Source organism: Mycobacterium sp. NGS16 (genome assembly GCF_059813225.1).
Genome location: NZ_JCALEE010000008.1, coordinates 1 through 55,140 on the forward strand (window position 1 = coordinate 1; position 55,140 = coordinate 55,140).

58 protein-coding genes (1 of these 58 only partly in view) are annotated in these 55,140 nt (G+C 69.4%); 39 read left to right on the forward strand and 19 right to left on the reverse strand.

Features of this window, described 5'->3' with window-relative positions:
* The first annotated feature begins 108 nt into the window (after positions 1-108).
* From AC5Y4Q_RS16955 to AC5Y4Q_RS17005, 11 genes are all read left to right on the forward strand, one after another.
* Positions 109-537 carry a VOC family protein gene (locus AC5Y4Q_RS16955; RefSeq protein ID WP_064922306.1) on the forward strand — a complete coding sequence of 143 codons (429 nt, stop codon included), beginning with the start codon at positions 109-111 and terminating at the stop codon, positions 535-537.
* Positions 538-583: 46 nt separating this feature from the next.
* Positions 584-1,033, forward strand: a complete 450-nt coding sequence (locus AC5Y4Q_RS16960) for a hypothetical protein (RefSeq protein WP_064922305.1) — start codon at positions 584-586, stop codon at positions 1,031-1,033.
* Positions 1,030-2,556, forward strand: a complete 1,527-nt coding sequence (locus tag AC5Y4Q_RS16965) for a class I adenylate-forming enzyme family protein (protein ID WP_499959732.1) — start codon at positions 1,030-1,032, stop codon at positions 2,554-2,556. Before AC5Y4Q_RS16960 ends, AC5Y4Q_RS16965 begins: the two co-directional genes overlap by 4 nt.
* On the forward strand, positions 2,553-5,684 hold the full coding sequence (locus tag AC5Y4Q_RS16970; RefSeq protein WP_499959734.1) for a carboxyl transferase domain-containing protein: 3,132 nt from the start codon (positions 2,553-2,555) through the stop codon (positions 5,682-5,684). Before AC5Y4Q_RS16965 ends, AC5Y4Q_RS16970 begins: the two co-directional genes overlap by 4 nt.
* A gap of 29 nt (positions 5,685-5,713) precedes the next feature.
* Positions 5,714-6,928 carry a DNA recombination protein RmuC gene (locus AC5Y4Q_RS16975; protein WP_064922304.1) on the forward strand — a complete coding sequence of 405 codons (1,215 nt, stop codon included), beginning with the start codon at positions 5,714-5,716 and terminating at the stop codon, positions 6,926-6,928.
* Between the two features lie 10 nt (positions 6,929-6,938).
* A complete protein-coding gene (locus AC5Y4Q_RS16980; protein ID WP_499959736.1) occupies positions 6,939-7,580 on the forward strand; it encodes a TetR/AcrR family transcriptional regulator in 642 nt (213 codons plus the stop codon).
* Positions 7,581-7,641: 61 nt separating this feature from the next.
* On the forward strand, positions 7,642-8,457 hold the full coding sequence (locus AC5Y4Q_RS16985) for an SDR family oxidoreductase (RefSeq protein ID WP_064922302.1): 816 nt from the start codon (positions 7,642-7,644) through the stop codon (positions 8,455-8,457).
* Positions 8,458-8,479: 22 nt separating this feature from the next.
* On the forward strand, positions 8,480-9,697 hold the full coding sequence (locus AC5Y4Q_RS16990; RefSeq protein WP_064922301.1) for an acyl-CoA dehydrogenase family protein: 1,218 nt from the start codon (positions 8,480-8,482) through the stop codon (positions 9,695-9,697).
* Positions 9,694-10,470 (forward strand): SDR family oxidoreductase, encoded by a 777-nt coding sequence (locus AC5Y4Q_RS16995; protein ID WP_499959739.1) that lies wholly within the window; start codon positions 9,694-9,696, stop codon positions 10,468-10,470. Before AC5Y4Q_RS16990 ends, AC5Y4Q_RS16995 begins: the two co-directional genes overlap by 4 nt.
* Before the next feature lie 22 nt (positions 10,471-10,492).
* A complete protein-coding gene (locus AC5Y4Q_RS17000; RefSeq protein ID WP_064922307.1) occupies positions 10,493-11,488 on the forward strand; it encodes a phosphotransferase family protein in 996 nt (331 codons plus the stop codon).
* The gene (locus tag AC5Y4Q_RS17005) at positions 11,485-12,837 is read left to right on the forward strand and encodes an MFS transporter (RefSeq protein WP_499959811.1); all 1,353 of its coding nucleotides are present in this window, start codon (positions 11,485-11,487) and stop codon (positions 12,835-12,837) included. The genes AC5Y4Q_RS17000 and AC5Y4Q_RS17005 overlap by 4 nt, the downstream gene beginning before the upstream one ends.
* A gap of 13 nt (positions 12,838-12,850) precedes the next feature.
* Here the strand turns inward: AC5Y4Q_RS17005 and AC5Y4Q_RS17010 are convergent, their stop codons facing one another.
* The 3 genes from AC5Y4Q_RS17010 to AC5Y4Q_RS17020 all read right to left on the reverse strand — a co-directional run bounded on the left by AC5Y4Q_RS17010 (position 12,851) and on the right by AC5Y4Q_RS17020 (position 15,815).
* Positions 12,851-14,383: an FAD-dependent monooxygenase gene (locus tag AC5Y4Q_RS17010; RefSeq protein ID WP_499959741.1), complete on the reverse strand. Its 1,533-nt coding sequence runs from the start codon at positions 14,381-14,383 to the stop codon at positions 12,851-12,853.
* Positions 14,384-14,385: 2 nt separating this feature from the next.
* A complete protein-coding gene (locus tag AC5Y4Q_RS17015; protein ID WP_499959743.1) occupies positions 14,386-15,009 on the reverse strand; it encodes a TetR/AcrR family transcriptional regulator in 624 nt (207 codons plus the stop codon).
* A 65-nt stretch (positions 15,010-15,074) separates the two neighbouring features.
* Positions 15,075-15,815, reverse strand: a complete 741-nt coding sequence (locus AC5Y4Q_RS17020) for a dienelactone hydrolase family protein (RefSeq protein ID WP_499959745.1) — start codon at positions 15,813-15,815, stop codon at positions 15,075-15,077.
* A 23-nt stretch (positions 15,816-15,838) separates the two neighbouring features.
* Here AC5Y4Q_RS17020 and AC5Y4Q_RS17025 point away from each other — a divergent pair, with 23 nt between their 5' ends.
* The 3 genes from AC5Y4Q_RS17025 to AC5Y4Q_RS17035 are packed head-to-tail and all read left to right on the forward strand — an operon-like array spanning position 15,839 to position 18,329.
* Positions 15,839-16,639 (forward strand): thymidylate synthase, encoded by an 801-nt coding sequence (locus AC5Y4Q_RS17025; protein ID WP_499959747.1) that lies wholly within the window; start codon positions 15,839-15,841, stop codon positions 16,637-16,639.
* Positions 16,636-17,118, forward strand: coding sequence for a dihydrofolate reductase (locus AC5Y4Q_RS17030; protein WP_064922294.1), 483 nt, complete (start codon positions 16,636-16,638; stop codon positions 17,116-17,118). Before AC5Y4Q_RS17025 ends, AC5Y4Q_RS17030 begins: the two co-directional genes overlap by 4 nt.
* The gene (locus tag AC5Y4Q_RS17035; protein WP_499959750.1) at positions 17,118-18,329 is read left to right on the forward strand and encodes a winged helix-turn-helix domain-containing protein; all 1,212 of its coding nucleotides are present in this window, start codon (positions 17,118-17,120) and stop codon (positions 18,327-18,329) included. The genes AC5Y4Q_RS17030 and AC5Y4Q_RS17035 overlap by 1 nt, the downstream gene beginning before the upstream one ends.
* Positions 18,330-18,343: 14 nt before the next feature.
* Here AC5Y4Q_RS17035 and AC5Y4Q_RS17040 read toward each other — a convergent pair whose 3' ends face one another.
* Complete coding sequence (locus AC5Y4Q_RS17040; RefSeq protein ID WP_499959752.1) at positions 18,344-19,066, reverse strand: DoxX family protein; 723 nt, start codon at positions 19,064-19,066, stop codon at positions 18,344-18,346.
* Between the two features lie 84 nt (positions 19,067-19,150).
* Positions 19,151-19,387, reverse strand: a complete 237-nt coding sequence (gene mbp1, locus AC5Y4Q_RS17045; protein ID WP_065019314.1) for a microaggregate-binding protein 1 — start codon at positions 19,385-19,387, stop codon at positions 19,151-19,153.
* 302 nt (positions 19,388-19,689) lie between these two features.
* Between mbp1 and AC5Y4Q_RS17050 the strand changes: the two genes are divergently transcribed.
* The 4 genes from AC5Y4Q_RS17050 to AC5Y4Q_RS17065 are packed head-to-tail and all read left to right on the forward strand — an operon-like array spanning position 19,690 to position 23,805.
* Positions 19,690-20,391, forward strand: coding sequence for a sensor domain-containing protein (locus AC5Y4Q_RS17050; RefSeq protein ID WP_499959754.1), 702 nt, complete (start codon positions 19,690-19,692; stop codon positions 20,389-20,391).
* 31 nt (positions 20,392-20,422) lie between these two features.
* Entirely contained in the window at positions 20,423-21,187 is a 765-nt protein-coding gene (gene thyX / locus AC5Y4Q_RS17055; protein WP_499959756.1) for an FAD-dependent thymidylate synthase, read from the forward strand.
* A 31-nt stretch (positions 21,188-21,218) separates the two neighbouring features.
* The gene (dapA, locus tag AC5Y4Q_RS17060; RefSeq protein ID WP_499959757.1) at positions 21,219-22,121 is read left to right on the forward strand and encodes a 4-hydroxy-tetrahydrodipicolinate synthase; all 903 of its coding nucleotides are present in this window, start codon (positions 21,219-21,221) and stop codon (positions 22,119-22,121) included.
* Positions 22,122-22,128: 7 nt separating this feature from the next.
* On the forward strand, positions 22,129-23,805 hold the full coding sequence (locus AC5Y4Q_RS17065; protein WP_499959759.1) for a ribonuclease J: 1,677 nt from the start codon (positions 22,129-22,131) through the stop codon (positions 23,803-23,805).
* A gap of 1 nt (position 23,806) precedes the next feature.
* Here the strand turns inward: AC5Y4Q_RS17065 and AC5Y4Q_RS17070 are convergent, their stop codons facing one another.
* Both AC5Y4Q_RS17070 and AC5Y4Q_RS17075 read right to left on the reverse strand, forming a co-directional pair.
* Entirely contained in the window at positions 23,807-24,616 is an 810-nt protein-coding gene (locus tag AC5Y4Q_RS17070) for a mycofactocin-coupled SDR family oxidoreductase (RefSeq protein ID WP_499959761.1), read from the reverse strand.
* Positions 24,616-24,933, reverse strand: coding sequence for a putative quinol monooxygenase (locus AC5Y4Q_RS17075; protein ID WP_064921958.1), 318 nt, complete (start codon positions 24,931-24,933; stop codon positions 24,616-24,618). The genes AC5Y4Q_RS17070 and AC5Y4Q_RS17075 overlap by 1 nt, the downstream gene beginning before the upstream one ends.
* Before the next feature lie 150 nt (positions 24,934-25,083).
* On the opposite strand from AC5Y4Q_RS17075, the gene AC5Y4Q_RS17080 reads away from it, so the two are divergent.
* Positions 25,084-27,585: an FtsK/SpoIIIE family DNA translocase gene (locus AC5Y4Q_RS17080; RefSeq protein ID WP_499959763.1), complete on the forward strand. Its 2,502-nt coding sequence runs from the start codon at positions 25,084-25,086 to the stop codon at positions 27,583-27,585.
* Between the two features lie 133 nt (positions 27,586-27,718).
* Complete coding sequence (locus AC5Y4Q_RS17085; protein WP_064921880.1) at positions 27,719-28,228, forward strand: DUF421 domain-containing protein; 510 nt, start codon at positions 27,719-27,721, stop codon at positions 28,226-28,228.
* Here AC5Y4Q_RS17085 and AC5Y4Q_RS17090 read toward each other — a convergent pair.
* On the reverse strand, positions 28,225-28,746 hold the full coding sequence (locus AC5Y4Q_RS17090; RefSeq protein ID WP_109535664.1) for an amino-acid N-acetyltransferase: 522 nt from the start codon (positions 28,744-28,746) through the stop codon (positions 28,225-28,227). The genes AC5Y4Q_RS17085 and AC5Y4Q_RS17090 overlap by 4 nt on opposite strands.
* A gap of 55 nt (positions 28,747-28,801) precedes the next feature.
* On the opposite strand from AC5Y4Q_RS17090, the gene pgsA reads away from it, so the two are divergent.
* From pgsA to pspM, 4 genes are all read left to right on the forward strand, one after another.
* The gene (gene pgsA / locus AC5Y4Q_RS17095) at positions 28,802-29,395 is read left to right on the forward strand and encodes a CDP-diacylglycerol--glycerol-3-phosphate 3-phosphatidyltransferase (protein ID WP_064921881.1); all 594 of its coding nucleotides are present in this window, start codon (positions 28,802-28,804) and stop codon (positions 29,393-29,395) included.
* Between the two features lie 136 nt (positions 29,396-29,531).
* Entirely contained in the window at positions 29,532-29,855 is a 324-nt protein-coding gene (gene clgR / locus AC5Y4Q_RS17100) for a transcriptional regulator ClgR (protein ID WP_499959768.1), read from the forward strand.
* An 81-nt stretch (positions 29,856-29,936) separates the two neighbouring features.
* Complete coding sequence (gene pspA / locus AC5Y4Q_RS17105; protein ID WP_499959769.1) at positions 29,937-30,761, forward strand: phage shock protein PspA; 825 nt, start codon at positions 29,937-29,939, stop codon at positions 30,759-30,761.
* 3 nt (positions 30,762-30,764) lie between these two features.
* Positions 30,765-31,598, forward strand: coding sequence for a phage shock envelope stress response protein PspM (pspM, locus tag AC5Y4Q_RS17110; protein ID WP_064921884.1), 834 nt, complete (start codon positions 30,765-30,767; stop codon positions 31,596-31,598).
* Here the strand turns inward: pspM and AC5Y4Q_RS17115 are convergent.
* Together AC5Y4Q_RS17115 and AC5Y4Q_RS17120 are read right to left on the reverse strand one after the other, a co-directional pair.
* Positions 31,595-32,008, reverse strand: coding sequence for a DUF5313 domain-containing protein (locus AC5Y4Q_RS17115; protein ID WP_064921885.1), 414 nt, complete (start codon positions 32,006-32,008; stop codon positions 31,595-31,597). The two genes, pspM and AC5Y4Q_RS17115, sit on opposite strands and share 4 nt — an antisense overlap.
* 6 nt (positions 32,009-32,014) lie before the next feature.
* Positions 32,015-32,455, reverse strand: coding sequence for a limonene-1,2-epoxide hydrolase family protein (locus tag AC5Y4Q_RS17120; RefSeq protein ID WP_125224601.1), 441 nt, complete (start codon positions 32,453-32,455; stop codon positions 32,015-32,017).
* Between the two features lie 42 nt (positions 32,456-32,497).
* On the opposite strand from AC5Y4Q_RS17120, the gene AC5Y4Q_RS17125 reads away from it, so the two are divergent.
* Together AC5Y4Q_RS17125 and AC5Y4Q_RS17130 are read left to right on the forward strand one after the other, a co-directional pair.
* Positions 32,498-33,670, forward strand: a complete 1,173-nt coding sequence (locus tag AC5Y4Q_RS17125) for a glycosyltransferase (protein WP_064921887.1) — start codon at positions 32,498-32,500, stop codon at positions 33,668-33,670.
* 10 nt (positions 33,671-33,680) lie between these two features.
* Entirely contained in the window at positions 33,681-33,875 is a 195-nt protein-coding gene (locus AC5Y4Q_RS17130) for a DUF3046 domain-containing protein (protein WP_064921888.1), read from the forward strand.
* On the opposite strand, the gene AC5Y4Q_RS17135 is transcribed toward AC5Y4Q_RS17130, so the two are convergent.
* A complete protein-coding gene (locus AC5Y4Q_RS17135; protein ID WP_064921889.1) occupies positions 33,866-34,516 on the reverse strand; it encodes a TetR/AcrR family transcriptional regulator in 651 nt (216 codons plus the stop codon). The two genes, AC5Y4Q_RS17130 and AC5Y4Q_RS17135, sit on opposite strands and share 10 nt — an antisense overlap.
* A gap of 71 nt (positions 34,517-34,587) precedes the next feature.
* Between AC5Y4Q_RS17135 and AC5Y4Q_RS17140 the strand changes: the two genes are divergently transcribed.
* From AC5Y4Q_RS17140 to recX, 3 genes are all read left to right on the forward strand, one after another.
* Entirely contained in the window at positions 34,588-35,799 is a 1,212-nt protein-coding gene (locus tag AC5Y4Q_RS17140; RefSeq protein ID WP_064921917.1) for an oxygenase MpaB family protein, read from the forward strand.
* Positions 35,800-35,966: 167 nt separating this feature from the next.
* Positions 35,967-38,108 carry an intein-containing recombinase RecA gene (gene recA, locus AC5Y4Q_RS17145; RefSeq protein ID WP_064921890.1) on the forward strand — a complete coding sequence of 714 codons (2,142 nt, stop codon included), beginning with the start codon at positions 35,967-35,969 and terminating at the stop codon, positions 38,106-38,108.
* Positions 38,074-38,604, forward strand: a complete 531-nt coding sequence (gene recX / locus AC5Y4Q_RS17150) for a recombination regulator RecX (RefSeq protein ID WP_109535668.1) — start codon at positions 38,074-38,076, stop codon at positions 38,602-38,604. The genes recA and recX overlap by 35 nt, the downstream gene beginning before the upstream one ends.
* 4 nt (positions 38,605-38,608) lie before the next feature.
* On the opposite strand, the gene AC5Y4Q_RS17155 is transcribed toward recX, so the two are convergent.
* The 5 genes from AC5Y4Q_RS17155 to AC5Y4Q_RS17175 all read right to left on the reverse strand — a co-directional run bounded on the left by AC5Y4Q_RS17155 (position 38,609) and on the right by AC5Y4Q_RS17175 (position 42,016).
* Complete coding sequence (locus tag AC5Y4Q_RS17155) at positions 38,609-38,839, reverse strand: Rv1893 family protein (protein WP_064921892.1); 231 nt, start codon at positions 38,837-38,839, stop codon at positions 38,609-38,611.
* A gap of 63 nt (positions 38,840-38,902) precedes the next feature.
* Positions 38,903-39,787, reverse strand: coding sequence for an amino acid ABC transporter permease (locus AC5Y4Q_RS17160; protein ID WP_064921893.1), 885 nt, complete (start codon positions 39,785-39,787; stop codon positions 38,903-38,905).
* The gene (locus tag AC5Y4Q_RS17165; protein WP_064921894.1) at positions 39,784-40,461 is read right to left on the reverse strand and encodes an amino acid ABC transporter permease; all 678 of its coding nucleotides are present in this window, start codon (positions 40,459-40,461) and stop codon (positions 39,784-39,786) included. Before AC5Y4Q_RS17165 ends, AC5Y4Q_RS17160 begins: the two co-directional genes overlap by 4 nt.
* Entirely contained in the window at positions 40,458-41,267 is an 810-nt protein-coding gene (locus AC5Y4Q_RS17170) for a glutamate ABC transporter substrate-binding protein (protein ID WP_064921895.1), read from the reverse strand. Before AC5Y4Q_RS17170 ends, AC5Y4Q_RS17165 begins: the two co-directional genes overlap by 4 nt.
* Positions 41,267-42,016, reverse strand: a complete 750-nt coding sequence (locus tag AC5Y4Q_RS17175; protein WP_064921896.1) for an amino acid ABC transporter ATP-binding protein — start codon at positions 42,014-42,016, stop codon at positions 41,267-41,269. Before AC5Y4Q_RS17175 ends, AC5Y4Q_RS17170 begins: the two co-directional genes overlap by 1 nt.
* A gap of 52 nt (positions 42,017-42,068) precedes the next feature.
* Here AC5Y4Q_RS17175 and miaB point away from each other — a divergent pair, with 52 nt between their 5' ends.
* Positions 42,069-43,568, forward strand: a complete 1,500-nt coding sequence (miaB, locus tag AC5Y4Q_RS17180) for a tRNA (N6-isopentenyl adenosine(37)-C2)-methylthiotransferase MiaB (protein WP_109535669.1) — start codon at positions 42,069-42,071, stop codon at positions 43,566-43,568.
* Complete coding sequence (locus AC5Y4Q_RS17185) at positions 43,565-44,170, forward strand: Rv2732c family membrane protein (protein WP_064921897.1); 606 nt, start codon at positions 43,565-43,567, stop codon at positions 44,168-44,170. Before miaB ends, AC5Y4Q_RS17185 begins: the two co-directional genes overlap by 4 nt.
* On the opposite strand, the gene AC5Y4Q_RS17190 is transcribed toward AC5Y4Q_RS17185, so the two are convergent.
* The 3 genes from AC5Y4Q_RS17190 to AC5Y4Q_RS17200 form a co-directional block, all read right to left on the reverse strand.
* Positions 44,136-44,828 carry a hypothetical protein gene (locus AC5Y4Q_RS17190; RefSeq protein WP_064921919.1) on the reverse strand — a complete coding sequence of 231 codons (693 nt, stop codon included), beginning with the start codon at positions 44,826-44,828 and terminating at the stop codon, positions 44,136-44,138. The two genes, AC5Y4Q_RS17185 and AC5Y4Q_RS17190, sit on opposite strands and share 35 nt — an antisense overlap.
* The gene (locus AC5Y4Q_RS17195) at positions 44,828-45,286 is read right to left on the reverse strand and encodes an SRPBCC family protein (RefSeq protein WP_064921898.1); all 459 of its coding nucleotides are present in this window, start codon (positions 45,284-45,286) and stop codon (positions 44,828-44,830) included. Before AC5Y4Q_RS17195 ends, AC5Y4Q_RS17190 begins: the two co-directional genes overlap by 1 nt.
* A 74-nt stretch (positions 45,287-45,360) precedes the next feature.
* Positions 45,361-46,692 (reverse strand): DUF349 domain-containing protein, encoded by a 1,332-nt coding sequence (locus AC5Y4Q_RS17200; RefSeq protein WP_082952626.1) that lies wholly within the window; start codon positions 46,690-46,692, stop codon positions 45,361-45,363.
* Positions 46,693-47,087: 395 nt separating this feature from the next.
* On the opposite strand from AC5Y4Q_RS17200, the gene AC5Y4Q_RS17205 reads away from it, so the two are divergent.
* From AC5Y4Q_RS17205 to AC5Y4Q_RS17240, 8 genes are all read left to right on the forward strand, one after another.
* Entirely contained in the window at positions 47,088-47,966 is an 879-nt protein-coding gene (locus AC5Y4Q_RS17205; protein ID WP_064921900.1) for a DMT family transporter, read from the forward strand.
* Positions 47,967-48,022: 56 nt separating this feature from the next.
* Positions 48,023-48,940: a DMT family transporter gene (locus AC5Y4Q_RS17210; protein ID WP_064921901.1), complete on the forward strand. Its 918-nt coding sequence runs from the start codon at positions 48,023-48,025 to the stop codon at positions 48,938-48,940.
* 10 nt (positions 48,941-48,950) lie between these two features.
* Positions 48,951-49,619, forward strand: a complete 669-nt coding sequence (locus AC5Y4Q_RS17215) for a class III extradiol ring-cleavage dioxygenase family protein (RefSeq protein ID WP_064921902.1) — start codon at positions 48,951-48,953, stop codon at positions 49,617-49,619.
* Positions 49,616-50,545 carry a tRNA (adenosine(37)-N6)-dimethylallyltransferase MiaA gene (miaA, locus tag AC5Y4Q_RS17220; protein WP_064921903.1) on the forward strand — a complete coding sequence of 310 codons (930 nt, stop codon included), beginning with the start codon at positions 49,616-49,618 and terminating at the stop codon, positions 50,543-50,545. The genes AC5Y4Q_RS17215 and miaA overlap by 4 nt, the downstream gene beginning before the upstream one ends.
* Positions 50,546-50,549: 4 nt before the next feature.
* Positions 50,550-51,428, forward strand: coding sequence for a diaminopimelate epimerase (gene dapF / locus AC5Y4Q_RS17225; protein WP_064921904.1), 879 nt, complete (start codon positions 50,550-50,552; stop codon positions 51,426-51,428).
* On the forward strand, positions 51,425-52,825 hold the full coding sequence (gene hflX, locus AC5Y4Q_RS17230; protein ID WP_064921920.1) for a GTPase HflX: 1,401 nt from the start codon (positions 51,425-51,427) through the stop codon (positions 52,823-52,825). Before dapF ends, hflX begins: the two co-directional genes overlap by 4 nt.
* A gap of 270 nt (positions 52,826-53,095) precedes the next feature.
* Positions 53,096-54,427, forward strand: a complete 1,332-nt coding sequence (locus AC5Y4Q_RS17235) for a DEAD/DEAH box helicase (protein ID WP_064921905.1) — start codon at positions 53,096-53,098, stop codon at positions 54,425-54,427.
* A 99-nt stretch (positions 54,428-54,526) separates the two neighbouring features.
* Positions 54,527-55,140 carry the 5' portion of an acyl-CoA dehydrogenase family protein gene (locus tag AC5Y4Q_RS17240; protein WP_064921906.1) on the forward strand. 547 nt of this gene lie beyond the right edge of the window, so the window shows 614 of its 1,161 coding nt (coding positions 1-614); the start codon lies at positions 54,527-54,529; its stop codon lies off the right edge, out of view.

Sequence of the window (55,140 nt, forward strand, 5' to 3'; positions counted from 1 at the left end):
GCCTCCGCCAACGACGCCGGCCCCGGCAAACCGTTATCGAACATGTGTTCGATTGTACACCGGTCCGCCGACGGCTGCATACCGCTCGACCGCCCTAGGCTTCCCCGCATGGACCAGCAGCTGCATTTCCTCACCATCGCCGCGACCGATCTCGGCGCCACCCGCCGCTTCTACGCTGCCTTGGGCTGGCGTCCGCGGCTGGATGTCGAGGGCGAGATCGTCTTCTATCAGAGCGCGCCCGGGCAGCTACTCGGCTTCTTCGATGCCGCCAAGTTCAACGAAGATCTGGCATTGCCCGGTGACCATTCGCGGGTCTCCGGAATCACTCTGGCGCACAACGTCGACAGTCCCCAGGAGGTGACGGCGCTGACCGAGGCGATGGCCGCCGCCGGCGGCACCGTCCTCAAAGCTCCGCAACCGGGCCGGTTCGGCGGTGTGTTCCACGCTCATGTCCGAGACCCCAACGGCCTGATCTGGGAGATCGCCCACAACCCGAATTGGCGAATCGAGCCGGATGGCACGGTACGGCTTGGCTGACGCCGTAGGGTGACGCGGGAAGGCGGTCGAAAGGAACGACACGACGATGCCCACTCTGCTGAGCATGGCGCTGGGCGCGGCACCGATCTTCGGTGGAGCCCTACTGACCGCGGCGGCGGGCCAGCTCAAGGGCCCAGATCTGCGCGGCCTGATCAAACAAGACCTCGACCTGCTCGACCGGATCCCGGCCGAACAGACCAAGCGGCGGGCCGAACTGCAACGCACCATCGACGAGCGGATTGACGACCTGGTCGCCGCGTCCGACCGGACCCGGGCGTTGCGCGCCGCGGCGCTGTCCTATCAGGGCAACTGGCGCGACGTGGTGCTGTTCGCCTGCTCGGTACTGTTCACCTACGTCTGGTGGCACATCAACCATGAGCGCGGCAACTGGCTGCCCATGTTCGTCGTGCTGGTCGTTGTCTGCGTTACGACCGCGGTCTACGCGTTGCGTGGGACGCTGCGCAGCCTGGCGCATAGCCGGCGGGGCCGCGCATGACGAAAATCGTGGAGATTCCCCGGCGGCACAACCCTTTTCCGACGGCCGGGGTGGTTCGCGACCGCAATGGTGTCCCGTGCTATCAGCAGCTGCCGGCCACTCTGCTCGACCTGCTGGCTGAGCAGGTCGAGCGCCGCCCCGACAGCGAGGCCGTGGTGGAGCTGGGAGCCGGTGCGCTGACCTACCGGCAGCTGTGGCAGCGGGCGGCGCGGGTGGCCGGCGGGCTGCGCGCCGAGGGGCTTGGGCGCGGCGACCGGGTCGGTGTGCGCTATCCCGCTGGGCTGCACTGGGTGCTGGCATTCTGGGGGACGCTGATGGCCGGCGGCATACCGGTGGCCGTCAACACCCGTTCGGCCGCACCGGAGGTCGACTTCGTGCTTGCCGACGCCGGAGTGCGGGTGGATCTCGCGCCCGGCACCGCGCTGCCCGACGGCCGGCCGTATGTGGTCGACGGGCTGGAGCCGCCCGACACTGCGGCGCTGTTCTACACCTCCGGCACCACCGGGCGTCCCAAGGGGGTGCCCACCACCCACGAGGCGTTTGTGACCAACGCCGAGAACATGATGCGCGCCATGGGGCAGTCCCGGCAGCTCGGTGAGGAGTTGCGCACCTTGATCTCGGTGCCGTTGTTCCACGTGACCGGCTGCAACTCGCAATTGCTGGTCGCCGCCTACACCGGCGGAGCGGCGGTGATCATGCCGGCGCTGAACCTCCCCGAACTGCTCACCACCGTGCCGGCACAAAAGATTTCGTCACTGATCACCGTTCCTGCGATCTACGCACTGCTGCTGCGGCACCCCGGCTTCGCCGGCGTCGACGTCTCCGGGGTGCGCTGGGTCGGTTACGGCGGCGCCCCGACGGCGCCGGCCCTGGTGCGTGCGCTGCGCGACGCGTTCGGCGCCGCAACGGTGTTCAACGGCTACGGCATGACCGAAACGGCGTCGCTGATGACGGTGCTGCCGGACTCCGATGCGGTCGCCCACGCGGACTCGGTGGGCTACGCGATTCCCTCCGGAGACATCGGTGTCGCCCCGCTCGGTGACGACCCGACCACCGGCGAGCTGGTGGTGCGCGGCGCGAACGTGATGCGCGGCTACTGGAATAGGCCCGATGCGACCGCCGCCACCATCATCGACGGGTGGCTGCACACCGGCGATGTGGTCCGCGTCGACGACGCCGGGCGGGTGCACATCATCGACCGGCTCAAAGACATCATCATCCGCGGCGGCGAAAACATCTCCAGTGTGGAGGTGGAGGCGGCGCTGCTGTCGGCGCCCGGGGTCGCCGACGCGTGCGTGCTGGCGGTGCCTGACGACGTGATGGGCGAGAAGGTCGGCGCGGTGCTCTACGGCGACGACGTCGATGTGGCCGCGGTGCTCGACCACTGCCGAAGTCAGCTCGCGGACTTCAAGGTGCCGCAGTACATCACCGTGGTCGCCGAGGAACTGCCGCGCACCGCCAGCGGCAAACTGCTCAAGACACAGTTGCGTGCGCAGGTGCAGTGGGGTGCCCCGTTACGGTGAGCACCGCCGATGCCTCACCGAAGACGGTGCTGATCGCCAACCGTGGCGAGATCGCGCTGCGGATCATCCGCACCGCAACCGACCTGAGCTACCACACGATTGCGGTCTATGCCGAAGATGACGCGGACAGCCCGCACGTGTACGCCGCTGACGAGGCCGTCGGCTTACCCGGCGCAGGTCCGTCGGCCTACCTCGATCAGGCCGCCGTCCTGGCCGCCGCCACCAAGACCGATGCTGACCTGATCCATCCAGGCTACGGATTCCTCTCGGAGAACGCCGAATTCGCCCGAACGGTTGCGGCAGCGGGCCGTACCTTCGTCGGGCCGGCCCCTGAACTGCTGGACATGTTCGGTGACAAGTCCGCCGCGCGCGGCGCCGCGGTCACCGCCGGGCTGCCGGTGCCGGCCGCCACCGACGGGGCGGTCGGCCCAGAACAGATCCATGAGTTCTTTCGCGCCCATCCGGGTGGCATCATGCTCAAAGCACTGGCCGGCGGCGGGGGCCGGGGCATACGCACGGTCCGCGCTGCCGACCAGCTCGACGACGCCTACCGTTGGTGCTCGGCCGAGGCCCGACTGGGGTTCGGCGCCGCGGCGGTGTTCGCCGAGGAACTCGTCGAGGGCGCTCGCCACATCGAGGTGCAGATCGTCGCCGACGGCGTGCGCGCCCTGGCGGTCGGTGATCGCGACTGCAGCATCCAGCGCCGCTACCAGAAGCTGATCGAGATCGCGCCGGCGCCGGGGCTTTCCGATCAGGTGCGTACCGCATTGCACGGCGCAGCGGCCCGACTGTGCGCAGCCGTCGGGTACCGGGGCCTGGCCACGGTGGAATTCCTGGTCACCGGTGACGATTTCGTCTTCCTCGAGGTCAACCCGCGCATTCAGGTGGAACACCCGATCACCGAGGTGGTCACCGGAATCGACCTGGTGGCGGCCGGATTCCAGATCGCCGAAGGCGCCGCACTCGACGACCTGGTTCTGCCGACCGAGGCACATGGGATCGCGGTCGAATGCCGAGTCAACACCGAAACGGTGGCCGCCGACGGCACGGTGCAACCCTGTGTCGGCACCTTGACGGCGTTCACCCCTCCGAGCGGGCCAGGCATCCGGGTCGACACCTACGCCCGGCCGGGCCTGACCATCGGGCCCCGCTACGATTCGCTGCTGGCCAAGGTGATCACCCACGTGTACGGCACCTCGCTGACCGCAGCGCTGCGCAAGGCGCGAACTGCGGTGGCGGAGTTGGCGATCGCCGGTGTCGGCACCAATGCCGGCCTGCTGGAGGCAGTGCTGTCCGACGCGGCGCTGGGGACCGGCGTGGTGACGACCGATTGGCTGGACCGCCGACTGCCTGCACTGGTGGGCGCCGCGGCGCCCAGGCAGGACGAACACCCGCCCCGCGCAACGCCTCTGAACCCGGGCGAACAGGTGCTGTACGCGCCGATGGCCGGCACCGTTGTCGAGGTGACGCCGGACGTGGTGCTGGAGGCGATGAAGATGCAACATGTGCTGACCGCACCCGGCGCGACGGTGCGCGCCCTGGTCGGCCCGGGGCAGGTCGTCGGCGCCGGAGACCCGGTGCTGGTGTTCGTTTCGGCCGGCGACGAGAGTACCGCCGGGCCCGGTGCGGGCCCGCAGCTGGATTCGCCACGCACCGACCTCGACGAGGTCGCCCACAGGCACCGGCTCGCCCGCGACGAAGGCCGTCCCGAGGTGGTCGCCAAACGCCACCGCCAGGGCCGCCGCACCGCCCGGGAGAACATCGCCGATCTGGTCGACCCCGGCAGCTTCGTCGAATACGGGGCGCTGGCGGTGGCGGCGCAGCGCAGCCGGCGCGCGGAGGAGGACCTGATCACCAACACGCCGGCCGACGGCCTGGTCGCCGGGTTGGCGACCATCGGTGCGGCGCCGGTGGCAGTGGCCTCCTATGACTACACCGTGCTGGCCGGCACCCAGGGCATGCGCAACCACGCCAAGACCGACCGGCTTTTCGAGGTGGCCGCCCGCCGACGACTTCCGGTGGTGCTGTTCGCCGAAGGGGGCGGCGGCCGGCCCGGTGACACCGATGTCGCCGGGATGGCCGGGCTGGACCTGATGACGTTTCGTGCGCTGGCCGCGCTCAACGGCCAGGTGCCGCTGGTGGCGATCGTCTCCGGCCGCTGCTTCGCTGGTAACGCGGCGCTGGCCGGGGTGTGCGACGTGATCATCGCGACCCCCGATGCCAACATCGGGATGGGCGGCCCGGCGATGATCGAAGGTGGCGGGCTGGGCGTCTACCGGCCCGAGGAGATCGGGCCGATCGAGGTGCAGCGCCGCAACGGGGTGGTTGCACTGGCGGCACGCGACGAGACCGAAGCGGTGACCCTGGCGAAGCGCTACCTGTCCTACTTTCGTCCCACGGTGACCGACTTCGCTGAGCCCGATCCGAGACTGGCGCGGCATGTGGTGCCGCAGAACCGGTTACGGGCCTACGACGTACGGGCAGCGATCGATGCGATCGTCGACGTCGGTTCGGTGCTGGAACTGCGACCGGATTACGGGATCGGGATAGTGACCGCCCTGGTGCGCGTGCACGGGGTCGCCTACGGATTGCTGGCCAACAACAGCCACCATCTCGGCGGCGCGATCGATGCGGAGGCGGCCGACAAGACCGCTGATTTCTTCGCGCTGTGTGAGGCGTTCCGGCTGCCGGTGGTGACGCTGTGCGACACGCCGGGATTCATGGTCGGTCCGGATGCCGAGCGGCAGGCCACCGTGCGCCGGTTCAGCCGGATGTTCATCGCCGGAGCCCGGTTGACCGTCCCGATGGGCATGATCGTGCTGCGCAAGGGCTACGGGCTGGGTGCGATGGCGATGGCGGGCGGTTCATTTCACGCCCCACAGTTCACCGTCGCGTGGCCGACCGGCGAGATCGGCGGTATGGGGTTGGAAGGAGCGGTGCGGCTCGGTTTCCGCAAAGAACTTGCGGATGCCGCCGACCCGGATCAGCGCCAACAGCTCTTCGATCAGCTGGTGGAGGCGGCCTACCGGCGCGGGCGGGCATTGAGCGCGGCGATGACCTTCGAACTCGACGATGTGATCGACCCAGCGCAATCGCGGGCCTGGATCGCCAGCCTGTCCGACGGGTAGCTGTCGGTGCCCTGCGCTACGTTGCGCGCATGGACACGGCCCTGTTGATCCTCCTGACCTCACTCGCGTTGCTGGCGGTGATCCTGCAGGTGGTAGTGCTGCTGCGTCCGAGTGGCGTGGCGATCTCACCGGAACAGCTCGCCGTGCTACGCGGCGACAGTGAACGCGTGGAGCGAACGCTGCGCGAAGAGCAACATGCCGGGCGGGCCGAACTTGCCCAGGCCTTCCACCAGTGGCAGACCACGTTGCACCGGTTCGGTGCGAACCTGGATCACCAGTTCAAGAGCCTGCAAAGCGACAACACCGCGCAGCTGGAGAAGATGCGCGCGACGGTGGACGAGAAGCTGCAGGCGACCCTGGAAACCCGGCTGGCCCAATCCTTCACACAGATCTCCGAACGCCTGGAAGCGGTGCAGCGGGGCCTCGGCGAGATGCAGACCCTGGCCACCGGCGTGGGCGACTTGAAGCGGGTGCTGACCAACGTCAAAGCCCGCGGCATCTTCGGCGAGACGCAACTGGCCGCGCTGCTGGCCGAGACGCTGACGCCCGAGCAGTACGCCACCAACGTCGTCACCGTCCCGGGATCGGTTGCGCGAGTGGAGTTCGCGATCCGGCTGCCCGGCGGAACCGGCGCCGGGGAGGTGCTGTTGCCGATCGACGCCAAGTTCCCGCGTGAGGATTTCGAGCGCCTGCTCGACGCGCAGGAGAATGCCGACATCGCGGGGGAGGCGGCCGCGCGGCAGGCCTTGATCCGGCGGATCGAAGCCGAAGCCGGCGACATCTGCGACAAGTACCTTGCGCCGCCGCACACCACCGACTTCGCAATCCTGTTCCTCGCCACCGAGAGCCTCTACGCCGAGGTCCTGCGCCAACCGGGGCTGTTCGAGCAGATCCAGGCCAAATACAACGTCACCCTCGCCGGGCCCACCACGTTGGCCGCGCTGCTCAACAGCCTGCGGATGGGCTTTCGCACCCTGGCGATCGAGCGGCGCAGCAGCGAAGTGTGGCAGGTGCTCGGCGCCGTCAAAACCGAGTTCGGCAAGTTCGCGGCCGTCCTGGAGAAGACCCGCAAGCAACTCGACACCGCCCGCAACACCATCGACTCCGCCGGCGTGCGAACCCGGGCCATCGAGCGCACGCTGCGCGGGGTGGAGTCACTGCCCGAACCGGAGGCCCAAGCCATGCTGGGCGAACTGGCCCACGGCGCCGAAGCAAGGGCTGAACTTGACGTCGGGTTCAGCTAGAATCCCTGAGATGGATTCCGTCCCGGCACGCCAGCTGCCGGCCACCGTGCGCGGGGCGCGGACCCGAGCCGCGCTGGTCGCGGCGGCCCGCAAGGTATTCGAGCGCGACGGCTACCTCGACGCCAAACTCACCGACATCACCAAGGCGGCCGGCTGCGCCACCGGGTCGTTCTACACCTACTTCGGGAACAAGGAAGAGATCTTCGCCGCCGTCCTCGAGCAGGCGCAGCAGGACATGATGCATCCGGGCATGGGCCGGGTGGCCGGCACCGACGATCCGTACGCGGTCCTGGAGGCGAGCAATCGCGCTTATTTGGAAGCCTATCGGCGCAACGCGAGGCTGATGGGTCTGCTTGAGCAGGTGGCCCAGGTGGATCCGAAGTTCCGTGCCTTCCGGGCGCAGCGCGCCGATGCGTTCGTCCACCGCAATGCCGCCGGCATCGCCGACCTGCAGGAGCGCGGGATCGCCACCGCCGACGTCGATCCGCTGCTGGCCTCGCGGGCGCTCTCGGGGATGGTCAGCCGGCTGGCGTACGGCATCTTCGTGCTCGAGGAGGCCACCGACAGCGCCGGCGCCGACTTCGACGCGCTGGTCACCACCGTCACCCGGCTCTGGGCGAATGCCCTGCAATTCCGCCCGAACACTAATTGAACATGAGACCGGATTCAACTAGGGTCACTGACGCTGCGAACGCCAAGAGCAAGGACTGCCCATGAAGGTTGCGGAACGGGTTGCCATCGTCACCGGCGGCGGAGGCGGCATCGGCGGCGCCTTGGCTGCAGCGCTCGCCAAGGCCGGGGCCAAGGTGGTGGTGGCCGACCTCGATGCCCAGGCCGCGACGGCGGTGGCCGACGCCATCAACGCCGAGCAGCCGGGCGCGGCGGTCGGTCATGGCGGCGACGTCGCCGACACCGAGGTGATCCGCGAGCTGATCGCGCTCGCCGAGCACCATTTCGGGCCGGTCGACATGTACTTCGCCAACGCCGGAATCACCGGCGCCCCCGGCCTGGAGGCTGGCGAAGCCGACTGGGACCAGGCCCTCGACGTCAATCTGCGGGCCCATATCCGCGCCGCGCAGCTGTTGGTGCCGGATTGGGTGCAGCGCGGCGAGGGGTATTTCGTGTCCACCGCGTCGGCGGCCGGTCTGCTCACTCAACTGGGCGGCGCCACGTATGCGGTCACCAAACACGCGGCCGTCGGATTCGCCGAATGGCTCAACATCACCTACGGCGACCAGGGAGTGCGGGTCAGCTGCCTGTGCCCGATGGGCGTCAACACCAAGCTGTTGTACGCCGGTGAGCAATCCGGTGACCCGCTGGGGGACCTGGCCACCCGGGCGGTCACCGCCGCCGGCGAGGTGCTCGAACCGGCGGCCGTCGCCGACGAGGTGCTGGCAGCCGTCGACGAGGAACGCTTCCTGATCCTGCCGCACCCAGCGGTACTGGAGATGTACCGGTTCAAGGGAACCGATTACGACCGCTGGTTGCGGGGCATGCGCCGCTACCAGCGCGGCCTGCTCAACACGTAAGCGTCCTAGGTGAGGAGCCTGCATGTCCCTGTTTGAAATGTCAGAGCGCGCAACGAAATACCGTTCCGATCTGCTGGAGTTCATGGAAAGCTGCGTCTACCCGGCCGAACCGGTCTACGAGCAGCAGATGGCCGAATCCGGCAACCCGCATTTTCAGCCCCCCATCCTGGAAGAGCTGAAAGCGCAGGCGCGCGAGCGCGGCCTGTGGAACCTGTTTCACCCGCACCCGGAATGGGGGCCGGGCCTGACCAACCTCGAATACGCGCCGCTGGCCGAGATCATGGGCCGCAGTCCACATCTGGCACCCGAAGCCTGCAACTGTAACGCTCCCGACACCGGCAATATGGAGGTCTTCACCCTCTTCGGCACCGACGAGCACAAGGAGAAGTACCTCAAGCCGCTGCTGGACGGCACCATCCGGTCGGCGTTCGTGATGACCGAACCGCAGGTGGCCAGCTCGGATGCCACCAACGTTCAGCTGGCCATGGTCAAACAGGGTGATGAATACATCCTCAACGGACGTAAGTGGTTCGCGTCCAACGCGTTACACGCCAACTGCAAGGTCATGATCGTGATGGGCAAGACCGACCCCAACACGGCGACCCATCGACAGCAGTCGATGATGGTGGTGCCCATCGACGCCCCGGGTGTCACCATCATGCGGGGCCTGCCGGTCTTCGGCTACCAGGACCGGGAGGGCCACGCCGAGATCGACTTCCATGACGTTCGGGTGCCGGCCAAAGACGTGCTCAAGGGCGAAGGCGAGGGGTTCGCGATCGCCCAGGCCCGGCTCGGACCGGGCCGCATCCACCACTGCATGCGGGCCATCGGCATGGCCGAGCGGGCACTGGAATTGCTGTGCAAGCGGGCCCAGTCCCGGGTGACGTTCGGCAAGCCGATCTCCGACAACGCCAACATCCGCGACTGGATCGCCGAGGCGCGCATCGACATCGAGATGATCCGCCTGCTCACCCTCAAAGCCGCCTATCTGATGGACACCGTGGGCAACAAGGCCGCACAGGTCGAGATCGCGGCGATCAAGGTCGCCGCACCCGACATCGCGCTGAAGATCGTCGACCGGGCCATCCAGGTGCACGGTGCCGGTGGCGTCACCGACGACTTCCCGCTGGCCGGCTTCTGGGCGCACCTGCGCACCCTGCGGCTCGCCGACGGCCCCGACGAGGTGCACAAGCGCGCCATCGCCCGCCAGGAACTTGCCAAGTACAAGGAGGCACGATGACCACACCGGACCTCACACGACGCACCGCGATCATCACCGGCGGATCCCGCGGTATCGGGCTGGCGATCGGCCAGCGCCTGGCCGCCGCCGGCGCCAACGTGGTTCTCACCTCACGCGATCAGGACAGCGCTGACGCCGCGGCGGCCCAGGTCAAGGGCAACGCGCTCGGTGTGGCCGCGCACGTCGCCGAAGACGATGCCGCCCAGCGGTGCATCGATCTGACCCTGGAGCGGTTCGGCAGCATCGACATCCTGGTCAACAACGCCGGCACCAATCCGGCGTTCGGACCCCTGATCGACCAGGACCACGCCCGGTTCGCCAAGATCTTCGACATCAACCTGTGGGGGCCGCTGCTGTGGACGTCGTGCGCGGTCAAGGCGTGGATGGGCGAGCACGGCGGCAGTGTGGTCAACACCGCCTCGATCGGCGGGATGAGTTTTTCACCGCTGATGGGCATGTACAACGCCACCAAGGCTGCGCTGATCCACGTCACCAAGCAACTGGCGCTGGAACTCTCGCCGGGGGTGCGGGTCAACGCCCTCTGCCCTGGCGTAGTGCGCACCAAGCTGGCCGAGGTGCTCTGGAAGGAACACGAGCAGGCTCTGTCGACGAAGATACCGCTGGGCCGGATCGGCGAGCCCGTCGACGTCGCCGACGCGGTCGCGTTCCTGGTCTCCGATGCCGCGAGCTGGATCACCGGGCAGACCCTGGTGATCGACGGTGGCCAAATCCTCGGAGAGGCAAGCGGGTTCCGGGTGGGCTTCGGTGGCTGATGTGCTCGGCATCGACCCGCCGATGGTCGCGCGCTGGATCGCGCAGTTGGGCATTCCGGTCACCCGCCCTTTGAAATTCGAGCGGATCGGAATCGGGCAGTCGAACCTGACCTACCTGGTCTCCGACGCGGCCGATCACCGCTGGGTGCTGCGCCGTCCGCCGCTGGGCAAGCTGCTGGCATCGGCCCACGACGTCGCCCGGGAGGCGCGGATCCTCTCGGCTTTAGAGGACACCGACGTGCCCACCCCGCGGGTCTACGGGCTGACGCGGGACGCGCAAGACACCCCGCTGCTGTTGATGGAGTTCGTCGACGGGGTGGTGGCCGACCGGATGTCGGTGGCTGAGTCGCTGACGCCGCAGCGGCGCCGGCAGATCGGGCTGTCAATGCCCAAGACCCTGGCCAAGATTCACGCCGTCGACATCACCGCCGTCGGCCTCGATGATCTGGCCAGCCACAAGCCGTACGCCCAGCGTCAGCTCAAGCGCTGGTCCGGGCAGTGGGAGAAATCCAAGACGCGGGAGCTGCCGGCGCTTGACGACCTGACCCGGCGGCTGATCGCGGCCGCGCCGCCACAGCAGGAACTCACCTTGGTGCACGGCGACTTTCACCTGCGCAACGTGATCACCTCACCGCGCAGCGGCGAGGTGGTCGCCGTGCTGGACTGGGAGCTGTCCACCCTCGGCGACCCGCTCGCCGACATGGGCAGCCTACTGGCGTACTGGCCGCAGCCGGGCGAGGAGGACATCGCCGGGGAGTTCGTCCTGAGCACCCTGGACGGCTTCCCCGACCGCGCCGAGTTGGCCCGGGTGTACCTGGAGCTGACCGGGCGCGACGCGGCGACACTGGCCTACTGGCATGCTCTGGGACTGTGGAAGGTCGCGATCATCGCCGAGGGGATCGTACGGCGGGTGCTGGACAACCCGGAGAACAAGGCCGCTGCGGGAACCCCGATCACGGCGTGGATCGACGCGCTGGTGGACAAGGCCCGCGAGGTAGCCGAGCAAGCGGGCATCTGATACCGGAGCCCGACCTGGTCGACGGGGTGCCGCGCGGCAGGATCGCGGTGGCGTCGCTGATCGGCACCACCATCGAGTTCTACGACTTCTACGTCTATGCCGCCGCGGCGGTCACCGTCTTCCCGCAGCTGTTCTTCCCGCCGGGAGACCCAGGCGCGGCGCTGCTGGCATCGTTGGCCACGTTCGGACTGGCATTCGTGGCCCGGCCGGTGGGCTCGATCCTGTTCGGCCACTTCGGTGATCGGCTCGGCCGAAAGACCACGCTGGTCGCCTCGCTGCTGGTGATGGGCGTGGCGACATTCACGATCGGGCTGCTGCCGACCTATCACCACATCGGCCTGGCGGCGCCGGTCTTGCTGGCCGTCTTGCGGTTCTGCCAAGGGCTGGCCCTCGGTGGTGAATGGAGCGGCGCGGCCTTGCTGGCCACCGAGACCGCCAAGCCGGGCCGGCGGGCCGCCGCGGGAATCTGGCCGCAGCTGGGCGCGCCGCTGGGGTTCCTGCTCGCCACCGCGATCTTCCTGGTCCTGCTGCGATGGCCGGAGCAGTTCCTCACCTGGGGGTGGCGGATTCCATTCCTGCTGAGCGCCGTGATGGTGGCCGTCGGGCTGTACGTTCGGGTACGGCTTACCGAGACCCCGGTCTTCGCGCAGGCCATTGAAACCGGCCAGCGCGTCGGCGCGCCGATCGCCGAAGTGATTCGCGGCAGCTGGCGGCAGCTGATCATCGGCACGCTGGTGATGGTGGCGACCTACACGCTGTTCTACACCGTGACCACCTGGACGCTGAGCTACGGCACCGCTCAGCGCGCGCCGGAGGGCGCTGGGCTGGGGTACAGCTACGCCGACTTCCTGGGACTGCAACTGGTTGCGGTGGCGTTCTTTGCGGCCGTACTACCGATGTCGGGAGCGCTGGCCGACCGATTCGGCCGGCGCCCGGTGCTGCTGGTTTTCACCGCCGCAATCATGGTGTACGGAACCACCTTCGGCGCCTTCTTGAAACCGAACACCTCGTCCGGCGCGATCCTGGCGTTCCTGATCGTCGGGATGACGTTGATGGGCTTGGCGTTCGGCCCGATGAGCGCGGTCCTGCCGGAGTTGTTTGCTACCAACGTCCGTTACACCGGCTCCGGTGTCGCCTACAACGCGGCCAGCGTCCTGGGGGCGGCGGTGGCACCGTTCATCGCCACCTGGCTGGCCACCGAGCACGGCGTGCGCTGGGTGGGCGTCTACCTGTCGATTGCGGCCGGGTGCTCCTTCGTTGCGCTGTTGGTGATGCGCGAGACCCGCCACACCGCGCTCAATGGCGTCGGGATCGCCGACCACGTCGGTGACGCGCTGCATCCGGGCTGACCTGGCACTGATGTCAGCGGCGTGGCGCGCCGAACCAGCGGGTCAGCGCGGCCTTCAGCGCAGGCGGCTGGCCGGGGGCGAAACCATCGGTTGCCCAAGCGATATAGCCGTCCGGACGGATCAGCATCGCCGCCGCCGGGGGCGCGGGCATGGCAGCGGTGACAGCGTCGACGCGATCGGCCCACGGGAGGGCGACGGGCGCCGCGGCGCCGTGGACCAAGTCGAGCAGCACCGCGCGCCCCCGGTGCAACAGGTCGGCAACCCGGCGGCCGTCGTCGAAGGCGAGGTCGGGGACATGCCAGCCGGACAACCGGTGATCGTCTCCGACGTCGTAGCGGACATCGCTGCCGGCGAGCAGTTCGGCCAGATGCGCCGACACCTCTGGGATCGCGGTCAGCTCACCGAACAACTCGCGCAACGCGGCGACGTGCGGACCGGGCGACATCAGCGCGGTCTGGGCCATCGAGTGCATCATCACCCGCTGTCCCAGCGGCTGGCGCTCCGACTCATAGGTGTCCAGCAGTCCCTCGGGTGCCCAGCCGTTGATCTGGGCAGCCAACTTCCAGCCGAGGTTGACGGTGTCCTGCAACCCCAGATTCAGCCCCGGCCCGCCCATCGCGCTGTGGACATGAGCCGCGTCGCCGAGCAGCAACACCCGTCCGGCGCGGTAGCGCTCGGCCTGTCGGCTGTTCTGCCCGTCGATCCGGCGCAGCGCATGCGGGCCCGGACCCAGCGGTTCGCCCAACGCGATATCGACGCCGAGGATGCGCTGCAGGCTTTCCCGCAGTTCGGTGATCGTCATCGGGCCGCTGTCGGCCGCCGGGCCGAACTCCAGCGTGCCCAACAGTGCCCGGCCGGGCTCGAATTCACCGAATAGCACCATGCCGCGGTCGAACCTGTTGTGGCCATGGGAGATCCGGCCGACACCGGGTATCGCCAGACTGCGGTCTGCGGCGCGCAGGCTTTCCGGGATCTGCACGTGCGCCAGCCGGGCGACTGTCGGTGCCGTCGTACCCGGAAACGCGATACCGGCCGTCTTGCGCACGATGCTGCGGCCGCCATCGGCGCCCACCAGATACCCCGCCGCCACGTCGTAGTCGCCGTGCGCGGAGTTGACCGTGGCCACCACCGTGTCGTCCCGCGCGTCCAGACCGGTGAGCCGGTGGCCCCAGCGCACGGCCACGCCGAGCTCGCCGGCCCGCGCGGCCAGTAGCCGCACCAACTGCGGCTGGGCCACCGGCAGCACGTACATCGGATTGGCCCGCGCCTCGGTGAAGCTGAGCGACAGATCCAGTGTCATCCCGGAGAACATCCACGCCGGCACCGGCTGCGGCGGTCCCGCCATGCCGCTGAACCCGTTGTAGAGCCCCCGCAGGTCGAGTGTCCGAACCACTTGCCCGACAAGGCCGTTGGCCTTCGGCTCGGAGCTGGGCCCGGGCAACGCGTCGAGCACCACCGGCCGGACGCCGGCCAGCGCCAGTTCGCACGCCAGCATCAGCCCGTTGGGCCCGGCGCCCACGATGACGACGGCGGTGTGCGCGGCCATGCTCAGACCTGCCGATCGGCGGGCGGGGGCAGCCCGGCGGCGACGTCGGCGAACGCGGCGCGCAACAACCGCGGGTAGGCGACCGGTGGATCCGCCGTCACATAGCTGTCCATGGTGGCCTCGATGACCGCATGGATCACGGCGGCCGCCAGGCGCGGATAGCTGTCACGTTGCGCATCGGTACCGGTGCGTTCGGCGATCACCGCGGCGAAGTCGTCGAGCAGGGCGCGGGGGAAGGTGTTACGCAGGTCGCCGGTCGCGAGCATCTTGCGCAGTTCGGCAAGCGCAGCGCGATCCGGCGGGCTGTTCGCATCACCGGTTGAGGCGGCGAAGTCGTCGTGGACCGGCCCGACGACGGCTTCGGTGACCGATGTCCACAGCGGCTCGTCCGCCGGGCGCTCCCGCAGCAGCGCGACACTGCGGCGCAGCCGCTCGGTCTGCCGGTAGGCCAGGGCCTCGTACTTGGTGGAGAAATAATTGCTGAAGGTCCGCAGCGACACCCCGGCGAGATTCGCGATGTGCTCGCGGGTGACGTTCTCCCAACCCCGCTCCAGGGCCAGCTGCAGGGCAGCGTCGGAGAGAGCGCGACGGGTGTCGGCCTTCTTGCGCTCGCGCAGTCCCGGCATGCCGCCACCGTACCGAAATATTGCCCATCGGGCAAAAATGCCTTTAAGGCAAATAGTTGCCCGGTTCAGTCACGCAGCGCGGCGCCGAACACCCGCCGCAACGCCGCCCAGTGCCGGGCCGCCGCGTCGGCGTCGTACGGCGGGTTGTCGGGGACGGCGAAGCCGTGCTGGGCCGGATAGAACTCGACGGTGTGCTCGACACCGGCGGACGTCAGCGCCTCGTCGAGGATCGCGGCCTGCTTCTTGGTGAACGACCCGTCGTTCTCGGCGCCGGCGATGTAGATCGTGGCGCGCATCTTCTCGGCCAGCAGGTGCGGGCTGTCGGGTGCGTCGGTGACCAGGCCCCCGCCGTGGAACGACGCCGCCGCTGCCACCCGCTCGGGAACGCGTCCGGCCACGACCACCGAGATGCGCCCACCCATGCAGTACCCGCAGACCCCGAACTTCTCGCCGCGCACTTCGGGCCGGCCGGCCAGATAGTCGAAGAACGCCGCCGCGTCGGTCGCCGACCGGTCGAACGTGACGCTGCCCAGCATCGACATGAGCCGGCCCCGCTGCTTGGCGTCGCTGAAGGCCGTGGCCATGTCGAACGGCGCCCAGTCACCGTGCCGGTAGTACACATCTGGCAGCAGCACCGCGTAGCCCGAGCCGGCCAGCTCGGCGGCCATCTCGGCGAAGGTCTGCCGCACCCCGCCGGCGTCGGGATACATCACCACTCCGGGCCAGGGGCCGGGACCGTCGGGGGTGAACAGCTGCACCGGGCAACTGCCGTCGGGCGTAGTGATCGTGTCGCTGACGTGGGCCATGGGTTCCGTTCTAAGCTATCGACGTGCCGATTGCCACACCCTATGAGGATTTGTTGCGGCTGGTGCTCGAGCGCGGTACCCCCAAGGCCGACCGCACCGGCACCGGCACCCGCAGCCTGTTCGGCCACCAGCTGCGCTACGACCTGTCCGCCGGCTTCCCGCTGATCACCACCAAGAAGGTGCACGTCCGCTCGGTGGTCTACGAGCTGCTGTGGTTTCTGCGCGGCGACTCCAACATCGCCTGGCTGAACGAACACGGCGTCACCATCTGGGACGAATGGGCTTCGGCGACCGGCGATCTGGGGCCGGTGTACGGAGTGCAGTGGCGGTCCTGGCCGACCCCGACCGGCGAACACATCGATCAGATCGCGCGCGCGGTGGAGCTGTTGCGCACCGACCCGGATTCGCGGCGCATCATCGTCTCGGCGTGGAACGTCGGTGAGCTGGACAAGATGGCGCTGGCGCCGTGCCACGCCCTGTTCCAGTTCTACGTCGCCGACGGGCGACTGTCCTGTCAGCTGTATCAGCGCAGCGCCGACCTGTTCCTCGGGGTGCCGTTCAACATCGCCAGCTACGCGCTGCTCACCCACATGATGGCCGCGCAGGCCGGGCTGGACGTCGGGGAGTTCGTCTGGACCGGCGGGGACTGCCACATCTACGACAACCACCTCGAGCAGGTGCGCCAGCAACTGTCCCGCGACCCGCGCGCCTACCCGGAACTGATGTTGGCACAACGCGATTCGATCTTCGACTACACCTTCGACGACATCCGCATCCTCGGCTACGACCCGCACCCGGCGATCAAGGCGCCCGTGGCGGTATGAGCGCCCTCGCGTTGATCTGGGCGCAGTCCACCAGCGGAGTCATCGGCCGTGCCGGCGGCATCCCGTGGCGGCTGCCCGAGGACCAGGCGCGTTTCAAGGAACTCACGCTGGGGCACCGGGTGGTGATGGGCCGGCTGACCTGGGAATCACTGCCGGCCTCCGTGCGACCCCTGCCCGGGCGGACCAACGTGGTGATCTCCCGTGACCCCGACTACCGCGCCGACGGTGCCGAGGTGGTGGCGACGCTGGAGGCCGCCCTGACCGATGCGCAGACCTGGGTGATCGGCGGCGCGCAGATCTACGCGCTGGCGCTGCCGCTGGCCACCCGCTGCGAGGTGACCGAAGTCGAGATCGACCTGCCCCGCCAAGACGCGGATGCCGTCGCGCCGGTGCTCGACGAATCCTGGCGGGGCACCGCGGGGGCCTGGCTCACCAGCGACAGCGGCTTGCGGTACCGGTTTTACAGCTACCATCGCTGATGGTAACGCTGACCTCGGCGCAGGCACGCCGGATCGCCGTTGCCGCACAGGGTTTCGCGGCCGCCAAGCCGCGTGCCGCGATCACCCGGGCGCACCTGAAGCGGCTGATATCGCGCATTCAGGTGCTGCAGCTGGACTCGGTGTCGGTGGCGGTGCGTGCCCATTACGCCCCGGTGTTCAGCCGGCTGGGCCCCTATGACCGCAGTGTGCTGGACCGCGCCGCGTGGCAGCACAGCGCGCGGTCGCCGCGGCTGCTGGTCGAGTACTGGGCGCACGAGGCGGCGCTGATGGCCGTCGATGACTGGCCCCTGATGCGCTGGCGGATGCGGCAATACACCCACGGCCGGTGGGGCAACGTATCGCCCAATCCCGAGCTGGCCGACGCCATCGTCGCGGCGATCACCGAGCTGGGCCCGAGTACCGCCGGGCAGATCGAGGACCACCTGGCCGCCAAACCCACCCGCGGCAAGGGAACCTGGTGGAACCGCAGCGACACCAAGTGGGTGGCCGAGGCGCTGTTCGCCGCCGGGGTGCTGACCACCGCCACCCGGGTCGGCTTCACCCGGCACTACGACCTGGTGCACAACGTGCTGCCTCCGGACGTGCTGGGCCGCCAGGTCGACGATGACGAGGCGGTGCAGCAGCTGGTGCTGCGGGCAGCGACCGCGCTCGGGATCGGCACCGAGGCCGACCTGCGCGACTATTTCCGGCTCTCGGCCGGCCAGGCCAAGCCGGCGATCGCCAAGCTGGTGGCCGCCGGCGAACTGGAGCCGGTAGCGGTGGCCGGCTGGGATGCACCGGCCTACCTGCGTGCCGGACAGGCGATTCCGCGGGCCGACCGCGGCACCGCGCTGCTGTGCCCGTTCGACCCGTTGATCTTCTTCCGGCCGCGAGTGGCGCGGCTGTTCGACTTCCACTACCGGCTCGAGATCTATACCCCTGCGCCGCAACGCCGTTACGGCTACTACGTGTGGCCGTTGCTGCTCGACGGTGAACTGGTCGCCCGAGTGGACCTCAAGGCCGACCGGACCCGCGATGCCCTGCACGTCGTCGGGGCGTTCGCCGAAGACGGCCCGCCACCGGAGCGGGTGGCGAACGCGCTGCGCAGCGAGCTGGAGTCGATGGCGTCCTGGCTGGGTTTGAGCGATGTCAGCGTGGGGGAGCGCGGCGATCTGGTCGCCGAGCTGCGCCGCACCCGGCCGCGGCGATAAACCGCAGCACCGGCTCAGCGGTGCAGGCGCCGGCGGGCAGTTTCGGCGAATGTGGTGGCGTTTTCCCGCGCCGCGTGCACCCATTCGGTTCCGCGGTCGGCGGCGACTTCGGCCAGCTGTGAGCCCCGCTCACCGGCTGCCTCCAGTAACGGTCCGGCCTTCTCGCCGACCAGCTCGGCAAGTTCGCGGCCATGTTCGGCTCCGGACTGCAAGCCCGCGCTGACCTTTTCGCCGACCGTCTCGAGCACCGCATCACCGGAGGTCGTGGGTAGAGCCGTGGCCGCCCGTTCGTAAGCGTGCCGCGCGGCACGCCGGGCCCGCCAACCCAGCGAGGGCTTTCCTTCGGTGTCCGAGGCCGCGATCATCAGCCCACCGATGAGGCTGACGTCGGTCAAAAACGCTTGGCGCTGTTGGGCCCTGCGCTGCGGGTCGGGTTCTGTCCAGAACAGGTGGCCGCCTGCGCTGCCCGGAATGACCGTGCAGGCCAGCACCGCCGCCGCAACCCGCGGCATCCTGCCGCTGGCCAGCAAGAGACCGCCGCCGATCTGCACCAGCGCATTGGCTTTGGCGAACGTTTCAACGTCGGAGGGCACCTTGGCCGCCACCTCGTCCGGCAACTGCTTGAGTCCCTCGAACGCCGGGCGGGCGGTCTGGCCGGCTTGTTGCGGGCGACGCAAGGACTCCACCCCCTGACCGACAAACGCGGCCGCAAGCAGTGGACGGGCGATTCTGCGCATCAACACTTGGCCTCCTGGAGGAAGGCAAGCTGCCTGCGCGGTGTTGGCGAGCCGCAGCTCGCCGACACCGCCCCGCCAGGCCGATTACTGCTCGGCACGCTCGCGCGCCTCATCCGCGGCGGCCTTGGCGCGGGCCTTTTCGGCCTCGGCCTCTTTGGCCGCAACCTCGCGCTGCGCGTCGGCCTTGTCCTGCTGCGCTTGGCCTTCCCGCTTGAGCGAGTCGTCACCGGTCACCGTGCCGACGGCCTCCTTGGCCTTGCCCTTGACGCCTTCCACGACGCCTTTGATGCCGGCTTCGGGCCCACTGTCCTGGTCACTCATGCGTGCCTCTCTTCGATCGATCAACCCTGGACGGCCGCCCGGCGGCGGTGCGGGCGGCCCGCCCAGCAGGCGACCGGGGTGGCCGCCGATACGCCGGTATACCCAGTGCGCTTACAACGTAAACTTGCCGTGTCGCCCCGCCGGTCGCCCGGAAAACATTCGGCGTCAACGCGGTTGGGGTATGGCGTGCCGATACCGGCGGCACTGCCCGGATTTCGCTAATCTTGCCGATAACTGATCGGCGACGCTCTCAACTGGCGTGCAGATCCACAAACCTGGTCGGAAACACGGGATGTGATCGCGTGCGGGGTTCGGTTTCGTTGGGTTTCGTTGTCGTCGGCTGCGTGTTGGTCGCCGGATGCGGCAGCAGTGGGGGTGCGGCGAAGCCCACCACCAGCGCGCCGACGCCGACCACCACGACCGCCGCGATCGCGCCGGTCGCCGAAGGCGGCCTGCGGGCGTTGCTGCTGTACCCCGAGGAGATCGGTCCGATCATGGGCGCGACCGACATGAAAGCACACGCTCCCCACGACGTGCTGCCCGATGACAGCACGACGATGCAGCCCAGGGAATGCCTGGCGGTCGACGGCGTAGCGCAGGAACAGGTCTATGCGCGCAGCGGTTTCACTGCGGTGCGCGAGCAAACTGTCAGCGACGGCGAAGACAACGCCCACTTCGTCGACCAGGCGGTCGTGCTGTTTCCGACCGCCAAGCAAGCTGAAGCGTTTTTCGAGGTGTCGGCCAAGCAGTGGCCGGAATGTCGCGAGTACACCCACACCCAAAGTGGTTCGCAGTGGACCGCCGGGCGCATATCGAACGCCGACGGTGTGCTGAGCACCGTCGCGACCCAGCAGAACGCCGGTGACTCGGCGTGGCAGGCCTGCGGGCGGGCGCTGACGGTGGCCAACAACGTCGTCGTCGACGTCAACACCTGCAGCACCGACCCGAAGGACTCCGCGGTGGTCATCGCCCGGCAAATCGCCGCGAAAGTGCCGAAGGGCTGACGCCGGGCCGGTACGCCTTAAGGTGAGTGCCGTGGCCGAGACGGCGCCGCTGCGCGTGCAACTGATTGCCAAGACCGAGTTCATCCCGCCGCCGGACGTGCCGTGGAGCACCGACGCGGACGGCGGGCCGGCGCTGGTCGAGTTCGCCGGCCGCGCCTGCTACCAGAGCTGGTCCAAGCCCAACCCGAAAACCGCCACCAACGCCGCCTACCTGCAGCACATCATCGACGTCGGGCACTTCTCGGTGCTCGAGCATGCCAGCGTGAGCTTCTACATCACCGGAATCTCGCGGTCGGCCACCCACGAGCTGATCCGGCACCGGCATTTCTCGTTCTCCCAGCTCTCCCAGCGCTACGTCCCGGAACCGGACTCGCGGATCGTGGTGCCTCCCGGCATCGAGGACGACCCGGAGCTGCGGCAGATCCTGGCCGAGGCCGCCGACGCCAGCCGGGCGGCCTACACCGAGCTGTTGAGCCGGCTGGAAGCCAAGTTCGGCGCAGGTCAGGCGGGCGAAACGCTCGGAGCGCTGCGGCGCAAGCAGGCCCGGCAAGCCGCCCGCGCCGTGCTGCCCAACGCCACCGAGACCCGCATCGTGGTAACCGGCAACTACCGGGCGTGGCGGCATTTCGTGGCGATGCGCGCCAGCGAGCACGCCGACGTCGAGATCCGCCGGCTGGCCGTCGAATGCCTGCGGCAGCTCGTGGCCGTCGCCCCCGCCGCGTTCGGAGACTTCCAGATCACCGCCCTGGCCGACGGCACCGAAGTCGCGACCAGTCCGCTGGCGACCGAGGTCTGAGCACCTGCGCGGCGCCAGGTAATCTTGGGCCGTGAGCAGCAGCGGATTCGATGCCAAGGCGCAGTTCGGCACCGTTCTGACCGCAATGGTGACCCCGTTCGGTGCGGACGGCTCGGTGGACACCGACGCCGCGATACGCCTGGCGAACCGCCTCGTCGACGCCGGTTGCGACGGCCTGGTGCTCTCCGGGACCACCGGGGAGTCGCCGACCACCGCCGACTACGAGAAGCTCACCCTGCTGCGTGCCGTGGTCGAGGCGGTCGGTGACCGCGCCCGCATCATCGCAGGTGCCGGCAGCAACGACACCGAGCACAGTGTCCGGCTGGCCGAGGCCTGCGCCGGGGTCGGTGCGCACGGCCTGCTGGTGGTCACGCCGTATTACTCGAGGCCCTCGCAGGCCGGTCTGCTGGCGCACTTCACCGCCGTGGCCGATGCCAGCGCGCTGCCGGTGATGCTCTACGACATCCCGGCCCGTTCCGTGGTGCCGATCGCCCCGGACACCATCTTCGAGCTCGCGGAGCACCCGAACATCGTCGCGATCAAGGATGCCAAGGGTGATCTGCATGCCGCCGCCCAGATCATGGCCGAAACCGGGCTGGCCTACTACTCGGGCGATGACGCACTCAACCTGCCGTGGCTGGCGATGGGTGCCACCGGCTTCGTCAGCGTGATCTCGCACTTCGCAGCCGGCCAGCTGCGCGACATGCTGACCGCCTACCAAGCCGGCGACGTCGAGACCGCTCGCAAGATCAACGTCTCCATCGCGCCGTTGTCCAACGCGATGGCCCGCACCGGCGGGGTCACCTTCGTCAAGGCCGGCCTGCGGTTGCAGGGTTTCGACGCCGGCGACCCGCGGCTGCCCCAGGTGCCCGCCACCGCGGCCGAGGTCGACGACCTGGCCATCGACATGCGCACCGCGTCCGTTCTCGGGTGAGGTTCGGGTGAAGGAAGACCTCACCCCGCCGGGTCCGCTGACCCCCGGCGGGCTACGCGTCACGGCGCTGGGCGGTATCAGTGAAATCGGCCGCAACATGACCGTTTTCGAACATCAGGGCCGACTGCTGATCATCGACTGCGGGGTGTTGTTCCCGGGCCACGACGAGCCCGGTGTCGATCTGATCCTGCCGGATATCCGCCACATCCAGGACCGGCTCGACGACGTCGAGGCGCTGGTGCTGACCCACGCCCACGAGGACCACATCGGCGCCATCCCGTTCCTGCTCAAGCTGCGGGCCGACATCCCGGTGGTCGGCTCGAAGTTCACCTGCGCGCTGGTGGCCGCCAAGTGCCGCGAACACCGCATCAAGCCGGTCTTCGTCCAGGTCGCCGAAGGCCAGCGCAGCACGCATGGGGTGTTCGAATGCGAGTACTTCGCGGTCAACCACTCCATCCCCGATGCATTGGCGATCGCGGTGCACACCGGTGCCGGCACCGTGCTGCACACCGGCGACATCAAGCTCGACCAGCTGCCGCCGGACGGGCGGCCCACCGACCTGCCCGGCATGTCCCGGCTGGGCGATCAGGGCGTGGACCTGTTCCTGTGTGACTCGACCAATGCCGAGATTCCCGGCGTCGGGCCCAGCGAGAGCGAGGTCGGCCCCACCCTGCACCGGTTGATCCGGGGTGCCGAGGGACGGGTGATCGTGGCGTGCTTCGCCTCGAATGTGGACCGTGTGCAGCAGATCGTCGATGCCGCGGTGGCGCTGGGCCGCCGGGTGTCGTTCGTCGGCCGGTCGATGGTCCGCAACATGGGCATCGCCAAGGAGCTGGGCTTTTTGCGGGTCGCAGACTCCGACCTGGTCGATATCGGGGCGGCCGAGATGATGCCGCCGGAGAAGGTCGTGCTGGTCACCACCGGAACGCAGGGCGAGCCGCTGTCAGCCTTGTCGCGGATGTCGCGTGGGGAGCACCGTTCCATCACGCTGACCGCCGGTGATCTGGTGGTGCTCTCGTCGTCGCTGATCCCCGGCAACGAGGAGGCCGTCTACGGCGTGATGGACGCGCTGGCCAAGATCGGTGCCCGGGTGGTCACCAACGCCGCGGCCCGGGTCCACGTCTCCGGGCACGCCTACGCCGGCGAGCTGCTGTTCCTCTACAACGGGATCCGGCCCCGCAACGTGATGCCGGTGCACGGCACCTGGCGGATGCTGCGCGCCAACGCCGCGCTGGCCGCGCGCACCGGGGTGCCAGCGGAGTCGATCCTGTTGGCCGAGAACGGCGTCAGCGTGGATCTGGTCGCCGGGCAGGCCAGCATCGCCGGGGCGGTCCCGGTCGGCAAGATGTTCGTCGACGGCCTGGTGGACGGCGACGTCGGCGATGCGACGCTGGGGGAGCGGCTGATCCTGTCGAGCGGGTTCGTCGCGGTCACCGTGGTGGTGCGCCGCGGCACCGGCAAGGCCGTCGCGCCGCCGTATCTGCACTCCCGGGGCTTCTCCGAAGATCCCAAGGCGCTGGAACCGGCGGCCCGCAAGGTCGAGGCGGAACTGGAATCCCTTGCCGCCGAACGTGTTACCGACCCGACCAGGATCGCCCAGGCGGTGCGCCGCACGGTGGGCAAGTGGGTCGGCGAGGTCTACCGGCGGCAGCCGATGATCGTGCCGACCGTTATCGAGATCTGAGCTATCTCTTGTTGACGTAGCCGGCGTCCACCGGCAGCGTCACCCCGGTGATGTAGCGGGCGGCATCGGACACCAGCCAGAATGCGGCGTTGGCCACGTCCTCCGGTTGCAGCACCTGCACCGGCAACGCGTTGCCCATGTCCGGTCCGCCCTGGGTGTCCAGGCCGTCAAGCCACTTCCGGGTGAACTCGTTGTCGATCATCGGCGTCTGCACCCCGGCCGGATGCACTGAGTTGACCCTAATGCTATGTGGCGCAAGAAGGTTGGCGTATACCCGCATCAGTCCGACGATGCCGTGCTTGGCGGCGGCGTACCCCAGCGATCCGGCTGCCGGAGCGGCCAGACCGACCAGCCCGGCGACCGAGCTGACCAGCACGATCGACCCGCCGTCACCCTGGGCGATCATCGGCTTCACCGCCACATCGACGGTGTGGTAGATACCGGTGAGGTTGACGTCGATCACGTCCTGCCAGGCGTCCTCGCCGGCCATCGGAGCGATTCCGGCGTTGGCGATCACGAAATCGAGCCGCCCGAGTTCGTCGAGGCCGGCCTGCAAGGCGGTGCTCAGCGCGGCGCGATCGCGGACGTCGGCCACCCGGGCCACGATGCGCGCACCGGTCTCCTCGACCAGCTTGACCGTCTCCGCCAGATCCTCGGCGGTGGCCAGCGGATACGGCACGCTGGAGATCTGTTGGCACAGGTCGACCGCGATGATGTCGGCGCCCTCGGCGGCCAGCCGCAGGGCATGGGCCCGACCCTGGCCGCGGGCGGCGCCGGTGATGAACGCGACCTTGCCGGTCAGGGCTCCCATCACTGGGCCCGGAGCTGGCCCTTGGCCGGATCGCCGGCCGGCAGCGGCTGCAGCATCTTGATCTCCGGTGCCCCGGCCAGGTGCTCCTTGAGGTTGCCGAACAGCTCGGCGACCGCCGGAGCCGCCGAATGGGCCTGGAGCGCCTCGGCGTCCGCCCACTGCTCGATGAACACCAACGAGCCGTCGGCTTCGTGCACCGAGTACAGCTGACAGCCCGGCTCCTCGTGCACCTGGCCGACCGCTTTGGTGCAGATCTCGCGGGCGATATCCACCGATTCCGGCTTGACGGGGAAGGCGGCGACGACGACTACCGGCATGCAGGTCTCCTTAGACAGGCTTAGGTGTGGCCCTGCCACCGTACGCAGGCCCACTGTGACCGGTGCCACGCGGGTGACCACTGCACCGCCCGACCCGTGACCAGTGTGGCAGATGGTGCGAATGAGGGTATTGCGGTTAGGCTTGCGGCTATGGCTAGTAAGACGGCTAGTGGCACCGGGGCACGATCGGGAACGCGAACTAGCAGGTCAAAGGCTGGCTCGCGCGCCACTCGGCCGGCCCGCGCAGCGGCGGCACGGCGCAAACCGGCACCGCGCCGGCAACGCTCCGGGCTGGCCGGGGCGGGGCTGGCCTGCGGGAGGGCCGCCCGGGCGGGCTGGCTGATGGTCGCCAAGGCGGCCGGCGGTACCGCCCGGTCGGTCGGCCGCGCCCACGACATCGACCCGGGCCATCGCCGGGACGGCATCGCGCTGGCCCTGCTGGGCCTGGCCGTGGTGACCGCCGCCAGTTGCTGGCTGGACGCCGCGCGCCCGGTCGGGGCATGGGTCGACACCGGGCTGCGCACGGTGATCGGCGGGGCGGTGGTGCTGCTTCCGGTGCTGGCCGGCGTCGGCGCCGTTGCGTTGATGCGCACCGAACCCGACCCGGAGAACCGGCCCAGGCTGATCCTCGGATCGGCGATGGTCGCGCTGCCGATCCTGGGGCTGTGGCATCTGTGGTCCGGTTCCCCGCAGACCCCCGACGGCCGTCTGCACGGCGCCGGTTTCGTCGGATTCGTCATCGGCGGGCCGCTCGCCGACGGGCTGACCGCCTGGATCGCCGCGCCGCTGCTGTGCATCGGCGTGCTGTTCGGGGTGCTGCTGTTGACCGGAACGACGCTGCGCGAGGCCCCCGAGGCGCTGCGCGACCTGTTCACCGCGCGCGGCTACGAGGACGACTACTACGACGACGACGAAGACGACGACGGCTATGACTGCGCCGTCGAGGACGCCGGCTACGACGGCGCCGGCAACGACGACGCCGGTGACACCCCGGACTGGCAGTCGCGCACCCCGCTGGACAACTACCCGCTCGACGAGCCGCCCGCCGAGCCGGCGCCACCGGCCAAGCCCGCCCGCCGCAAGCAGCCCAAAGCGGCCAAACCCACCGACACCACTGTCGTCCTGGACCGGGTGGTGGAGGGTCCCTACACCCTGCCGCCGCTGAACCTGCTGATCGCCGGCGATCCACCGAAAACCCGCACCGCCGCCAACGATCAGATGACCGACGCGATCACCTCGGTGCTCACCCAGTTCAAGGTCGACGCCGCGGTCACCGGCTGCACCCGCGGCCCGACCGTCACCCGCTACGAGGTGGAGCTGGGACCCGGGGTCAAGGTCGAGAAGATCACCGCCCTGCAGCGCAACATCGCCTACGCGGTGGCCACCGAAAGTGTGCGGATGCTCGCACCGATCCCCGGTAAGTCCGCGGTGGGCATCGAGGTGCCCAATACCGACCGGGAGATGGTGCGGCTGGCCGACGTGCTGACCGCGCCGTCCACCCGCCGCGACCACCACCCGCTGGTGATCGGGCTGGGCAAGGACATCGAGGGCGACTTCATCAGCGCCAACCTGGCCAAGATGCCGCACCTGCTGGTGGCCGGCTCCACCGGCTCGGGCAAGTCCAGCTTCGTCAACTCGATGCTGGTGTCGCTGCTGGCGCGAGCCACCCCCGAAGAGGTCAGGATGATCCTGATCGACCCGAAGATGGTGGAACTCACACCGTACGAAGGTATTCCGCACCTGATCACCCCGATCATCACCTCGCCGAAGAAGGCGGCGGCCGCGCTGGCCTGGCTGGTCGAGGAGATGGAGCAGCGCTACCAGGACATGCAGGCCTCCCGGGTGCGGCACATCGACGTTTTCAACGAGAAGGTGCGTTCCGGGGAGATCACCGCGCCGTTGGGCAGCGAACGGGTCTACCGGCCCTACCCCTACATCCTCGCGATCGTCGACGAGCTCGCCGACCTGATGATGACCGCGCCGCGCGACGTCGAGGACGCCATCGTGCGGATCACCCAGAAGGCCCGCGCCGCAGGCATTCACCTGGTGCTGGCCACCCAGCGGCCCTCGGTGGACGTCGTCACCGGCCTGATCAAGACCAACGTGCCGTCCCGACTGGCGTTCGCCACCTCGTCGCTGACCGACTCGCGGGTGATCCTGGACCAGGCCGGCGCGGAGAAGCTGATCGGGATGGGCGACGGGCTGTTCCTGCCGATGGGCGCCAACAAGCCGATCCGGCTGCAGGGCGCGTTCATCACCGACGAGGAGATCCACGCCGTCGTCACCGCCTGCAAGGACCAGGCCGAACCCGAGTACACCGAGGGTGTCACCACCGCCAAGCCGAGCGGCGAACGCACTGATGTCGACCCCGACATCGGCGACGACATGGAGGTCTTCCTGCAGGCCGTCGAGCTGGTGGTGTCCAGCCAGTTCGGCTCGACCTCGATGCTGCAGCGCAAGTTGCGGGTCGGCTTCGCCAAGGCGGGCCGGCTGATGGACCTGATGGAGACCCGCAGCATCGTCGGCCCATCCGAGGGCTCCAAGGCCCGGCAGGTGCTGGTCAAGCCCGACGAGCTGGCCGCCACCTTGATGGCCATCCGCGGTGGCGGCGACCCGGATGATGGTGACGACGACTCCGACGCCGAGTTCTAGGCCGCCCACACGGTCGCCGAGCGGGTCCCACTCAGCGGCAGCCGGCCGGTGCAGACACCCCTAAGACACAGATCGGACACGGACCGGACACCAGCGGTTTTCGCGGACCGGGCCGGGCGCGTAATCTCGCCACGTGGATTGGGCACGCCTGTTTGCTTTCGATACCCCGCCGTCGGAGATCATCGTCCGCGGAACCGTCATCTATATCGCGATCTACGCGTTACTGCGGGTGGTATTGAAACGCGAGGCGGGCACCAACGGCATCACGGATCTGATCGTCGTGGTGCTGATCGCCGACGCCGCGCAGAACGGGATGGCGGGCGGCTACCGATCGATCAGCGACGGCATCCTGCTCGTCGGCGTGATCATCGGCTGGTCCTACCTGCTCAACTGGATGGCGCACCGCTGGCCCGGCGTGGCGAGGCTGCTGCGGCCCGGGCCGCTGCTGGTGGTTCACCACGGCGAATTCCTCTACGCCAATATGCGCAAAGAGATGATCACCGAGGAACAGGTTCGCGAGCAGGCCCGCAAACAGGGAATCGCCGACCTCGCCGTCGTGCGTGAGGGCCGGATGGAATCCGACGGGCAATTCAGCTTCCTCATCGGCTCGGCCCGCCGGGCAACCGGCGTCCTGGCCGATTAGAGAATCAGCAGCATCCGGGTGTTGCCCAGGGTGTTCGGCTTGACGTAGCTCAGGTCGAGGAATTCGGCTACCCCGACGTCGTAGGAGCGCTGCATCTCCTCGTACACCTCGGCGGTGACCGGCGTTCCGTCGATCTCGGTGAAGCCGTGCCGGGCGAAGAAGGCCGTTTCGAAGGTCAGCACGAACAACCGCTGCAACTGCAGGTCGCGGGCGACCTGCAACAGGCGGTCGACGAGCGCATGCCCGATTCCGCGGCCGGTCAAGGTCGGGTCCACCGCGATGGTGCGCACCTCACCGAGATCCGACCACAGCACGTGCAGGGCCCCGCAGCCCACTACGCCCCGCTCGGGGTCCTCGGCCACCCAGAACTCCTGCACCGCCTCGTAGAGCGTGACGAGGTTCTTCTCCAGCAGGATCTTGCCGGCGTAGATGTCGACGAGCTTCTTGATCGCCGGGACATCCGATGTCCGCGCGCGGCGGATCAGGGGCCGCTGGGCCGGATCAGCCGCGAGGTGCACAGATGCACAGTATCGGTTTCTCACTCCAGCCTGGGTAACCGATATTCTGTCTGCCGTGTCGGGGCAACCTCAAACCGGTCCGGCGGTGACGCGCGTCCCCGTGATCAATCTGGCCAACGCGCTGACCGTCATGCGGTTGTTGTTGGTCCCGGTCTTTCTGCTGGCGCTGTTCGCCCAGGACGGCCATGACGCCAACACCCGCATCGCGGCGTTCGTCATCTTCGCGGTGGCCATCGTCACCGACCGGCTCGACGGTGCCCTGGCCCGCAACTACGGAATGGTGACCGACTTCGGCACCCTGGCCGACCCGATTGCCGACAAGGCACTGATCGGTGCCGCGTTGATCGGGCTGTCGATGCTCGGCGACCTGTGGTGGTGGGTGACGGTGCTGGTGCTGGCCCGAGAGATCGGGATCACTGTGCTGCGGTTCGCGGTGCTGCACCGCGGGGTGATCCCGGCCAGCCGCGGCGGAAAACTCAAGACGCTGGTGCAGGCGGTCGGGATTGGGCTGCTGGTCCTGCCGCTGACCGGTCCCTGGCTGGTGACGGCCTGGGTGGTGATGGCCGCCGCTGTGGTGCTCACGGTGGTGACCGGCGTGGATTACGTGATGTCGGCGGTGGCTGATCTGAGGGAACCGGACCGGAGCTGACCGGCGGTTCAGCGGTTCAGCCAGGTTCGACGGAGCAGAGCCGATGAAACCGACGAGCCGGGAACCCGGATGAGGGTCGCGGCGTTGAGCTTGGTGACTGTCGGTGTTCCAGCTTGATCCGATTAAGGAGTGCACGATGACGACATTGCTGCGGGAATCGGTCGGCGAGGTGCTGCGCCAGGCCCGGACGGCGCAGGGGCGCACACTGCGCGAGGTGTCGGACGCGGCGCGGGTCAGCTTGGGGTACCTCTCGGAGGTCGAGCGGGGCCGCAAGGAAGCCTCCAGCGAGCTGCTCAATGCGATCTGCGCGGCATTGCGGATCCCGTTGTCGGCGGTGCTCTTCGATGCCGGCAACCGGGTGGCGCGCGCCGAGCGGGCCGAGCGCAACATCGGGGTCACCCACATCGACGCCAGCACCAAGGTGGTGATTCCACCGATCCGGGCGATGGCCTCGGCGTGACGTGTCGAAGCTCCACCCGAGCACAGTCGAACCGATAAATTAGCGGCATACCGCATCCGACCAACCAGACGGAGCTGACTGATGGCCAACCCGTTCGTCAAGGCGTGGAAGTACGTGATGGCGCTGTTCAACGCCAAAATCGACGAACACGCCGATCCGAAGGTGCAGATCCAGCAGGCGATCGAAGAGGCGCAGCGTCAGCACCAGGCACTCACCCAGCAGGCCGCCCAGGTGATCGGCAACCAGCGGCAGCTGGAGATGCGGCTCAACCGGCAGTTGGCCGACATCGAGAAGCTTCAGGTCAACGTGCGTCAGGCGCTCACCCTGGCCGACCAGGCCACCGCCTCAGGCGACACCGCCAAGGCGACCGAATACAACAACGCCGCAGAGGCGTTCGCAGCTCAGCTGGTCACCGCCGAACAGAGCGTCGAAGACCTCAAGACCCTGCACGACCAGGCGCTGTCCGCGGCGGTGCAGGCCAAGAAGGCCGTCGAGCAGAACGCGATGGTGTTGCAGCAGAAGATCGCCGAGCGCACCAAGCTGCTCAGCCAGCTCGAGCAGGCCAAGATGCAGGAGCAGGTCAGCGCGTCGCTGCGGTCGATGAGTGAGATCGCCGCACCCGGGACCACCCCCAGCCTCGACGAGGTGCGGGACAAGATCGAGCGGCGCTACGCCAACGCGATCGGTGCCGCCGAGCTGGCGCAGGGCACGGTGGCCGGCCGGATGCTCGAGGTGGAACAGGCCGGCGTGCAGATGGCCGGCCATTCCCGGTTGGAGCAGATCCGCGCCTCGATGCGCGGGGAGTCGCTGCCGACCGGCGGCACCGCCGCCGCACCGACCCCGCCCACTCCGGCGGCTCCGCAATCGGGTGCCAGCCCCACACCCGAGAATCCGCTGGACCGGTAGCCGATGGCCGTGCGAGTCGGAGGCCGTGCCCGGGGCGCCCTGCTGCAGCGCGCCGTCGACCGTGCCAGCGAGGCCGCCGACATCCTCGCCGACAAGCTGAGTGCGATCGCCGACCCGCGGGCCAGATTGCTCCGTAAGCGGCGATGGGCGCTGCGACTGGGGCTGTTCTTCGCGGCTGCCTGCGGGTTCTGGGTGCTGGTGACGGCCGTGCTGGCGTCATGGGCGACCCCGGTCTGGGTGCTGCTGATCACCGGGCTGATCGCCGCCGGCGCGGCCGCCCCGGCCACGCTGCTGTTACTGCGGTATCGCTGGTTGCGCGCGGTGCCGCTGCCGGCTGTCCGCACGGTCACCGCACGGCGCCTGCCGCCGCCCGGTTCGGCGGCGCGGCCGGCGATGTACGCGCTGGGCGCCTCCGAGCGCGGCATGGTGTCGCTGCTGGGCGTACTGGAGCGCGGTCGGCTGCTGCCTGACGATGAGATCGCCGAGCTGACCGCCGCCGTCAACGGGGCGGCGTCGGCGATGGCGGCCACCGCCGCCCAGGTGGTGTCGATGGAACGGGCTGTGCAGCACAGTGCGCAGTCCAGCGAATACCTGGTGCCGACGATCAACGCGTTCACCGCCCAGCTGAGTGCCGGCGTGCGGCAATACAACGAAATGGTCACCGCCGCAGCGCAACTGGTCGCCTCAGCCAACGACGGGTCGTCGACACCGTCGGGGGATCCGGTGAATTCGCCGATGTCCCAACAGCGGTACCGCGAGGAGCTGACCAACGCGACCGATCGCATGCTCGGTTGGGCGCAGGCCTTCGACGAACTCGCCGAGCTGCCCCGCGTCTAGATGTCGTCGCTGCGCTGATCGACTGATTCCGGCCGCGCGCCGTAGCGTTCGGCGTAAGACCGGTGGATGTGGGCGTCGCGCTCGCGTTTGCGTGCGTCGGCGAGCTCGGGGTCGAGGCCGTGCATCCGCAGCATGTGCTTGCGCCACACCTTGTTGAGCGCATGCGCGAACAGGATCACCATGAACCAGATCGGAAACGTCATGGTGACATGCGTCAGGAAGTCGGCCGGCAACAGCCAGAACGGGATCAGGATCAGCGTCGTCGGCACGACGGCGCGCAGGATCATCCGGACGGTGGCACCCGGGCCGGCCAGGTCGTTGCGGACCCAGTCCCGCAGCTCCGGCGGCAGTGGGCGCCCGTAGCAGTACCGGAGGTATTGGAGCGCGTTGGGGCGTCGGCGCGTGTTCACTACGTTCTACAGCGTCGGGCGTAGCGACGGGAAGACGGTCGCCGCGACCGCCCGCAGCGTCGCCTTGAACATATCGAGGAAGTCAAAGTAGTCGCGCCACAACGTGATACGTCCGTTGCGCACTTCGAACACCCCGCAGACCCAGAACTGCAGCCGCAGCGGACCAAAGGTCAGCGCATCGGTGCGCTCGGTGAGCACCGCGGAGCCGTCGGCGGCGATACGGTGGATCTTCACATCGAAGGCCGCCCGGCCGGCCATTCGGCGGAACACCCCGATGGTGGCGCTGCGCCCGTAAATGGTCGGCAGCCCGACGTTCTGATACACCACGTCCTCGGCGAGGGCCGCGGCCGCGGTGTCGAGATCATCGTCGGCAAGGGCGTCGAGGAACGTCTCGACTGTACGGATGTTGGCGGCCGTCTCGGTCTGCTGGACACTCGGTTCGGTCATGCCTGCCAGCCTAGGCCTGCGGGGCTGTGGCACGGTAGGCCGATGCGCATCGTGGTAGTCGCCGGACCCGATCCCGGCCACGCATTCCCGGCGATCGCGTTGTGCCGGCGCTTCCGCGCGGCCGGGGACACGCCGACGTTGCTGACCGGGGTGCAGTGGCTGGACACGGCGCGCGCCGCCGGAGTGGATGCCGCCGAGCTGCTCGGCCTGGATGCCACCGCCGCCGATGACGACACCGACGACGGGGCCAAGCTGCATCAGCGGGCGGCCCGCATGGCGCAGCAGAACCGCGAGCAGCTGCGGGCGCTGGCGCCGGACCTGCTGGTCTCCGACGTCATCACCGCCTGCGGGGGCATGGCCGCCGAACTGCTCGGCATCCCCTGGGTCGAACTCAGCCCGCACCCGCTCTACCTCCCGTCGAGGGGATTGCCACCGATCGGCAGCGGGCTGGCGCCCGGCCGGGGCGTGCGGGGCCGGGTGCGGGATGCGGTGATGCGGTCGCTGACCGCCCGGTCGGTGCGATCCGGTCTGCGGCAGCGCGCCGCGGCCCGGGCCGGCATCGGTCTGCCGGACCACGACCCCGGGCCGCTGCGGCGCCTGATCGCCACGTTGCCGGCGCTCGAGGTGCCCCGCCCGGACTGGCCTGCCGAGGCGGTCGTCGTCGGACCACTGCACTTCGAACCCACCGAGGAGCTGCTCGGGGTGCCCCCGGGTCCGGGCCCGCTGGTGGTGGTGGCGCCGTCCACGGCGGCGACCGGGACGGCCGGGCTGGCCGAGCTGGCGTTGCAGCACCTGGTGCCCGGCGACGGGCTGCCCGACGGCGCCCGGGTCGCGGTATCGCGGCTGAACGGCCCCGAGTTGACCCTGCCGCCGTGGGCCGTTGCCGGGCTGGGACGCCAGGACGACCTGTTGGCCCGCGCCGATCTGGTCATCTGCGGCGGCGGGCACGGCATGGTGGCCAAGTCGCTGCTGGCGGGGCTGCCGCTGGTGGTGGTGCCCGGCGGGGGCGACCAGTGGGAGATCGCCAACCGGGTGGTGCGCCAGGGCAGCGGGCGGCTGATCCGGCCGCTGAGCGCGGCGGCGCTGACCGAGGCGGTGAACGCCGTGCTGGCATCGCCGAGCTACCGCGACGCCGCGCGGCGGGCCGCCGAAGGGGCCGCCGACGTGGCCGACCCGGTGCGGGTGTGTCACGAGGCACTTTCGTGCGCTGAGTAGGTTGGGACGCGTGCGCCTGACCGAATTCCACGAGCGGGTCACGCTGCGCTTCGGGGCGGCCTACGGCGCCACGGTGCTGACCGATCACGTGCTGTCCGCGGTGGGCGGACGCACGGCCGCACAGGCGATCGAGGACGGGGTGGAGCCCCGCGACGTGTGGTGGGCGTTGTGCGCGGACTTCGACGTGCCGCGCGATCAGTGGTGAGCGTGATCGTGCGGGTGCACGATGCTGCGGACCAGGGCGACGGCCAGATCCGAGCAGACGGCGGCCAGCTCGGCGGGGGACTCGACAGGGTTGTCCAGCCAGGCTTCGATGATCTGGTTGACGCCGCCGACGATGAACAAGGCACCGCGGCGTAACTCCGCGGGCGGCGGAACTTCGCCGTCGAGGACGCCGGGAGCGTGCTCGACGACCGCATCGGTGATCAGGTCGAGGATGCGGGCGCGGTGCTCGCTCAGGCCGGGGACGCCGGACAGGTCGCTGGTGGCGATGCGGTGGATGTACGGGTCGGCGGCGATGAGGTCGAGGAAGGCGGTCAGCGCGGAGCGCAGTTTGTCGGTGAGCGTGCCCGGGTCGCCGACGCCGGCGGTGACCATCGCGTCGAGCAGCTGGTCGCGGACGTCGTCGGAGACCGCGAACAGCAGCGCGTCGCGGTTGGCGAATTGCTCGTAGAAGTAGCGCGGGATCAGCCCCGCGGCGCTGCAGACGCCGCGGACGGTGACCTCGCTGAGGCCGGATTCACCCCAGATCCGCCGGCCGGCGGCCAGTAGCTTGCCCCGGCGTTCGGCGCGGCGGTCGACCGCGCTGATGCCGCCGTAATCGCGCACCACTTCCGGGCGTTTCATTGACATCACCCTACCCGCGGCCTACGTTTGGAACACAGGTGTTATCCAAAGTTGCGCTGGAGGCTTACCCGATGAATTCGCCGATTCCCGCCCGACACCCGGCTGCCCCGGGGGCGGTTCCGTTCGGCATTCGGGTGCTTGCCGGTCTGCTCGGAGTTGCCAAACCGACCCCGCAGCGCTGGGACGAGATCGGTGCGGGGTTCAACGTCGGCGACGAGCCGATGCGACGGCTGGTCGACTGGATGTCGAGCACCACCGAGGCGCGGCCGCTGTTCGAACGGATCCTGGCCCACGGGCTGGCGTCGGTGCCCGACGCTCCGGAGCCGCTGCGGGAGTTCTTCGGCGAATTCGAGCCGATCCCGGACTGGGTCGATCTCGATCTGGTGCGCCGCGGGCAGCGGGCGTTGCGCCGCGGCGGGGCCGATGGCACCTACATCGCCCGGGACGTCTCGTTGCTGGGCGGTTACCGGTTCTCCTCGTTCAACAAGACCCTGCTGCGCACCGGCGTGCTGGAGAAGGGCTCGAACAAGCGGTTCGCCGAGACGCTGCAGTGGGCCCTGGACGTCACCGCCGAGGGCGGCCTGGAGCCCCTCGGCGTCGGCTACCAGGCCACCATCCGGGTCCGATTGATCCACGAGTACGTCCGGCGGCACGTGGCCGCGCTGCCGGACTGGCGCGGCGAGGAATGGGGCCTGCCGGTCAACCAGACCGACATGGCCGCCACCCTGGTGGGTGCGCTGATCGCGCCGCCGGCGGGCGGGCTCGGGATGGGGCTGGTGCTGCCCCCTGCCGAGCTTGACGCCATCGCCCACCTGACCCGCTACGTCGGCTGGCTGATGGGGGTGCACGACGAGTGGCTGCCTCGCGACTTCCGCGACGCCATCCGGGTGCTCTACCACACGCTCGGCGCACTGTCGGCGCCCGACGAATCCACGCCGCAGCTGGCGGTCCCGATGGCCGACGATCCCCTGCAGTGGCACTACCGCAGCATGAGCGGGGTGCGGCGTCGGATCGCCCGGGCGCAGCACCTGTCGGTGACCAGCGGCTTCCTGGGGCCGCGGGCGATGCGGGAACTGGGGCTGCCGGGATTCGTCCTGCCGTGGTACCCGGTATTGCGTCTGCCGGTGAACCTGGCCCGCAGTCTTGCGGCGCTGACCCTGCCCGGCGGGCTAGACCGCGCGGCGCTGCGTGGGCGCCGTGAGCAGGAGCAGTTCATGCGCACCATGATGGGCGCGCAGGACACCGCCATCGGGGCTTCGGCGCACGTGATGCAGGTGGCGTAACACTCCGCCTGGGATCGACACCCCGACACGCCGCGTGTCTGACTTGATTCGAACATCCGTTCGCCTACTGTGGAGAGAGTTCGCCGGGTTGTCGGACCCTGCTACTAGCGTCACGGCCAACCGACCGAGAACCGGTCAACCGAACACCGAACCACAGGAGAGACATCATGGCGCAAGCTCCCGATCGCGAAAAGGCACTCGAACTGGCGATGGCCCAGATCGACAAGAACTTCGGCAAAGGCTCGGTGATGCGCCTCGGCGACGAGGTGCGGCAACCGATCTCGGTCATCCCCACCGGATCGATCGCCCTGGATGTGGCGCTGGGCATCGGCGGCCTGCCCCGGGGCCGGGTCATCGAGATCTACGGCCCAGAGTCCTCCGGTAAGACCACGGTGGCGCTGCACGCGGTGGCCAATGCCCAGGCCGCCGGCGGGATCGCGGCGTTCATCGACGCCGAGCATGCGCTGGACCCCGAGTACGCCAAGAAGCTCGGCGTGGACACCGATTCGCTGCTGGTGTCCCAGCCCGACACCGGGGAACAGGCGCTGGAGATCGCCGACACGCTGATCCGTTCCGGTGCGCTGGACATCCTGGTCATCGACTCGGTGGCCGCCCTGGTGCCGCGCGCGGAGATCGAAGGCGAGATGGGGGACAGCCACGTCGGCCTGCAGGCTCGGCTGATGAGCCAGGCGCTGCGGAAGATGACTGGCGCGCTGAACAATTCGGGCACCACCGCGATCTTCATCAACCAGCTGCGGGAAAAGATCGGAGTGATGTTCGGGTGCATGAACTATTCCACCCGGGTGACCCTTGCCGACGGCAGTACCGAGAAGATCGGCAAGATCGTCAACAACAAGATGGACGTGGAGGTGTTGTCCTACGACCCCATCGCCGACCAGTTGGTGCCGCGCAAGATCGTGAACTGGTTCGACAACGGGCCTGCCGAGAAGTTCCTGCAGTTCACCGTCGAGAAGTCCGGCGGTAACGGCAAATCGCAGTTCGCCGCGACGCCCAACCACCTGATCCGCACCCCGGGCGGCTGGACCGAGGCCGGCGAACTGATCGCCGGCGACCGGGTCCTGGCTGCTGAACCGCACCTGCTCAGCGACCAGCAATTCCAGGTCGTCCTCGGTTCACTGATGGGTGATGGAAACCTCTCACCCAATCGGCGTGACCGAAACGGCGTCCGGTTCCGGTTGGGACACGGCGCCAAGCAGCTGGAATACCTGCAGTGGAAGACCGCGCTGATGGGCAACATCGGTCACTCAAAGCGGGAGAACGCTGCGGGTTCGCACTTCGTCGATTTCACTCCGCTTCCCGAACTGGGCGAACTGCAGCGCGCGGTGTACCTCGGGGATGGCAAGAAGTTCTTCTCCGAGGACTACCTCAAGGCACTCACCCCGTTGGCGCTGGCCATCTGGTACATGGATGATGGCTCATTCTCGCTGCGCTCCAAGGGATTGCAGGAACGTACCACCGGTGGTAGCGGACGGATCGAAATCTGCGTGGAGGCCATGTCGGAAGGCACCCGAACCCGGCTGTGCGACTACCTGCGCGACACTCACGGGCTGGATGTGCGGCTGCGGTTGTCCGGATCGGCCGGCAAGGCGGTGTTGGTGTTCTCCACCGCCGCCACGGCCAAGTTCCAGGAATTGGTGGCGCCCTACATGGCACCGTCGATGGAGTACAAGCTGTTGCCGCGGTTCCGCGGTCAAGGCACGTTGACGCCGCAGTTCGCCGAACCTACCCAGCATTTGGTGCCGGCTCGGGTGCTCGATGTCCATGTCAAGCCGCCGACTCGATCGATGCACCGTTTCGACATCGAGGTGGAAGGCAACCACAACTACTTCGTCGACGGAGTGATGGTGCACAATTCGCCTGAAACAACCACGGGCGGAAAGGCTTTGAAGTTCTACGCGTCAGTTCGCCTGGACGTCCGGCGGATCGAGACGCTCAAGGACGGCACCGACGCGGTCGGCAACCGCACCCGGGTCAAGGTGGTCAAGAACAAGGTCAGCCCGCCGTTCAAGCAGGCTGAGTTCGACATCCTCTACGGCCGCGGCATCAGCCGCGAGGGCTCGCTGATCGACATGGGCGTGGACCAGGGCTTCATCCGCAAGTCCGGCTCCTGGTTCACCTATGACGGTGAACAGCTCGGACAGGGCAAGGAGAACGCCCGAAACTACCTGCTGACCAACGTCGACGTGGCCAACGAGATCGAGAAGAAGATCAAAGAGAAGCTCGGCATCGGTGCCGTGCTGACCGATGGTTTGGCTGATGACGTCCTGCCCGCTCCCGTCGACTTCTGAGCCGGCCGAACCCAAGCGTGAGGAGCAGGCGAAGTCACTGTGCCTTCGCCTGCTCACCGCGCGGGCGCGCACCCGTGCCGAGCTCGCCGGGCAGCTGACCAAACGGGGCTACCCCGACGACGTCAGCACTCGGGTGCTCGACCGGCTGGCCAAAGCCGGCCTGATCGATGACGCTGATTTCGCCGAGCAGTGGGTGCGCTCCCGGCGCGAACACGCGGGCAAGGGCAAAAAGGTGCTGGCTGCCGAACTGCGCACCAAGGGCGTCGCCGAAGATGTCATCGCTGGGGCACTGGCCGATATCGACGCCGGCGCCGAGCGCGTGCGGGCGGAACAGCTGGTGGTTGGCAAACTCCGTCGCGAGACCCTCGGCGAGGATGACGTGCGCGTCACCCGGCGGCTGGTGGCGATGCTGGCCCGCCGCGGCTACAGCCCGTCGATGGCCTACGACGTGGTGCGTGACGCACTGGCCGCCGAACGGGAGCGCCGGCGGGTCTGAAGGCTCAGACCTCGTCGACCTCGTCGGCCCCGTCCCGGTCGGTGAAGACCTCCTTGGTCCGCTCGACGGCGTGCGTGGCGATCTCCATGGAGTCCTGGACGATCGCACTGACCCCGCCGGAGACGTCGCCGCGGATGATGTCGCCGGCGTCCTCGACGATGTCGGAGGCCTTCTCGACGGCGTGCGTGGCGATGTCACGGACGGCGTTGAACGCGTCCTTGGGGGTGAGAGCCATCAGAGTCTCCTGTCGCTAGCTGTTGAGTCCGACTCTAGACGCCCAACCACGCCCGCGCAGGGCCTAAACGACCTGCGCTCCCGGGGCGCCCTCCGGCTCGATCGTTGCCGGCTCCAACGGGTTGTGCCGCGAACGGCGCAGCCGGCGCTCCAACCCGATGGCGCCGGCTGACAATGCCAGATTTCCGGTGATCATCAGCGCCGCGATCACCAGCAGCGCGGGCAGGTAATTGCTGTACTGGGAGCCGACCACCGTGCCCTGGCGCACCATTTCCACGAACGTGATCTGGTAGCCGATCGCGGTGTCCTTGAGCGCCACCACCAGTTGTGAGACCAGGACCGGCAGCATGGTGGTGACGGCCTGGGGCAGCAGCACCAGCCGCATCGAACGGCCCCAGCTCAGGCCTAGCGCGGCGGCCGCCTCGGATTGCCCGCCGGGCAGGGCGTTGACTCCGGCGCGCACGATCTCGGCGATGACCGCGCCGTTGTAGAGCGTCAGGCCGGTGACCACTGCGGCCAGGGCGATCTGCTGCGGCGGGAACGCGCCCAGGACGCCGTAGACGAAGTAGGCGAAGATCATCATGATCAGCACCGGGATCGCCCGGAAGAACTCCACCACCACCGCGCAGCTCCAGCGGACCGGCCACACCCGCGACAGTCGGCCGACACCGAGGCTGACACCCAGAATCAGCGCCAGCCCGATCGACCAGGCCGCCGCGGTCAGCGTGCCCACCACCCCGGGCAGCACATAGGTCCGCCACAGGTCGGCGGTGAGAAACGGCGTCCACTTCTCCGCGGCCAGCTGGCCCTTGGCGGCCAGCCGCGAATACACCACCCACCCCAGCAGTCCCGCGGCCAGCACCGTGACCACCGACATGGCGCGGTGACGGGCGCGGGCGCGCGGTCCCGGTGCGTCGAACAGCACCGTGGCCCGGTCCGCCGACCTCATCGCGTCACCGCCCAGCGCCGGCCCAGGTACCCGAACAGCAGACCTAGCGGCAGGGTCAGCACGACGAAACCGGCCGCGAAGATGGCGCCCACCTCGATCAGTGCCGCGGTGTTCTCGGTCATCGACTTCATCAGCAGCGCGGCTTCGGCTACCCCGATCGCCGACGCCAGCGTGGTGTTCTTCGTCAATGCGATCAGCACCGACCCCAGCGGGATGATCACTGCCCGAAACGCCTGGGGTAACAATATAATTCGCAAATTCTGGCCGAAGCTCAGCCCGAGTGACCGGGCGGCCTCGGCCTGCCCGATTCCGACGGTGTTGACGCCGGAACGCACCGCCTCGCACACGAACGACGCGGTGTACACGCTCAGTCCGAGCACCGCGAGCCGAAAATTGCTGTCGTCGATCGACGTCGGCGAGCGCGGGTCGGTCAGCGTCACACCCAGTGTCTGGGCCAGCCCGAACGAGCACAGCAGCAACAGCAGCGTCAGCGGGGTGTTGCGCACCAGGTGGACGTAACCGGCGCCGAGCCACCGCAGCGCCGGAACCGGAGCCAGCCGCATCGCGGCCAGCCCGGTGCCCAGGAACAGGGCCACGACCCCGGACAACACCGCCAACTCGACGGTGACGGTGAACGCCGCGAGGATCTGGTCGCGATACTCGGCGAACATCATCGCTGGATCGGCGGGGGATCGGGCACCGCGAATCCGGCAGGGCCGAAGTTGTCGACGAACGCCGCGCGCCAGGATCCGTCGCGTTCCATCTGTTCGAGTGCGTCGTTGATCCGCTGTCGCAGGCTGTCGTTGCCCTTGCGCACCCCGATCCCGTACTTCTCCTCCGAGAACCGTCCGCCGACCAGCTTGAAAGCCCCGGGGCTTTGGGCGGCATACCCGGCCAGGATCACGTCATCGGTGGTCACCGCGTCGATGGCGTTGTTGCGCAGGGCCTCCACGCAGGCGGAGTAGGTGTCATAGCGCTGCAGCTGCACGCCCGGGTAGCGGTCTTTGATCCGTTGGGCTGGAGTCGATCCGGACACCGAACACAGCTTCTTGTGACGCTGCAGTGACGCCGTGCCGGTGATGTCGGTGTTGTCGGCCCGCACCAGCAGGGACTGCCCGGCCAGCAGGTAGGGGCCGGCGAAGTCGACCTTTGCCCGCCGCGCGTCGGTGATTGAGTAGGTGGCCACCACGTAGTCGACCTGCCCGTTGCGCAGCAGCATCTCGCGTTGGCCGGATGGCGCTTCGATCCAGGCGATGCGCGCGGGCGGGTAACCCAGCCGGCCCGCGACGTAGCGGGCCACGTCGACGTCGAACCCGCCGAGCGTGCCGTCGGGTCTTTTGACGCTCAGCCCGGGTTGATCGAACTTCACACCGATGGTGATCTTGCCGCTGTCGTGGGCGGTGCAGGCCCCCGCCAACGACCCCACCGCCAACACCGCACCCAGCCGTGTCAGCACACCCAGCAGCCGCCTAACGCGCATCAGTGGTCGAGGACCCGGGCGAGAAAGTCCTTGGCCCGGGCGGACTTCGGGTCGGAAAAGAACTCCGCCGGCGGAGCGTCTTCGACGATCGCGCCGTCGGCCATGAACACCACCCGATCGGCGGCGCGGCGGGCGAAACCCATCTCGTGGGTCACCACCACCATGGTCATGCCGTCGTCGGCCAGCGTGCTCATCACCGCGAGCACCTCGCTGATCATCTCCGGGTCCAGGGCACTGGTCGGCTCGTCGAACAGCATCACCTTGGGGTTCATCGCCAGCGCGCGGGCGATCGCCACCCGCTGCTGCTGCCCGCCAGACAGCTGGGCGGGGTGTTTACCGGCCTGGTCGGCGACCCCGACCCGCTCCAGCAGTGCCATTGCCCGGCGCTGGGCCTGCGCCCGCGGGGTCTTGTGCACCTTCATCGGTGCCAGTGTGACGTTGTCGAGGATGGTCTTGTGCGGAAACAGGTTGAACGCCTGGAACACCATGCCGACCTGGGCGCGCAACCGGGCCAGCGGCGCGCCCTCGGCCGGCAGCGGCTGGCCGTCGATGGTGATGCTGCCCGAGTCGACGGTTTCGAGTCGGTTGATGGTGCGGCACAAGGTGGATTTTCCCGAGCCGGACGGGCCGAGGATGGCCACCACCTCGCCGCGGGCGACGTCGAGATTGATGTCGGAGAGCACATGCAGGCCGCCGAAGTATTTGTTGACGTCCCGGATGGCGATCATGGGCGGCCCGCCGCTGGTCATGGCACCCGACCCTACCGATGAGCGCGCCGCCGGTCTTCGCAATCCGATCGATCTGGGCATCGGCGGCCGCCGTACCATAGTCCGGGTGAGTTCGCCGGTGATTTCCGAACAGGTGCGCACCTATGAGGTGCGTACCTACGGCTGTCAGATGAATGTTCACGACTCCGAACGCATCGCCGGCATGTTGGAACAGGCCGGTTACCGCCGCGCCGCCGCGGGTGCCGACGCGGACCTGGTGGTGTTCAACACCTGCGCGGTGCGCGAGAACGCCGACAACAAGCTGTACGGCAACTTGAGCCACCTGGCGCCGAACAAGCGTGCCAACCCGGACATGCAGATCGCGGTGGGGGGCTGCCTGGCCCAGAAAGACAAGGACGGCGTGCTGAGCCGGGCGCCGTGGGTCGACGTTGTGTTCGGCACCCATAACCTGGGCTCGCTGCCGGTGCTGCTGGAGCGGGCCCGGCACAACCGCAGCGCCCAGGTCGAGATCGTCGAATCGCTGCGGGAGTTCCCGTCGTCGCTGCCGGCTGCGCGGGAATCGGCCTACGCGGCCTGGGTTTCCATCTCCGTGGGCTGCAACAACACCTGCACGTTCTGCATCGTGCCGTCGCTGCGGGGCCGCGAGGTGGACCGCAGCCCCGAGGACATTCTCGCCGAAGTCGCCGCGCTGGCCGATCAAGGCGTGCTCGAGGTGACGCTGCTGGGCCAGAACGTCAACGCCTACGGGGTCTCGTTCGCCGACCCGGCGCTGCCGCGCGACCGCGGCGCGTTCGCAGCGCTGTTGCGGGCCTGCGGGGACATCGAGGGCCTGGAGCGGGTCCGGTTCACCTCCCCGCACCCGGCGGAGTTCACCGACGACGTCATCGAGGCGATGGCCCAGACGCCGAACGTGTGTCCGACGCTGCACATGCCGCTGCAATCCGGTTCGGACTCCGTGCTGCGGGCGATGCGCCGCTCCTACCGGGCCGAACGCTACCTGGGCATCCTCGACCGGGTCCGCGCGGCGATCCCGGACGCGGCGATCACCACCGACCTGATCGTCGGGTTTCCCGGCGAGACCGAGCGCGACTTCGAGGACACCCTGGAGGTGGTGGCCGCGGCCCGCTTCGCCGCCGCCTTCACCTTCCAGTACTCCAAGCGTCCTGGCACTCCGGCCGCCGAGCTGCCGGATCAGCTGCCCAAAGAAGTGGTCCAACAACGCTATGAGCGGCTGATCGACCTGCAGGAGCGGATCTCCCTGGAAGAGAACACCGCGCAGATCGGCCGCACCGTCGAGGTGCTCGTCGCGGTCGGGGAGGGGCGCAAGGACGCGCAGACGGCGCGGTTGAGCGGTCGCGCCCGCGATGGCCGGTTGGTGCACTTCGCCCCGGGCGATGCGCAGGTACGTCCCGGCGACGTGGTGGCCACGACGGTGACCGGCGCGGCGCCGCACCACCTGCTGGCCGACGGGCCGCTGCACAGCCACCGGCGCACCCGGGCCGGCGACATCGCGGCCGGCCCCCCACCCGGCGTGGGGCTGGGCATGCCGAAGATGCCGGGGGCGGCGCGGTGAGCGGCCCGGCCGACACTCCCGGGTCGCAGGGCGACTTCGAGGCCTACCGGGCCGATATCGAAGCCGCCGAGCGGCGGGTGGCCAGCGAAATCGACCCCGGTGGTAGGGGTTTGGTCGTCGCGATCGGCGTGTTCGTGTTGCTGGCATCGTTTCTGGCGCCGCACACCGGAGCGGTGCGGGGCTGGGATGTGCTGTTCGCCACCAACGGCGCCGACGAAGCCCTGGTGACGCTGCCGTCGCGGCTGTTCATGTGGCTGGCGCTGGTGTTCGGGGTTGGGTTCTCGATGCTGGCCCTGCTGACCCGCCGCTGGGCGGTGGCCTGGGTGGCGCTGGCCGGTTCGGCGGTGGCCAGTGTGGCTGGGCTGCTGGCGGTGTGGTCGCGCCAGACCGTGGTGCAAGGCCATCCGGGTCCCGGGATCGGCCTGATCCTGGCCTGGATCACGGTGATCGTCCTGACGTTTCATTGGGCCCGGCTGGTGTGGTCGCGCACCGCGCTGCAGTTGGCCGCCGAAGAGCAGCGCCGCCGCAGCACCGCCCAGCGTCAGGCCCGGGGCCTGCTGGAGGACCTCAGGCGCCCGGAGGACCAGCCGCCGGGCGAGTAGCCGCCGGCGCGTCGCGGCCGTCGCGGCTGCCCCGATAGGCCTGGGCCCGCAGGTCGGCGAGCCATCGGGGACGCAGGCACACCCCGGGCGCAGTGTTCACAATCGGGTCGAACGACACGTCCTCGTCGTGATCGAGGCCGGTGAGCACCAGGTGGGCCAGCGGGCGAAATCCCGCCGTGCCGTGGGCCTGCTCGAGTTCGAAGCAGACCCGGTCCTTCGCGATCTGATCGCGGACGCTGCCCAGCGCCAGCCCGAAGCCCGGGACCGGCGTGGTCAGCCGTGCCCGGAGCCACCAGAGGCTATCCCGGTAGCCCAACGGCATGAGCGTCGTCATGCTCAGACCCGCCCACGACGCCACCGGCCGCAGCCCCACCGCCCGGCCCAGCACCCCGGAGCCCGCCGAGACCAGCAGGATGTCCCAGGAGCCGTGGCGGGCTGCCGGCACCCGCAGCGCCAACCCGACGGCGTCGGGCAACGCCCCCGGGGTGCCCGCGCCTTTGGAGATCCGAGCGACGACCGCCGACGACGCCACGGGCAGGCCCTCGTCGGCGGGGGCGATCCGCTCGAGAAAGCCGGTTGCCAACACCCCGGCCGGATGGAACAGCCGACGGCCCCGCGCGGCGGCGCCCCAGCGAAACACCGGCGCGGCCGGGGCCATCAGCGCCGCGGCACGTCGCCGCGCCACGCGCCGGTCTCCACGGGCACGTTCTCGATGAAGTCCTTGAACCGCTTGAGGTCCGCGTGGACACGGTGGTCGAGGATGTTCAGCTTGTCGGCGACGTTCTCCACGACGCCATCCGGGTCGATGTCCATCTGGGTGGTCACCCGGGTGGTGTCCTCGTCGATCTTGTGGAAGGTGACCACACCACCGTGGCGGGGCCCGTTGTCGGATCGCCAGGCCACCCGCTCTTCGGGATGCTGTTCGGTGATCGTCGCATCGAACTCCCGGGTCGCGGGCCCGACCTTGATCGTCCAGTGCAGGTGCGTGTCGTCGCGCTGCTCTATGCGCTCAACGCCCTCCATGAACAACGGGAACGACTCGAACTGGGTCCATTGGTTGTAGACCGTCTGGATCGGTCGCTTGACGTCGAGTGCTGCAGTGATATTGCTGGCCATGAATACCCCCAGTGAGATTGGTCCTTGTCACTGTGGGGTTAGCCCGGCGCACCCGAGCGCCAAACATGCCCGGCTCAGCGCCGGTTGAGCGCCTGTTCGGCGGCCTCGGCCCACTGCCGCCACTGCTCGGCGCTGGCGGCGGCCTCGGCGGCCTCCTTCGTCCGGCCGGCGGCCTCCGCCTTTTGTGCCTGACGTTCGAATTGCTCAGCGCGAGTACGGAATTGGGCGGCGCGGGCCTCGGCCTCCGGGTCCACCCCGGACGCGTCGGCGGCGGCGCCGGCGTCCCGCACCTTCTTCTCCACTGTCCGCAGTCGCCGCTCCAGCTCGGCGGCGCGCTCCCGGGGGACCTTGCCGATGGCGTCCCACTTGGTGACGATCGACCGCAGCGCAGCGCGCGCGGCATTCTGGTTGGCCGGGTCGATGCGCTCCGCCTCGGCCAGCAGCGCCTCCTTGGCCGTGGCGTTGGCTACCAGCTCGGCGTCGCGTTCGGCGTGGGCGGCGTTGCGCGCGCCGAAGAACGTGTCTTGGGCGGCCTTGAACCGCTGCCACAGCGCCTCATCGACATCCTTGCTGGCCCGCCCGGCCGCTTTCCAGGTGTTGAGCAGCTCCCGGAACGCGGCACTGGTGGCCGCCCAGTCGGTGGAGCCGGCCAGCTCCTCAGCGCGCTTGCACAACCGTTCCTTCTCCTCGCGCGCCCCGGCTCGGCCGCGGTCGAGGTCGGCGAAGTGCGACCCGCGTCGCCGGTTGAATGCGTCCCGGGCCGCCGCGTAGCGCTTCCACAAGGCGTCGTCGGTCTTGCGGTCCAGCCCGGTGATCGTGCGCCACTCCTCGAGGATGGCTCGCAGCCGATCGCCGGCGACTTTCCACTGCGTGGAGTTCGCGGCCAGCTCCTCGGCCTCGGCGGCCAGCGCCTCCTTGCGGGCGGTCGCGGCGGCTCGTTGCTCGTCCCGCTGCGCCCGGTTGGCGGCGGCGACGGCGTCGGCGCGCTCGCTGACCGCGGCGATGCGGGCCGCCAGGGCATCGATGTCGCCGAGCACATTTGCCGTCGGCAATGACTCGGCCAGCGCGGTCGCCGAGGCCTTGATCTTGCGGGCGTCGCCGCTTCCCGAGGCCAGGCGCTCCTCGAGCAGGGTGATTTCGGTGCTCAAATCGTCGAACCGCCGGCCGAAGTGCGCGAACGCGGCCTCGGGGTCGCCGGCCTGCCAGGAGCCGATCTGTCGCTCGCCGGCCGAGGTAACGAGCCATACCGTGCCGTCAGCGTCGACCCGTCCGAAGCGGTGCGGATCGCCGGTCGGCGGGGCGGCGACCACCGGGCCAGGCCGGGCGCCCGGTTTGGGACCGGGACGCGGCCCCGGGCGGGGGCCCGGGCGTGGAGCGGGGGCGGACGAACCGCTGTCGATGGTCATCGCTGTCGTCACCTCACCCTTCGCGGTAGACCCGCGCATCTGCCGCGCACCGCGGCGCCTTCGATCTGCCTAGAAGTATCCAAGCGTATTCAAGCAGTTACCCGCCATGCTGCACCGCCAACTCGGCGGTTCAGCGAGGCTCGACGGAGGAGAGCCGACGCTGGGAGCGCCGTGTGGGCCGGGCGGTTCAGCGAGGCTCGACGGAGGAGAGCCGACGCTGGGAGCGCCGTGTGGGCCGGGCGGTTCAGCGAAGCTCGACGGAGGAAAGCCGACGCTGGGAGCGCCGTGTGGGCCGGGCGGTTCAGCGAGGCTCGACGCAGGAGAGCCGACGCTGGGTAGCCTGTGCGATCGCGGTCGGTGTCATCTCCGGGACCGCCGACTTGGGGAGGCCGCCAGTGGCGAAAGAGACCGTCGTCGTCTTGCTCGCGCTCGGTGCGGCGCTTTTCGTCGCGATCAGTGACGTGATCCACCAGCGCAGCGCGCACCGGGTCGCCGACGAGTCGATCGGCCACCTCGGGCTGTTCGCCCGGTTGCTGGCCGACCGGCGCTGGTGGCTGGGCAGCCTGGTGGCCGCAGCGGGTTTCGTCCTGCAGGCTGTCGCGCTCGGCCTGGGTTCGGTGCTGCTGGTGGAGTCGCTGCTGGTGACGTCGTTGCTGTTCGCGCTGCCGATCAGCGCCCGGCAGACCGGGCGGCGGCTGGGCCGGTCGGTCTGGGTGTGGGCGGCGCTGCTGGTCGCCGCCGAGACGGTGATCATCACCGTCGGTCATCCCACGGCGGGGCAGGCCCGGGCCTCGTTCGACACCTGGTTCTGGGTGATCGCCGCCCTGGGGCCGGCGGTGGTGCTGTGCGTGGCCGGAGCACGCGTCGCGACGGGGCGGGTGGAGGCAGTGCTGCTCGCGGCGGCGTCGGCCATGTCCTGGGGCGTCGTCGCCGTGCTGACCAAGGGCGTCGTCGAGTTGCTCGGCCACGGGCTGCGACCGCTGCTCGCCTCGCCGGAGCTGTATGCGTGGGCGGCGCTCGCGGTAGCCGGTACCGTGTTCCAGCAGTCGTCGTTTCGCGCCGGGGCACTGACCGCCTCCTTGCCGACGATGACGGTGCTGGAGCCGACAGTGGCTGCGGCGCTGGGAGTGGTGCTGCTCGGTGAGGTGGTACGGCCCGGCCCGGGCGGCGGGTTCTTGCTGACCGTGGCGCTGGTGGTGCTGGTCGTCGCGGTCGCGGTGCTGTCGCGTGGTGAAGCGGTCGTGGACGACGATCCCGCCGTCGGGGCGGCCTAGCGTCGCCCGGTTGCCACCCGGCCGGCGGTATTCTTGCGCGATCGTAGGGAGGGACCATGTCCACAGGGAATGTCATCGCGGCGCTGCTCGCGCTGTGCGCCGCGCTGGCGTCCGCGATCGGCGACGTGATCCGCCAGCGGTCCGCCCAGGAGATCACCGATCAACAGGTCGGGCATCTGCAGCTGTTCTGGTTGTCGCTGCGCGACCTGCGCTGGTGGGGCGGCGGCGCCGCCGCGGTGGCCAATTACGCGCTGCAAGCGGTGGCGTTGGCGGTGGGCTCGGTGATGCTGGTGACCGGGCTGCAGGTGACCGCGCTGCTGTTCGCCCTGCCGCTCTACGCCTGGCTGACCCATCGCCGGGTGAGCAACTGGGAGTGGATGTGGGCCGTGCTGCTGGCCGCGGCGCTGGCGGTGGTGGTGGTCGTCGGCGACCCGACCGAGGGCAAACAGCATGCGCCGGCGGCCACCTGGATCGTGACGTCGGTGGTGGTGGCCGCGGTGCTGGTGGGCTGCACGCTGGCCGCCCGGATCTATCGGGGCCGGCCGGCGGCGGCGGTGCTGCTGGCGGTGGTGGCCGGCACCTCGCTGGCGGTGTTCGCGCTGCTGACCAAGGTCCTCGTCGAGGTGCTCAAGGCCGACGGTTTCGCCGCGGTGCTGCGGGCGCCGGCGCTGGTGCCGTGGCTGGCCGCGACGCTGGCCGGGATGATCTTCCAACAGTCGGCGTTTCGGGCCGGGGCGCTGACCGCGTCGATGCCGACGATGATCGTGGCCAAACCGCTGGTGGCCACCGCGCTGGGCGTGCTGCTGCTCAACGAGCACATCCAGGCCGGCGGCGCCGAGGACGTCGCGGTGCTCATCGGGGCGGCGCTGATCATCATCTCCACGGCGGCGCTGGCCCGCGGTGAGGCCGCCACCATCGTCGCCGACGCCGGAGGCGCCGACCTGGCGCCGGTGACGGCTCCGACGAGCCACTAACTTTGGTGCCGTGCTGGGCGGACTAGCGATCATCCCGTCGGCGCCGCTGCTGGTGCCCGAACTGGCCGGTAGCGCTCCCGAGGCGGCCGAGCTGCGGGCCGCGGCCCTGGCCGCCGCCGAATCGCTGCCGGCGCGCTGGGTGGCGGTGGGTGCCGGAGCCGACGGAGTATTCGGGCCCGACGCTGCCGGCAGCTTCGCGGGATTCGGCGCCGACGTGCCGGTGCGGCTGTCACCGGCCGCCGACCGGCCCACCGATCTGCCGCTGTGCGCCCTGGTCGCCGGGTGGGTGCGCGGGCGGCTCCGGCCGGAGGCCGCGATCGTGGTGCACGCCTACACCGAGCCGGCGGCGGCGCTGGCCGCCGGCCGTCGGCTGCGCGCCGAGATCGAGCAGTCACCCGAGCCGATCGGGGTGCTGGTGCTCGCCGACGGCGCCACCACCTTGACCCCGGCGGCACCGGGCGGGCATCACCCGGCCGACGTCGATCTCCAGCGGGCCCTCGACGACGCCCTGGCCGGCGGCGACGTCGCCGCACTGGCCGCCTTGCCGCCGCAGATCGTCGGGCGGGCGGCATTCGCGGCGCTGGCGGGGCTGGCGGCGACCCCGCCGCGCGCGGTCACCCAGCTCTACCGCGACGCCCCCTACGGGGTCGGCTACTTCGTCGGGAGCTGGCAGCCGTGAGGCCGATCGCGGTCGTCGGGCCGACCGGCACCGGCAAGTCGCAGCTCGCGCTGGAGCTCGCCGAAGCGCTGGGCGAATCGGGGAAATCGGCGGAGATCGTCAATGCCGACGCCATGCAGCTCTACCGCGGCATGGACATCGGCACCGCCAAGCTGCCGCCCAGCCAGCGCTGCGGCATCCCGCACCACCAGCTCGACGTCCTCGACGTCACCGCGACCGCGACCGTGGCCCGCTACCAGCAGGCCGCGGCCGCCGACGTCGAGGCGATCGCGGGGCGTGGCGCGGTACCGATCATCGTCGGCGGGTCGATGCTCTACCTGCAGGCCCTGCTCGACGACTGGTCCTTTCCGGCCACCGATCCGGCGGTGCGGGCCCGCTACGAGCAGCGGCTGGCCGACGTCGGGGTGGCCGCGCTGCACGCCGAACTGGCGGTGGCCGACCCGGCCGCCGCGGCGGCGATCCTGCCCACCGACGGCCGGCGCATCGTGCGGGCGCTGGAGGTGGTCGAGCTGACCGGTCGCCCGTTCGCCGCCTCCGCGCCCAGCATCGGCGATCCGCGCTGGGACACCGTCATCATCGGATTGGACTGCGACACCGCCGTTCTTGATGAACGGCTGGCCGCTCGCACCGAGACCATGTTCGCCCAGGGGCTGGTAGCCGAGGTGCAGACCCTGCTGGCGGCTGGGTTGCGCGACGGGGTCACCGCGGCCCGGGCGCTGGGCTACGCCCAGGTGATCGCCGCGCTCGATGCGGGCGGCGGCGAGGCCGATCTGGCGGCGGCGCGCGAGCAGACCTTCATCGGTACCCGCCGCTACGTGCGCCGGCAGCGGTCCTGGTTCCGCCGCGATCACCGCATCACCTGGTTGGACGGTGCGGCCGACGGCCTGCTCGACGCGGCACTGGCCGCGTGGCGGCACGTATCCTGAGCACATGCTTTTCGCCAAGGGTCACGGCACCCAGAACGACTTCGTTGTGTTGCCGGACCTGGGCGCGGAACTGAATCTGACGGCTGCCGCGGTGGCCGCCGTCTGCGACCGGCGCCGCGGGCTGGGCGCCGACGGCCTGTTGCGGGTCACCACCGCCGGCGCCGCGGCGAGCGCCGGTGTGCTCGACCAGCTGCCCGAAGGGGTGGCGGCCGAAGACTGGTTCATGGACTACCGCAACGCTGACGGATCGGTGGCCGAGATGTGCGGCAACGGGGTCCGGGTGTTCGCCCACTACCTGCGGGCCGCCGGCCTGGAATCGGCCGACGCGTTCGTCGTGGGGTCGCTGGCCGGGCCGCGTCCGGTGACCGTGCACCACGCAGACGACGTTCGGGCCGAGGTCACCGTCGACATGGGCAAACCTAACCGGCTCGGCAGCGGGGGGCCGGCGTTCGACGCCGTGGTCGGGGGGCGGCGGTTCGCCGGGCTGGGTGTCGACGTCGGCAACCCGCACCTGGCGTGTGTGGATCCGGCACTGTCGGTCGCGGAGCTGGCCGCGCTGGACGTCGCCGGCCCGGTGTCGTTCGACGCCGCCCAGTTTCCCGACGGGGTGAACGTGGAGATCGTGACCGCGGCGCGTGACGGCGCGGTGGCGATGCGGGTGCATGAGCGCGGGGTGGGGGAGACCCGGTCCTGCGGCACCGGCACGGTGGCCGCAGCGGTGGCCGCGTTGGCTCACGCCGGCGCCTCGACCGGCACCCTGCGCGTCGACATCCCGGGTGGCCAGGTCGCCGTGACCGTCACCGAGGCCACCAGCTACCTGCGTGGCCCGTCGGAACTGGTGGCGCGCGGTGACATCGCACCGGCGTGGTGGGCGGCGCAGTGAGCTATCCGGAGATCCCCAGCACCGGTGAGCTCGCCCTCGACGACCGTTCGGCGCTGCGCCGGGTCGCGGGGCTGTCCACCGAACTCGCCGACGTCTCCGAGGTCGAGTACCGCCAACTGCGCCTGGAGCGGGTGGTGCTGGTCGGCGTGTGGACCGAGGGCAGCGCCGCCGAGGCCGACGCCAGCATGGTGGAGCTGGCGGCGCTGGCCGAAACCGCCGGCTCGGAGGTGCTTGAAGGGCTGATCCAGCGTCGGGACCGGCCCGACCCGTCGACCTATATCGGCTCCGGGAAAGCCGTCGAGTTGCGTGAGGTGGTGCTGGCCACCGGTGCCGACACCGTCATCTGCGATGGCGAGCTGTCCCCGGCGCAGCTGACTGCGCTGGAAAAGGCGGTCAAAGTCAAGGTGATCGACCGCACCGCGCTGATCCTGGACATCTTCGCCCAGCACGCCACCAGCGCCGAAGGCAAGGCCCAGGTGGCGCTGGCGCAGATGCAGTACATGCTGCCGCGGCTGCGCGGCTGGGGTGAGTCGATGTCGCGGCAGGCCGGCGGCCGGGCCGGCGGCAGCGGCGGCGGGGTGGGGTTGCGCGGCCCCGGCGAGACCAAAATCGAAACCGACCGCCGCCGGATCCGGGAGCGGATGGCCAAGCTGCGCCGCGAGATCAAGGCGATGAAGCAGGTGCGCGACACCCAACGCAGCCGCCGCCTGCACAGCGACGTCCCGTCGGTGGCGATCGTGGGCTACACCAACGCCGGCAAGTCCAGTCTGCTCAACGCGCTGACCGGCGCCGGGGTGCTGGTTCAAGACGCGCTGTTCGCCACGCTCGAACCCACCACGCGCCGTGGGTATTTCGAGGACGACCGCCCGTTCGTGCTGACCGACACCGTTGGTTTCGTGCGGCATCTGCCAACCCAATTGGTGGAGGCGTTCCGTTCCACGCTGGAGGAAGTCGCCGACGCCGATCTACTGGTGCATGTGGTCGACGGCGCCGACCCCACCCCACTGGCTCAGATCAGCGCGGTCCGCCAGGTGGTCTCCGAGGTGATCGCCGAGCGCGACGGTACACCGGCACCGGAACTGCTGGTGGTCAACAAGATCGACGCCGCCGGGGATCTGGCGTTGGCCCAGCTGCGCCGCGCGCTGCCGGAGGCGGTCTTCGTCTCGGCGCGCACCGGTGACGGTATCGACGCGCTGCGCCACCGGATGGCACAGCTGGTGGCGCCGGTCGACACCGCCGTAGACGTGGTCATCCCTTACCGCCGTGGCGATTTGGTGGCGCGGGTGCACGAGCAGGGCAGAGTTCAGCACACCGAGCACAGTGAGGGCGGTACCCGGATCCGCGCGCGGGTCCCGGCCGCGCTGGCGGCCAGCCTGGCCGAATTCGCCCAGTCGTAGCGTCGCTCCCGGCGTGTGATCGGTCACAAGCGTTCGGGCTGCGCGGGCCGGTGCGCTAGGCTGACGATCAACGCTGGCATCACATGACGCCGGCACGTCGTGGAACGCTTACTCACCGCCGACATCTCGGTGAACGGTGCGATCAGAGCACAAGGTCTTCTCGCGGCGATCGATTTTGCCCACCGGCAATCTCGCCACTTTGCGCCGCCAACGGCTCGACCTCGTCGTCACGGCTGGCTGCGCACCCGATGCCGGAAAGGCACCGCCCTCATGACCTCCTCTTTCGCCGACCTCGGCGTGCCCGCACCCGTTGTCGCGGCGCTGGCCGACAACGCAATCACCGCGCCGTTTCCCATTCAGATCCGCACCCTGCCCGATGCTCTGGCCGGCCGGGATGTGTTGGGCCGTGGCAAGACAGGCAGCGGCAAGACGCTGGCGTTCTCAATTCCGTTGGTAGCCAGGCTGGCCGGGGTCAAACGGGGCCCGAGCCGGCCGTCGGGCCTGGTGCTCGCGCCCACCCGCGAGCTGGCCACCCAGATCGCTGCAACCGTGAAACCCCTTGCGGCGGCTTACGGCTTGAAGGTCACCACCATTTTCGGCGGAGTGTCGCAGTCTCGGCAGGAGAGCGCACTGCGCGGCGGTGTCGACATCGTGGTGGCCTGCCCCGGGCGTCTCGAAGACCTGATGAAGCAGCGGCTGCTCAGTCTGGACGCGGTGCAGATCACCGTGCTCGACGAAGCCGACCACATGGCCGACCTCGGGTTCCTGCCCGGCGTCACCCGGATCCTGGCCGCTACGCCGGACACCGGTCAGCGGCTGCTGTTCTCGGCGACGCTGGACAACGGGGTGGACAAACTGGTGCGGCGCTTTCTGCACGACCCGGTGTCGCATTCGGTCGATGATGGCCGGGACGCGCCTCCAGCGGCCATGACCCATCACGTGTTTCACGTCGCCGGGGCGCAGGACAAGAAGGACGTGGTGCACCGCTTGGCATCTGGTACCGGCCGCCGAATCCTGTTCATGCGCACCAAACATCAGGCCCGCAAGCTGGCCAGACAACTGACCGAGGCCGGGATCCCGTCCGTCGACCTGCACGGCAACCTGTCTCAGCCCGCGCGTGACCGCAACCTGGCCGCGTTCAGCACCGGAGCGGCTCGGGTACTGGTGGCCACCGACATCGCTGCCCGCGGTGTGCACGTCGACGAGGTGGCGCTGGTCGTCCATGTCGACCCGCCGGCCGAGCACAAGGCCTACCTGCACCGCTCGGGGCGCACGGCGCGCGCCGGCAGCGCCGGCGACGTGGTCACCGTGGTGTTGCCCGAGCAGCGCAAGGACACCCAGGTGCTGCTGCGCCGGGCCGGGATCACCGTGGCCCCGCAACAGGTCAGTGTCGACTCGATGCCGGTGCAGACCCTCGTCGGCGAACTCGCCCCGCTGGAGCTGCCCGCCCCCAAGGCGGCGGCGCCGGTACGCCCTGCTGCGCCGAAGGCGCAGGGCCGGGGATCGGGTAACGGCCGGCGGCGGCGCGGCGCGGCGGTGGGGGCGTCCCCGCGTCCCGCACGCCGCGGCGGCCCGCGCCGCACCGGAGCGGACGCCCGGTAATAGGCGCTGGCGCGGCGGCCGACCGGACCGCCGGACCTCCCAACCATCCGGTTGGTCTATTGTCGTCGGAAAGATTCCGTCGATCCCGGAGGTCAGGCGATGAGCGCCGCAGTCAAGTACCAGCGAACCCTGTTCGAGCCTGAGCACGAGCTGTTCCGGGAGTCCTACCGGGCATTTTTGGACCGCCACGTCGCGCCCTACCACGAGGAGTGGGAGAAGGCCAAGATCGTCGACCGCGGCGTCTGGCTCGAAGCCGGCAAGCAGGGCTTTCTGGGCATGGCGGTGCCCGAGGAGTACGGCGGCGGGGGCAACCCGGACTTCCGCTACAACACGATCATCACCGAGGAGACCACCGCCGGTCGCTACAGCGGTCTGGGCTTCGGGCTGCACAACGACGTCTGTGCCCCCTACCTGCTGGAACTGTGCAACGAGGAGCAGAAGCAGCGCTGGCTGCCCAAGTTCTGCACCGGTGAACTGATCACCGCGATCGCGATGACCGAGCCCGGAACCGGCAGTGACCTGCAGGGCATCAAGACCCGGGCGGTCAGAGAGGGCGACCACTACGTCCTCAACGGCTCCAAGACGTTCATCACCAACGGCATCCACTCCGACCTGGTGATCGTGGTGGCCCAGACCGACCCCGACAAGGGCGCGCAGGGATTCAGCCTGTTGGTGGTGGAACGCGGCATGGCGGGCTTCGAACGCGGCCGCCA

What these genes read in the sequence shown, in the direction of transcription:
- AC5Y4Q_RS17120 (WP_125224601.1), bottom strand. Translation starts at nt 32,455, where the DNA reads ATGACCGAACCGAGTGTCCAGCAGACCGAGACGGCCGCCAACATCCGT.
- AC5Y4Q_RS17200 (WP_082952626.1), bottom strand. Translation starts at nt 46,692, where the DNA reads ATGACCATCGACAGCGGTTCGTCCGCCCCCGCTCCACGCCCGGGCCCC.
- AC5Y4Q_RS16955 (WP_064922306.1), top strand. Translation starts at nt 109, where the DNA reads ATGGACCAGCAGCTGCATTTCCTCACCATCGCCGCGACCGATCTCGGC.
- AC5Y4Q_RS16985 (WP_064922302.1), top strand. Translation starts at nt 7,642, where the DNA reads ATGAAGGTTGCGGAACGGGTTGCCATCGTCACCGGCGGCGGAGGCGGC.
- AC5Y4Q_RS17035 (WP_499959750.1), top strand. Translation starts at nt 17,118, where the DNA reads ATGGTAACGCTGACCTCGGCGCAGGCACGCCGGATCGCCGTTGCCGCA.
- recA (WP_064921890.1), top strand. Translation starts at nt 35,967, where the DNA reads ATGGCGCAAGCTCCCGATCGCGAAAAGGCACTCGAACTGGCGATGGCC.
- AC5Y4Q_RS17135 (WP_064921889.1), bottom strand. Translation starts at nt 34,516, where the DNA reads ATGAAACGCCCGGAAGTGGTGCGCGATTACGGCGGCATCAGCGCGGTC.
- AC5Y4Q_RS17020 (WP_499959745.1), bottom strand. Translation starts at nt 15,815, where the DNA reads ATGGCCCACGTCAGCGACACGATCACTACGCCCGACGGCAGTTGCCCG.
- AC5Y4Q_RS16980 (WP_499959736.1), top strand. Translation starts at nt 6,939, where the DNA reads ATGGATTCCGTCCCGGCACGCCAGCTGCCGGCCACCGTGCGCGGGGCG.
- AC5Y4Q_RS17030 (WP_064922294.1), top strand. Translation starts at nt 16,636, where the DNA reads ATGAGCGCCCTCGCGTTGATCTGGGCGCAGTCCACCAGCGGAGTCATC.
- mbp1 (WP_065019314.1), bottom strand. Translation starts at nt 19,387, where the DNA reads ATGAGTGACCAGGACAGTGGGCCCGAAGCCGGCATCAAAGGCGTCGTG.
- AC5Y4Q_RS17195 (WP_064921898.1), bottom strand. Translation starts at nt 45,286, where the DNA reads ATGGCCAGCAATATCACTGCAGCACTCGACGTCAAGCGACCGATCCAG.
- AC5Y4Q_RS17175 (WP_064921896.1), bottom strand. Translation starts at nt 42,016, where the DNA reads ATGACCAGCGGCGGGCCGCCCATGATCGCCATCCGGGACGTCAACAAA.
- AC5Y4Q_RS16995 (WP_499959739.1), top strand. Translation starts at nt 9,694, where the DNA reads ATGACCACACCGGACCTCACACGACGCACCGCGATCATCACCGGCGGA.
- AC5Y4Q_RS17075 (WP_064921958.1), bottom strand. Translation starts at nt 24,933, where the DNA reads ATGCCGGTAGTCGTCGTCGCCGCCTTCCCCGTCAAGCCGGAATCGGTG.
- AC5Y4Q_RS17190 (WP_064921919.1), bottom strand. Translation starts at nt 44,828, where the DNA reads ATGGCCCCGGCCGCGCCGGTGTTTCGCTGGGGCGCCGCCGCGCGGGGC.
- AC5Y4Q_RS17125 (WP_064921887.1), top strand. Translation starts at nt 32,498, where the DNA reads ATGCGCATCGTGGTAGTCGCCGGACCCGATCCCGGCCACGCATTCCCG.
- AC5Y4Q_RS17000 (WP_064922307.1), top strand. Translation starts at nt 10,493, where the DNA reads ATGGTCGCGCGCTGGATCGCGCAGTTGGGCATTCCGGTCACCCGCCCT.
- AC5Y4Q_RS17010 (WP_499959741.1), bottom strand. Translation starts at nt 14,383, where the DNA reads ATGGCCGCGCACACCGCCGTCGTCATCGTGGGCGCCGGGCCCAACGGG.
- AC5Y4Q_RS16990 (WP_064922301.1), top strand. Translation starts at nt 8,480, where the DNA reads ATGTCCCTGTTTGAAATGTCAGAGCGCGCAACGAAATACCGTTCCGAT.
- AC5Y4Q_RS16960 (WP_064922305.1), top strand. Translation starts at nt 584, where the DNA reads ATGCCCACTCTGCTGAGCATGGCGCTGGGCGCGGCACCGATCTTCGGT.
- AC5Y4Q_RS16965 (WP_499959732.1), top strand. Translation starts at nt 1,030, where the DNA reads ATGACGAAAATCGTGGAGATTCCCCGGCGGCACAACCCTTTTCCGACG.
- pspA (WP_499959769.1), top strand. Translation starts at nt 29,937, where the DNA reads ATGGCCAACCCGTTCGTCAAGGCGTGGAAGTACGTGATGGCGCTGTTC.
- clgR (WP_499959768.1), top strand. Translation starts at nt 29,532, where the DNA reads ATGACGACATTGCTGCGGGAATCGGTCGGCGAGGTGCTGCGCCAGGCC.
- AC5Y4Q_RS17160 (WP_064921893.1), bottom strand. Translation starts at nt 39,787, where the DNA reads ATGAGGTCGGCGGACCGGGCCACGGTGCTGTTCGACGCACCGGGACCG.
- AC5Y4Q_RS17235 (WP_064921905.1), top strand. Translation starts at nt 53,096, where the DNA reads ATGACCTCCTCTTTCGCCGACCTCGGCGTGCCCGCACCCGTTGTCGCG.
- AC5Y4Q_RS16975 (WP_064922304.1), top strand. Translation starts at nt 5,714, where the DNA reads ATGGACACGGCCCTGTTGATCCTCCTGACCTCACTCGCGTTGCTGGCG.
- dapF (WP_064921904.1), top strand. Translation starts at nt 50,550, where the DNA reads ATGCTTTTCGCCAAGGGTCACGGCACCCAGAACGACTTCGTTGTGTTG.
- AC5Y4Q_RS17170 (WP_064921895.1), bottom strand. Translation starts at nt 41,267, where the DNA reads ATGCGCGTTAGGCGGCTGCTGGGTGTGCTGACACGGCTGGGTGCGGTG.
- pspM (WP_064921884.1), top strand. Translation starts at nt 30,765, where the DNA reads ATGGCCGTGCGAGTCGGAGGCCGTGCCCGGGGCGCCCTGCTGCAGCGC.
- AC5Y4Q_RS17155 (WP_064921892.1), bottom strand. Translation starts at nt 38,839, where the DNA reads ATGGCTCTCACCCCCAAGGACGCGTTCAACGCCGTCCGTGACATCGCC.
- AC5Y4Q_RS17140 (WP_064921917.1), top strand. Translation starts at nt 34,588, where the DNA reads ATGAATTCGCCGATTCCCGCCCGACACCCGGCTGCCCCGGGGGCGGTT.
- AC5Y4Q_RS17080 (WP_499959763.1), top strand. Translation starts at nt 25,084, where the DNA reads ATGGCTAGTAAGACGGCTAGTGGCACCGGGGCACGATCGGGAACGCGA.
- AC5Y4Q_RS17040 (WP_499959752.1), bottom strand. Translation starts at nt 19,066, where the DNA reads ATGCGCAGAATCGCCCGTCCACTGCTTGCGGCCGCGTTTGTCGGTCAG.
- AC5Y4Q_RS17015 (WP_499959743.1), bottom strand. Translation starts at nt 15,009, where the DNA reads ATGCCGGGACTGCGCGAGCGCAAGAAGGCCGACACCCGTCGCGCTCTC.
- AC5Y4Q_RS17210 (WP_064921901.1), top strand. Translation starts at nt 48,023, where the DNA reads ATGTCCACAGGGAATGTCATCGCGGCGCTGCTCGCGCTGTGCGCCGCG.
- AC5Y4Q_RS17165 (WP_064921894.1), bottom strand. Translation starts at nt 40,461, where the DNA reads ATGATGTTCGCCGAGTATCGCGACCAGATCCTCGCGGCGTTCACCGTC.
- AC5Y4Q_RS17070 (WP_499959761.1), bottom strand. Translation starts at nt 24,616, where the DNA reads ATGGGAGCCCTGACCGGCAAGGTCGCGTTCATCACCGGCGCCGCCCGC.